This is a genomic window from Streptomyces sp. NPDC056296, assembly GCF_042268605.1.
In the GTDB taxonomy this organism is placed as follows: Bacteria; Actinomycetota; Actinomycetes; order Streptomycetales; family Streptomycetaceae; genus Streptomyces.
On sequence record NZ_JBHJRX010000001.1, the window covers coordinates 280,125 to 330,836 of the forward strand.

Genomic DNA, 50,712 nt, shown 5'->3' on the forward strand with positions numbered 1-50,712 from the left:
CTGGTCGACATGGTCAGCTCGCCGCTCGCCCGTGCCTCGGCGATCTCGGTGAGGGAGAAGTTCCCGGCGACCACGTAGAGCCCGATCACCGCGGCCAGCATGATCAGACCGCCGGCCAGGTTGTAGAGGAGGAACTTCACCGCCGCGTACGACCGCTGCGTCGCCGCCGTCTTCTCACCGTGCTCGTGGGCCCGGTCCCCGAAGCCGCCGATGAGGAAGTACATCGGGATCAGCATGGCTTCGAAGAAGATGTAGAAGAGGAAGACGTCGGTGGCCTCGAAGGAGATGATCACCATCGCCTCGACCAGCAGGATCAGAGCGAAGAAGCCCTGCGTCGGCCGCCACCTGGTGCTGCCGGTCTCCAGGGGGTCGGCGTCGTGCCAGCCCGCCAGGATGATGAACGGGATCAGCAGGGCGGTCAGCGCGATCAGCGCCACCGCGATGCCGTCCACGCCCAGCTCGTACCGGACGCCGAACTCCGCGATCCAGGAGTGGGACTCGGTGAGCTGGTAGCGGTCGCCGCCGGGGTCGAATCGGACCAGGACCGCGATCGCCAGGCCGAGCGTGGCCAGCGAGACCAGCAGCGCCAGCCACTTGGCCACGGTGCGTTTCGCGGCCGGCACGGCTGCCGTGGCGATCGCCCCGACGGCCGGCAGGACCGCCGTGACTGTCAGCAGGGGAAAGGACATCGGTATCAGACCGCCCTCATCAGCAGGGTCGCGGCGACGAGGACCGCCGCACCGCCGAACATCGAGACCGCGTAACTGCGCGCGAACCCGTTCTGCAGCTTGCGCATCCGCCCGGACAGGCCGCCGACCGAGGCCGCCGTGCCGTTGACGACCCCGTCGACCAGGGTGTGGTCGACGTAGACCAGGGAGCGCGTCAGGTGCTCCCCGCCGCGGACCAGGACGACGTGGTTGAAGTCGTCCTGGAGCAGGTCGCGCCGGGCGGCCCGGGTGAGCAGCGACCCGCGCGGGGCGACGGCCGGGACAGGACGGCGGCCGTACTGCGCCCAGGCGGCCGCCACGCCGATCACCATCACGGCGACCGTGGAGACCGTGACCGTCAGGGCGCTGATCGGCGCGTGCCCGTGGTCGTGCCCGGTGATGGGCTCCAGCCAGTGCACGAAGCGGTCACCGATGCTGAAGAACGCGCCGCCGAACACCGAGCCGACGGCCAGCACGATCATCGGGATCGTCATGGTCTTCGGCGACTCGTGCGGGTGCGGAGGTGTGTACTCGCCGCGCGTCTCGGCGGCGGGCTCCACGTCGGGCTTCGCGGGCGACGGCGTCGGGGCGTTCCGCCAGCGCTCCTCGCCGAAGAACGTCATCAGCATCACGCGCGTCATGTAGTACGCCGTGATGGCCGCGCCCAGCAGGGCCACGCCGCCGAGGATCCAGCCCTCGGTGCCGCCCTTGGCGAACGCCGACTCGATGATCTTGTCCTTGGAGAAGAAGCCGGACAGGCCCGGGAAGCCGATGATGGCGAGATAGCCGAGGCCGAAGGTGATGAACGTGACCGGCATGTACTTCCGCAGTCCGCCGTAGCGGCGCATGTCGACCTCGTCGTTCATGCCGTGCATGACCGAGCCGGCACCGAGGAACAGCCCGGCCTTGAAGAAGCCGTGCGTCACCAGGTGCATGATCGCGAAGACGTAGCCGATCGGGCCGAGGCCGGCCGCCAGCACCATGTAGCCGATCTGCGACATCGTCGAACCGGCCAGCGCCTTCTTGATGTCGTCCTTGGCGCAACCGACGATCGCACCGAACAGCAGCGTGACCGCGCCGACGATGGTGACCACCAGCTGCGCGTCGGGCGCGCCGTTGAAGATGACGCCGGAGCGGACGATCAGGTACACGCCCGCCGTCACCATGGTCGCGGCGTGGATGAGGGCGGAGACCGGAGTCGGACCCTCCATCGCGTCCCCGAGCCAGGACTGCAGCGGCACCTGGGCGGACTTGCCGCAGGCGGCGAGCAGTAGCATCAGGGCGATCACGGTGAGCTTGCCCTCGTCCGCCGAGCCCGCGAGTCCGGCCTCCCCGTGGCCGCCGAGCACCGGCCCGAAGGCGAAGGTGCCGAACCACAGGAACATCAGCATGATCGCGATGGACAGGCCCATGTCGCCGACGCGGTTGACCAGGAAGGCCTTCTTCGCGGCGGTGGCGGCGCTGGGCTTGTGCTGCCAGAAACCGATCAGCAGATAGGAGGCGAGACCGACGCCCTCCCAGCCGACGTACAGCAGCAGGTAGTTGTCGGCGAGGACCAGCAGCAGCATCGCCGCGAGGAACAGGTTCAGATAGCCGAAGAAACGGCGGCGGCGCTCGTCGTGCTCCATGTACGCGACCGAGTACAGGTGGATGAGCGAGCCGACGCCGGTGATCAGCAGAACGAACGTCATCGACAACTGGTCGAGCCGGAAGGCGACGTCGGCCTGGAAACCCTCCACCGGGATCCAGCTGAACAGGTGCTGCGTCAGGGTGCGGTCCTCCGCGCCCATGCCGAGCATGTCGGTGAAGAGGACGACACCGATCACGAAGGACGCGGCGGCGAGCAGCGTGCCGATCCAGTGACCGACCGCGTCCAGCCGGCGTCCGCCGCACAGCAGGACCGCCGCACCGAGCAAAGGCGCCGCCACCAGCAGCGCAATCAAATTCTCTGCGTTAGTCACGGTTCTAGCGACCCCTCACAGCTTCATCAGGCTGGCGTCGTCGACCGAGGCCGAGTGGCGGGAACGGAACAGGGACACGATGATCGCGAGCCCGACCACGACCTCCGCGGCGGCGACGACCATCGTGAAGAAGGCGATGATCTGGCCGTCGAGGTTGCCGTGCATCCGGGAGAAGGCGACGAACGCGAGGTTGCATGCGTTGAGCATCAGCTCGATGCACATGAAGACCACGATCGCGTTGCGCCTGATCAGCACGCCGGTGGCGCCGATCGTGAACAACAGGGCCGCGAGGTAGAGGTAGTTGACGGGGTTCACTTCGACGCCTCCTCGGACCGCTCGGAGTTGCCCGGTTCGACCGCCTTGCGTTCGAGGCGCTCCTCGGACCGCTGCTCCAGCGCCTTCAGGTCGCCCAGCGCCTCCATCGACACGTCGCGGATCTGGCCCCGCTCGCGCAGCGTCTTGCTGACGGTGAGTTCGGACGGGGTGCCGTCGGGCAGCAGGCCCGCGATGTCGACCGCGTTGTGCCGGGCGTACACGCCGGGCGCCGGGAGCGGCGGCAGCTGCTTGCCCTCGCGGACGCGCCGCTCGGCCAGTTCGCGCTGGGTCGCCGCCCGCTCGGTGCGCTCGCGGTGGGTGAGGACCATGGCGCCGACGGCGGCCGTGATGAGCAGGGCGCCGGTGATCTCGAAGGCGAAGACGTACTTGGTGAAGATGAGGGACGCGATGCCCTCCACGTTGCCGTTCGCGTTGGCCTGGGCCAGGCCGGTGAACTCCGTGACGGACGCGTTGCCGATGCCGGCGATCAGCAGGATGCCGAAGCCGAGCCCGGACAGCAGGGCCAGCCAGCGCTGCCCCTTGATGGTCTCCTTCAGGGAGTCCGCCGCGGTGACACCGACGAGCATCACCACGAAGAGGAACAGCATCATGATCGCGCCGGTGTAGACGATGATCTGCACCACGCCGAGGAAGTAGGCGCCGTTGGCGAGGTAGAACACCGCCAGGACGATCATGGTTCCGGCGAGGCAGAGCGCGCTGTGCACGGCCTTCTTCATGAAGACGGTGCACAGGGCGCCGATCACCGCGACCGTGCCGAGGATCCAGAACTGGACGGCCTCTCCGGTGGAGGTGCCGGCAGAGAGAGTCGCTGCGGCGGCGAGCTGCTCGGTCATCGGCGGATCACCTCCTCCGACGCGGGTTCGGTCCCGCCGAAGGTCGAGTCGCCCTCCTGGACGACCTCCCCCTCGGAGTGGGCGACCTGCTGGACCGTGCCGGGCGCCGCCTCGGTCACCAGGCCCCGGTAGTAGTCCTGCTCGTCCGTCCCCGGGTAGATGGCGTGGGGCGAGTCGACCATGCCCTCTTCCAGGCCGGCGAGCAGCTGCTCCTTGGTGAAGATGAGGTTGGCGCGGCTGGAGTCGGCCAGCTCGAACTCGTTGGTCATCGTCAGCGCGCGCGTGGGGCACGCCTCGATGCACAGGCCGCAGAAAATGCAGCGGGCGTAGTTGATCTGGTAGACGCGGCCGTACCGCTCGCCCGGCGAGTAGCGCTCCTCGTCGGTGTTGTCCGCGCCCTCCACGTAGATGGCGTCGGCGGGACACGCCCAGGCGCACAGCTCGCAGCCGACGCACTTCTCCAGGCCGTCCGGATGGCGGTTGAGCTGGTGCCGTCCGTGGAAGCGCGGAGCGGTGGTCTTTTGCTGCTCCGGATACTGCTCGGTCAGCCGCTTCTTGAACATGGCCTTGAAGGTCACGCCGAAGCCGGCCACGGGGTTCTGGAAACCGGGGTTGGTCTCCTTGGGTTCCTCAGCCATCGGACGCCTCCTTTCCATCCGTCGATCCGCCCAGAGATCCGTCACTCTGAGTATCGGGCCCACCACTGACAATCAGCTCCCGCTCCCGGCGCGGACGGCGTCGCGGCACCGGCGGCAACTCCTGTCCGGGCATCGGCGGTACGGGGAATCCGCCGGCCATCGGGTCGAAGCCGGCCGGCTCCTCGGCCGGAGCCTCGGCCTGCTTGCTCCTGTCGCGGTACATGTCCACGACGAAGGACAACAGCAGCAGGACCAGGACGCCGCCGCCGATGTAGAGAGCGATGTCGGCGAAGTCGTAGTTCTCGTTCCGCAGCGCCCGCACGGTCGCGACCAGCATCAGCCAGACCAGCGAGACCGGGATGAGGACCTTCCAGCCGAGCTTCATCAGCTGGTCGTAGCGGACCCGGGGGAGGGTGCCGCGCAGCCAGATGAAGAAGAACAGCAGCAGCTGGACCTTGACCACGAACCAGAGCAGTGGCCACCAGCCGTGGTTGGCGCCCTCCCAGAAGGTGCTGACCGGCCACGGGGCCCGCCAGCCGCCGAGGAACAGGGTGGTGGCGACCGCCGAGACCGTCACCATGTTCACGTACTCGGCGAGCATGAACATCGCGAACTTGATCGACGAGTACTCGGTGTTGAACCCGCCCACCAGGTCGCCCTCGGATTCGGGCATGTCGAAGGGGGCTCGGTTGGTCTCGCCGACCATGGTGACGATGTAGATGATGAAGGAGACCGGCAGCAGCACGATGTACCAGCGGTCGTTCTGCTGCTCGACGATCGCCGAGGTCGACATCGATCCCGAGTAGAGGAACACCGAGGCGAACGCGGCGCCCATCGCGATCTCGTAGGAGATCATCTGCGCGCAGGACCGCAGCCCGCCGAGCAGCGGATAGGTCGAGCCGGAGCTCCAGCCCGCCAGCACCATGCCGTAGATGCCGATGGAGGCGACCGCGAGGATGTACAGCAACGCGATCGGCAGGTCGGTGAGCTGCATGGTGGTGCGCTGACCGAAGATCGAGATCTCGTTGCCGGCGGGCCCGAAGGGGATCACCGCGATCGCCATGAAGGCCGGGATGGCCGCGACGATCGGTGCGAGGACGTACACCACCTTGTCGGCGCGCTTGACGATGACGTCTTCCTTGAGCATCAGCTTGATGCCGTCGGCGAGCGACTGGAGCATGCCCCAGGGGCCGTGCCGGTTGGGGCCGATGCGCAGCTGCATCCAGGCGACGACCTTACGCTCCCACACGATGGAGAACAGCACGGTCACCATCAGGAAGGCGAAGCAGAAGACCGCCTTGATGACGACCAGCCACCACGGGTCGGTGCCGAACATCGAAAGGTCTTCAGCGGCGAGGTACGGGCTCATGCCTCCACCTCCTTGGGGGCTGCGCCCGCGAGCGTCGCCGGACCGATGCGGACGAGGGTTCCGGGCAGCACCCCGGCGTCGGAGGCGACGCCGGCGCCGGCCGAGTTCAGCGGGAGCCAGACCACCCGGTCGGGCATCTCGGTGATCTGCAGCGGGAGTTCGACGGCCCCGGTGGGGCCGGTCACGGCCAGCAGATGGCCGTCCTTGACGCCCGCCTCGGCGGCCGTGGCGGCCGACACGCGCGCGCGTGCGGCATGCCGGGTGCCGGCGAGTGCCTCGTCGCCCTGCTGGAGGAGGCCCTGGTCGAGCAGCAGCCGGTGCCCGGCCAGTACGGCCTCTCCGGCGGCCGGCCGCGGCAGCGCGCTCGCGGTCCCCAGCGGTTCGCCGGCCCGCGGCCCGTCCCAGGCGCCGAGCCGGTCGATCTCCGCGCGCGTGGTGCGCAGATCCGGCAGGCCCAGATGTACGTCCATGGCGTCGGCCAGCATCTGGAGTACGCGGGCGTCGGCGGGCGCGACTCGGCGGGTCATCTGGTCGGGCTTGAGCGCGGCCTCGAAGAGGCGTGCCCTGCCCTCCCAGTTCAGGAAGGTCCCGGCCTTCTCGGCGACCGCGGCGACGGGCAGGACGACGTCGGCGAGTTCGGTGACCTCGCTGGGCCTCAGCTCCAGCGACACCACGAAGCCGGCCTCGGCGAGTGCCGCACGCGCGCGTGCCGGATCGGGCAGGTCGGCGACCTCGACGCCCGCCACCAGCAGCGCCTGGAGCTCGCCCCGGGCCGCGGCCTCGACGATCTCGCCGGTGTCGCGGCCGTAGCGGTGCGGAAGGTCGGACAGGCCCCAGACCGCGGCGACCTCCTCACGCGCGCGCGGGTCGGTCGCCGGACGCCCGCCCGGCAGCAGCGACGGCAGTGCACCCGCCTCGATCGCGCCGCGCTCCCCCGCCCGGCGCGGGATCCACACCAGCCGGGCGCCGGTCGCGGCGGCGGTCCGCAGGGCGGAGGTGAGGCCACCGGTCACGGACGCCAGGCGCTCGCCGACGACGATCACGGCGCCCTCGGCGCGCAGTGCCTCGGCGGCCTGGGCACCACCGGTCTCCAGGCCGACGCCGCTGGCGAGCGCGTCCAGCCACTCGGTCTCGGTGCCGGGAGCGGCGGGCAGCAGCGTGCCGCCGGCCTTCTCCAGACCCCGCGTGGCGTGCGTGGCCAGGGCGAAGACCTTCTGCCCGTGCCTGCGCCAGGCCTTGCGCAGCCGCAGGAAGACGCCGGGCGCCTCCTCCTCGGCCTCGAACCCGGCCAGCAGGACGGCGGGCGCCTTCTCCAGCGCGGTGTACGTGACCCCCGTACCGTCGAGATCCCGGCCGCGTCCGGCGATCCGGGCAGCCAGGAAGTCGGTCTCCTCGGTGCTGTGCACGCGCGCGCGGAAGTCGATGTCGTTGGTGTCCAGCGCCACGCGCGCGAACTTGCTGTACGCGTAGGCGTCCTCGACGGTGAGCCGGCCGCCGGTCAGGACACCGGTCCGGCCCTTCGAGGCGAGCAGTCCCTGCGCGGCGATCTGCAGGGCTTCCGGCCAGGAGGCCGGCTCCAGCTCGCCCTCGGCGTTGCGCACCAGGGGCGTCGTCAGCCGGTCCCGCTGCTGGGCGTACCGGAACGCGAAGCGCCCCTTGTCGCAGATCCACTCCTCGTTGACCTCGGGCTCGTCGGCCGCGAGCCGCCGCATGACCTTGCCGCGCCGGTGGTCGGTGCGGGTCGCGCAGCCGCCGGAGCAGTGCTCGCAGACGGACGGCGAGGAGATCAGGTCGAAGGGGCGGGAGCGGAACCGGTACGCCGCCGAGGTGAGCGCGCCGACCGGGCAGATCTGGATGGTGTTGCCGGAGAAGTACGACTCGAAGGGGTCGCCCTCGCCGGTACCGACCTGCTGGAGCGCGCCCCGTTCGATCAGCTCGATCATCGGGTCGCCCGCTACCTGGTTGGAGAACCGGGTGCACCGGGCGCACAGCACGCACCGCTCGCGGTCGAGCAGCACCTGCGTGGAGATCGGCACGGGCTTCTCGTAGGTCCGCTTCTTTCCCTCGAAGCGGGAGTCGGACTGGCCGTGCGACATGGCCTGGTTCTGCAGCGGGCACTCGCCGCCCTTGTCGCAGACCGGGCAGTCCAGCGGATGGTTGATGAGCAGCAGCTCCATCACACCGTGCTGGGCCTTCTCGGCGACGGGCGAGGTGAGGTGGGTCTTCACCACCATGCCGTCGGTGCAGGTGATGGTGCACGACGCCATGGGCTTGCGCTGGCCCTCGACCTCGACGATGCACTGGCGGCAGGCGCCGGCCGGGTCGAGGAGGGGGTGGTCGCAGAACCGGGGGATCTCGATGCCGAGCTGTTCGGCGGCCCGGATGACCAGGGTGCCCTTGGGCACGCTGATCTCGGCGCCGTCGATCGTCAGCGATACCAGGTCCTCCGGCGGGACCGCCGCCTCTCCCCCTCCCGAGGGAGCATTCGTGGTCACGGTCATGCGTTCACCTCCGTGCGGTCGGCCCAGGCCGTCGACTTGGCCGGGTCGAAGGGGCAGCCGCGGCCCGTGATGTGCTGCTCGTACTCCTCGCGGAAGTACTTGAGCGAGGAGAAGATCGGCGAGGCGGCACCGTCGCCGAGGGCACAGAAGGACTTGCCGTTGATGTTGTCGGCGATGTCGTTCAGCTTGTCGAGGTCGGACATCTGTCCCTTGCCGGCCTCGATGTCGCGCAGCAACTGGACGAGCCAGTACGTGCCTTCGCGGCACGGCGTGCACTTGCCGCAGGACTCGTGCGCGTAGAACTCGGTCCAGCGGGTGACGGCCCGCACGACGCAGGTCGTCTCGTCGAAGCACTGGAGTGCCTTCGTGCCGAGCATGGAACCCGCGGCGCCCACTCCTTCGTAGTCAAGAGGGACGTCGAGGTGCTCGTCGGTGAACATCGGCGTCGAGGAGCCGCCCGGTGTCCAGAACTTCAGCCGGTGACCGGGGCGCATGCCGCCGCTCATGTCGAGGAGCTGGCGCAGCGTGATGCCGAGCGGGGCCTCGTACTGGCCGGGGCCCGCGACGTGGCCGCTGAGCGAGTAGAGCGTGAAGCCCGGGGACTTCTCGCTGCCCATCGACCTGAACCAGTCCTTGCCCTTGTTCAGGATCGCGGGAACCGATGCGATCGACTCGACGTTATTCACCACAGTCGGGCAGGCATAGAGGCCTGCCACAGCAGGGAAGGGGGGACGGAGCCGCGGTTGACCCCGGCGGCCTTCGAGCGAGTCGAGCAGTGCGGTCTCCTCACCGCAGATGTACGCGCCCGCGCCCGCGTGCACGGTGAGTGTGAGGTCGAGTCCGCTGCCCAGGATGTTCTCGCCGAGGAAGCCGGCCGCGTAGGCCTCGCGCACGGCCTCGTGCAACCGCCGCAGCACTGGGACGACTTCACCACGCAGGTAGATGAAGGCATGCGAAGACCTGATGGCGTAACACGCGATGACGATGCCCTCGATGAGGCTGTGCGGGTTCGCGAAGAGGAGCGGGATGTCCTTGCAGGTCCCCGGCTCCGACTCGTCGGCGTTGACAACTAGATAGTGAGGCTTGCCATCCCCCTGGGGAATGAACTGCCACTTCATCCCCGTCGGGAACCCCGCGCCGCCGCGTCCACGCAGACCGGAGTCCTTGACGTACGCGATCAGGTCGTCCGGCGACATCGCCAGCGCCTTGCGGAGCCCCTCGTACCCCTCGTGCCTCCGGTAGACGTCCAGAGTCCAGGACTCGTCCTCGTCCCAGAAGGCCGACAGCACGGGTGCGAGCAGCTTCTCCGGGCTGGTGCCCTTGATCTCGGCTGCCACGGTCATCACTCCCCCTCCTCGGCGGTAGGCCCTGCCGAGTCAGCAGGGCGGGGCGAAGCCCCTCCATCACGGGTGGTGGTGGGCGACGGGTGGGACGGGTCGGAGGCCGATGTGTCCTGCGGCGCGTCGTGCGAGCTCAGGTGTTCCGTCGGAGACGGGTCGTGCACGGCCCGGTCCTGCGATGCGTCGTGCGGCCCGCCGTCCCGCGGGTGCACCACGCGCGCGGCGGACACCTCGCCCTTGGCCAGCTTCAGGCCGGCCAGGGAGGCGGGACCCGCGCTGCCGCCGGCCGCGACGGCGCCGTCCCGCTCGTCGGGGAAGCCCGCCAGGATCCGGGCGGTCTCCTTGAAGGTGCAGAGCGGCGCACCGCGCGTGGGCGTCACCGGCCGCCCCGCGCGCAGGTCGTCGACGAGGCGACGGGCGCTCGCGGGGGTCTGGTCGTCGAAGAACTCCCAGTTGACCATCACGACCGGTGCGAAGTCGCAGGCCGCGTTGCACTCGATGTGCTCCAGGGTGACCTTGCCGTCCTCGGTGGTCTCGCCGTTGCCGACGCCGAGGTGCTCCTGGAGGGACTCGAAGATCACGTCGCCGCCCATCACCGCGCACAGCGTGTTGGTGCAGACGCCGACCTGGTAGTCGCCGCTCGGCCTGCGCCGGTACATGGAGTAGAAGGTGGCGACCGCGGTGACCTCGGCCGTGGTGAGGTCCAGCATGTCCGCGCAGAACCGCATCCCGGTGCGCGTGACGTGCCCCTCCTGCGACTGCACGAGGTGCAGCAGCGGCAGGAGGGCGGACCGGGAGTCCGGGTAGCGGGCGATGACCTCGCGCGCGTCGGTCTCCAGCCGGGCCCGGACGTCGTCCGGGTAGGCGGGCGCGGGCAGTTCCGGCATGCCCAGGCTGACGCCCCGCTCCGAAGAAGAGGTGGTCACCGGTCGACGCCTCCCATCACGGGGTCGAGGGACGCCACGGCGACGATGACGTCGGCGACCTGGCCGCCCTCGCACATCGCCGCCATGGCCTGAAGGTTGGTGAAGGACGGGTCGCGGTAGTGGACCCGGAAGGGGCGGGTGCCGCCGTCGGAGACGACGTGCACGCCGAGCTCGCCCTTGGGTGATTCCACCGCCGCGTAGATCTGGCCCGGCGGCACACGGAATCCCTCGGTGACCAGCTTGAAGTGATGGATCAGGGCCTCCATGGAGGTGCCCATGATCTTCTTGATGTGGTCGAGGGAGTTGCCCAGTCCGTCCGGTCCCAGGGCGAGCTGGGCGGGCCAGGCGATCTTCTTGTCGCCGACCATGACCGGGCCGGGCTGGAGCCGGTCCAGGCACTGCTCGACGATCCGGAGCGACTGGCGCATCTCCTCCAGCCGGATCAGGAAGCGGCCGTAGGCGTCGCAGGTGTCGGCGGTCGGGACGTCGAAGTCGTACGTCTCGTAGCCGCAGTACGGCTGGGCCTTGCGCAGGTCGTGCGGCAGGCCGGTGGACCTGAGGACCGGGCCGGTGGCGCCGAGGGCCATGCAGCCGGCCAGGTCGAGGTAGCCGACGTCCTGCATGCGGGCCTTGAAGATGGGGTTCCCGGTGGCGAGCTTGTCGTACTCCGGGAGGTTCTTCTTCATCTTCTTCACGAACTCGCGGATGTGGTCCACCGCGCCGGGCGGCAGGTCCTGGGCGAGTCCGCCCGGGCGGATGAACGCGTGGTTCATGCGCAGCCCGGTGATCAGCTCGTAGATGTCGAGAACGAGTTCACGATCGCGGAAGCCGTAGATCATGATCGTGGTGGCGCCGAGTTCCATGCCGCCGGTGGCGATGCACACCAGGTGCGAGGAGAGCCGGTTCAGCTCCATCAGCAGGACCCGGATGATCGTGGCCCGGTCCGGGATCTCGTCCTCGATGCCGAGCAGCTTCTCGACGCCCAGGCAGTACGCCGTCTCGTTGAAGAACGACGTCAGGTAGTCCATGCGCGTCACGAAGGTGGTGCCCTGCGTCCAGGTCCGGTACTCGAGGTTCTTCTCGATGCCGGTGTGCAGGTAGCCGATGCCGCAGCGGGCCTCGGTGACGGTCTCGCCGTCGATCTCCAGGATCAGCCGGAGCACACCGTGCGTGGACGGGTGCTGCGGGCCCATGTTGACGACGATGCGCTCGTCGTCGGCGCGGGCCGCGGACTGGACGACCTCGTCCCAGTCGCCGCCGGTGACCGTGTAGACGGTGCCTTCGGTCGTCTCGCGCGCCGAAGCCGCGGACGTTGACTGTGTGCTGCTCACGAGTACGACCTCCGCTGGTCCGGAGCCGGGATCTGGGCGCCCTTGTATTCGACGGGGATGCCGCCGAGGGGGTAGTCCTTGCGCTGCGGGAAGCCCTGCCAGTCGTCCGGCATCATGATCCGCGTCAGGGCCGGGTGATCGTCGAAGACGATGCCGAAGAAGTCGTACGTCTCGCGCTCGTGCCAGTCGTTCGTCGGATAGACGGAGACCAGCGACGGGATGTGCGGGTCGCTGTCGGGCGCGCTGACTTCGAGGCGGATCATCCGGTTGTGGGTGATCGAGCGCAGGTGGTAGACGGCGTGCAGCTCGCGGCCCTTGTCGTGCGGGTAGTGGACGCCGCTGACGCCGGTGCAGAGCTCGAAGCGCAGGGCCGGGTCGTCGCGCATGGTGCGGGCGACGCGGACCAGGTGCTCGCGCTCGATGTGGAAGGTCAGCTCGTCGCGGTCGACGACCGTCTTCTCGATGGCGTTGTCGGGCAGGAGCCCCTGCTCGTCGAGCGCGCCCTCGAGTTCGTCGGCGACCTCGTCGAACCAACCGCCGTAGGGCCTGCTCGCCGGCCCGGGGAGTCGGACGGAGCGGACCAGACCGCCGTAGCCGGAGGTGTCGCCGCCGTTGTTGGCACCGAACATCCCGCGCTGGACGCGGATCTCCTCACCGCCCTGACCGCGCTGGCCGGGGAGGTTCTCCGCGGACAGGTCCTTCTCGGGGTTCACGCCGTTCGCGTCACCTGCCGTGTTGTTCGCGTCGCTCACCGCAGCAGCCCCTTCATCTCGATGGTGGGCAGGGCCTTGAGCGCCGCCTCCTCCGCTTCGCGGGCCGCTTCCTCGGCGTTGACCCCGAGCTTGGAGCTCTGGATCTTCTGGTGGAGCTTGAGGATGGCGTCCATCAGCATCTCGGGCCGCGGCGGGCAGCCGGGGAGGTAGATGTCGACCGGGACGATGTGGTCGACGCCCTGGACGATGGCGTAGTTGTTGAACATGCCGCCCGAGGAGGCGCAGACCCCCATGGAGATCACCCATTTCGGGTTCGGCATCTGGTCGTAGACCTGCCGCAGAACCGGCGCCATCTTCTGGCTGACCCGGCCCGCGACGATCATCAGGTCCGCCTGCCGCGGCGAACCGCGGAAGACCTCCATGCCGAAGCGCGCCAGATCGTAGCGGCCGGCGCCGGTGGTCATCATCTCGATGGCACAGCAGGCGAGGCCGAACGTGGCGGGGAAGACGGACGACTTGCGCACCCAGCCCGCGGCCTGCTCGACGGTGGTCAGCAGGAAGCCGCTCGGCAGTTTTTCTTCGAGTCCCATGTCAAAGGCCCCTCAGTCCCATTCCAGGCCGCCGCGCCGCCATACGTACGCGTACGCGACGAAGACGGTGAGCACGAAGAGCAGCATCTCCACGAGCCCGAAAATCCCCAGGGCGTCGAAGGTGACGGCCCAGGGGTAGAGGAAGACGATCTCGATATCGAAGATGATGAAGAGCATCGCCGTCAGGTAGTACTTGATGGGGAAGCGCCCGCCGCCGGCCGGCGTGGGGGTCGGCTCGATTCCGCACTCGTAGGCCTCGAGCTTCGCCCGGTTGTACCGCTTCGGACCGATCAGCGTGGCCATGACCACGGAGAAGATCGCAAAGCCTGCCCCGAGGGCTCCCAGTACGAGGATGGGCGCATACGCGTTCACCGCTCCTCGCTCCTCTCAGTCGGCACTGACTGCTGGCGGTTGCACTGGCACTGCACTGGCACTGCACTGGACTCACAGCCGCCCCAACAGCCCCACGAACCCCGCCCGTCCTGAACGAAGATCGCGAACATGTGAAGCAGGTCACAAGCCCAACTGCCTCGCATCCTATGCCTGCCACTCTGTGATCTGCGACACGGGGTATTGCACAAGCTTTGTGATCTCCACCACCTGACGAACGATCATGAAGTCGGATGAGCGGTGATCTTCACACAAGAAGCGTTCAGGTGATCACCAGAGGTGACATTTTCGCTCGTCGCCGCTGGCCAGAGGGTGCGAGCAGCGGGCGTCTCAATATCAAGATGCTTCTCGTGCATGCAAATTGGTGCTGGACGCGAACGCTTGATAGAGGACGCGTTCACACATCAGAGGGAGGGGCGGGGTGCGATGTGGACACGTGCACGCGTTCACGAGCGCCGCGGGACCGGTCGCGCGCCACGGACGCGGTCGACGGGGCAACCGTTCCGTGACCTGCGCCACATTCATGAGAGACGTCTGAGAACCGGGCTTGGCCAACTGTCCCAACAAGTGGTAAGCGCGGGGCAATTCGGGCGTAACGATCAAAGAGCGTGATCACAGGCCGGTTACGAGCCGCCCGCAATGTCCGTTAGGGCGTCAATAAGGAGCGACACGCCCGGGATTCGAGGCTCGATTGAACAACTGTGGCGCAGCCCACGTTTCTTGAAGGTATGGAGGAGCTCCTGATACCGGTTGTCCCTATGTCCCACACCGCTCACATACGCAGCCACCGGAAACCCCGCCGCAGCGCGTCGACCATCGCGATGCGGGCCGGAGTTGCCGGTGGCGTCCTCAGCACCCTGGCAGTGGCCGGGGCGTCGGGTTCGGCCATCGCGGCCGAACCGGTGACGCAGACCCTGGAACTGCCCACCCTGACGGCCGACCTGGCCGCTCAGGTCGCCCAGTCCGCGGACGTCACGCAGCAGGCGGCCGCGAGCTACGAGCTGCAGGCCGAGCGTGACGCCGCCGCCACGAAGGCCGCCAAGGAAGCCAAGGCCGACCTCGCCGAGGCCAAGAAGAAGGCCGCGGAGGAGAAGAAGAAGGCTGAGGAGGCCGAGCGCAAGGCGGCCGCCGAGCGCGCCTCGCGCAGCGCCGAGCGCGCCACCCTGAGCGCCACGGCGGACACCGGGTCCTCCGACAGCTCGGGCAGCAGCGCCGGCAGCAACACGTCCACGTCCACGTCCACGGCCACCGGTTCGGCCGCCGCGGTCGTCTCCTTCGTGCAGTCCCAGGTCGGCGACGCCTACGTCTCCGGCGGCACCGGCCCCAACTCCTGGGACTGCTCCGGCCTGGTGCAGGCCGCCTTCAAGTCGGTCGGCGTCGACCTGCCGCGCGTCTCCCAGTCCCAGTCGACCGCAGGCACCCAGGTCGGCCTGGACAACCTCCAGCCGGGCGACATCCTGTACTGGGGCGGTGCGGGCAGCGCGTACCACGTAGGCGTCTACGTCGGCGACGGCATGTTCGTCGGCGCGCAGAACTCGTCAACCGGCGTCATCAAGGCGTCGCTGTCGTACGACCCGCCGAGCGGCGCGGTGCGCGTGCTGTAGTCCACGCACGCACACACCCGCACCACGCGGACACCCCCGCACCACGCGGACACCCCCGCACCACGCGGACACCCCCGCACTACGCGGACACATCCGCACGAAGGGCCGCAGCCACTCAGGGCAGCGGCCCTTCGGCCTCTCCTGGCATGCTCGGCGCGGGCCGGTTTCCCACCGGCCCGTCCACGAGCCGAAGGAGAGAACGTCATGCCGAGTGTGTTCGTACAGGGCCGGCCCAGCACCGCCTCCTACCCGCCGTTCGCGCCCGAGGCCCGGCGCGGGTCGGTACGGCGGGTCACCGAGGTCGGCGAAGAGGTGCTGCACAAGCCGTGCCGGGACGTCACCGAGTTCGGGCCGGACCTCGCCGCGCTCATCGACGACATGTTCCGCACGATGTACGTGGCCGAGGGAGCCGGGCCGGCGGCGAATCAGGTGGGCGTGGCGCTGCGCCTGTTCGTCTACGACTGCCTGGACGACGACGGTGTCCGACATGTCCAACACGTCGTCAATCCGGTGCTGGAGTCCCTCGAACCGTCCGCCAGGCGGCTGCTCGACGAGGGCGAGGGGTGCCTGTCCGTGCCGGGCGCCGTCGTGGCCCTACCGCGGCCCGACCGGGCCGTCGTGCGGGGCCTCGACAGGGACGGCGAGCCGCTTCTCGTCGAGGGCACCGGCTACTTCGCGCGCTGTCTCGCCCACGAGACCGACCACGTGAACGGGCACGTCTACCTGGACCGGCTCTCCGCCCGTGAACGGAAGGCGGCGCTGCGGCAGTCGGCGGACCGGCGCGAGGAGATCTTCGCGCGCCGGACCGCCAACGCCGCGGCTCTCGACTGATCGGGCCGAGCACGCCAAGCACGCCAAGCACTCCGAGCACTCCGAGCACGCCGAGCTGGCCGAGCTGGCCGAGCTGGCCGGGCAGCCCGGTCAGGCCTTCGGCGCGACCTTGCTCAGTCCGTTGATGATGCGGTCCATCGCGTCGCCGCCCGTCGGGTCCGTCAGGTTGGCGAGCATCTTGAGGGTGAACTTCATCAGGATGGGATGGGTGAGGCCGCGCTGGGTCGCGATCTGCATGACCTTCGGGTTGCCGATGAGCTTCACGAAGGCGCGGCCCAGCGTGTAGTAGCCGCCGTAGGTGTCCTTCAGGACGCGCGGGTAGCGCTGGAGGGCGATCTCGCGCTGGGACGGCGTGGCCCGCGCGTGTGCCTGGACGATGACGTCGGCGGCGATCTGGCCGGACTCCATGGCGTAGGCGATGCCCTCGCCGTTGAAGGGGTTCACCAGGCCGCCGGCGTCACCGACCAGCAGCAGGCCCTTGGTGTAGTGGGGCTGGCGGTTGAAGGCCATGGGCAGGGCGGCGCCGCGGATGGGGCCGGTCATGTTGTCCGGGGTGTAGCCCCAGTCCTCCGGCATGGAGGCGCACCAGGCCTTCAGGATCTCGCGCCAGTCGATCTCCTTGAAGGAGTTGGAGGTGTTCAGCACGCCCAGGCCGACGTTGGAGGTGCCGTCGCCCATGCCGAAGATCCAGCCGTAGCCCGGCAGGAGCCGGTCCTGGGCCCCGCGGCGGTCCCACAGCTCCAGCCAGGACTCCAGGTAGTCGTCGTCGTGGCGGGGCGAGGTGAAGTACGTACGGACGGCGACGCCCATCGGGCGGTCCTCGCGGCGGTGCAGGCCCATCGCCAGGGACAGCCGCGTGGAGTTGCCGTCGGCGGCCACGACCAGCGGGGCGTGGAAGGTGACCTCGCGCTTGTCCTCCCCCAGCTTGGCGTGCACTCCCGTGATGCGGCCGGTGCGGTCGTCCACGATCGGGGCGCCGACGTTGCAGCGCTCGTACAGGCGCGCGCCGGCCTTCTGGGCCTGCCGGGCGAGCTGGTCGTCGAAGTCGTCGCGCTTGCGGACGAGTCCGTAGTCCGGGAAGGAGGCCAGATCCGGCCAGTCCAGCTGGAGGCGGGAGCCGCCGCCGATGATGCGCAGGCCCTTGTTGCGCAGCCAGCCGGCCTCCTCGGAGATGTCGATGCCCATGGCGACGAGCTGCTTGACCGCGCGAGGGGTCAGGCCGTCACCGCAGACCTTCTCCCGGGGAAACGCGGTCTTCTCCAGCAGGAGGACGTCGAGCCCGGCCTTGGCCAGGTGGTACGCGGTCGTGGAGCCGGCTGGCCCCGCGCCCACGACGATCACATCGGCGGTGTTGTCGGAGAGGGGCTCGGTCACGGCGGGATCTCCCCAGAGTTCGAAAATCTGCGTGCCGACGGGCACTGGACATGGGCAGTCTATTCAGCGTCACCGATCACCCGGCTGAAGGGCTGCCCAGTGAACCGAGCTCTCCCCGTTGTACGGTTGCGCGTCCCCACCGACGAGGACGCCGTCGCCTGGCACCGGATCTTCGACGACCCGGACGTCATGGAGTTCCACGGCGGGAGGTCCGCGGAGCTGTCCGTCTACGAGGAACTCACCGCCCGCCAGCGTCGGCACGACGCCGAGCACGGCTTCTGCCTGTGGACCATGGTGGACGAGGACGGCCGGGTCATCGGCTTCACCGGCGCCCAGCCGTGGCCGCAGGACTGGGGCCCCAAGGGCGACATCGAGATCGGCTGGCGCCTCGGGCGGGCGCACTGGGGCAAGGGGTACGTCACGGCTGCGGCCCGGCAGACCCTGGAGCGGGTGCGGGCGGCCGGTGTGGCGGAGGTGGTCGCGATGGTCAACGCCCGCAACGCCCGGTCCATCGCGGTCACGGAGCGGCTGGGCATGCGGCTCGACGAGGTCTTCACGACCCCGGTCTCACGGCAGCAGGGGCACTGCTACCGGCTCCCCCTGCAGGATGCATGACAGACAGTAACATGACAGGCAGTAACCAAGTGTCACAGTAAGCCACTTGGCGCTTCCCGGCGGTGCCCCGCGGAGTTACTCTGCCGGGTACCGCTGGGGGGTGACGTCCGTGCGCCTGGTACCCGAGAAATCCGACGTACGTGTACCGCGCCTGGTCGGCCTGATGGCCGTGGACGCTCGGGAGGCGGCCGGGGCGCAGGGCTTGTCCCTGCACGCGCCGGACCGGCCGGACCTCCACCTCACCGTCGTCGACTACGTCGTACGCCAGTATCCGCGGCCCGGCGCGCAGGTGCCGCGGGAGTCGATGGTGTACGTGTGGTTCGACTTCGGGGAGGGCGAGGGCGGCGGGGGCATCCGGGAGCCGCGTGTGCCGGGTCCGCCCCGGGGCGGGCTCCGGCGGGAGCTGGCCGAGCCGGGCGAGCCCGGCGAGGGCGGGCCGCCCCACTGCGCGATCCTCAGCTCTCCCTGAGTCCCCTCAGCTCTCCCTGAGTCCCCTCAGCTCTGCTTGCTCTGCTTGAACCCCCGGTGCAGCGCCACCACGCCGCCCGTCAGGTTCCGGTACGCCACCCTGGACCAGCCGGCCTTGCCCAGCCGCTCCGCGAGCGCCGGCTGGTCGGGCCAGGCGCGGATGGACTCGGCGAGGTAGACGTACGCGTCGGGGTTGGACGACACCGCGCGGGCCACCGGCGGCAGGGCGCGCATCAGGTACTCGGTGTAGACGGTCCGGAAGGGCGTCCAGGTCGGGTGCGAGAACTCGCAGATGACGACCCGGCCGCCGGGCCGCGTCACCCGGTACATCTCGCGCAGTGCCGCGTCGGTGTCCTGCACGTTGCGCAGTCCGAAGGAGATGGTGACCGCGTCGAAGACGTCGTCCTTGAACGGCAGCCGCATCCCGTCGCCGGCGGTGAACGGCAGCCACGGGTGCCGCCCCTTGCCGACCTGGAGCATGCCGAGGGAGAAGTCGCAGGGGACGACGTAGGCGCCGGTGCGGGCGAAGGGCAGGGAGGAGGTCGCGGTGCCGGCCGCGAGGTCGAGGATCTTCTGCGCGGGACGGGCGTCGACGGCTCTGGCGACCTCCTTGCGCCACGCCCGGTCCTGGCCGAGGGAGAGCACGGCGTTCGTCAGGTCGTACCGTTCCGCGACGTGGTCGAACATCGAGGCGACTTCGTGCGGCTGCTTGTTCAGGGAAGCGCGGGTCACGGGCCCATTGTTGCAGCACGGGCGCACGGCAGCGGGCGCGGCCTCTTCCGCGCGGCGACGTCCTCCACCCATCCGAACAGCAGCACGAACGCCGCGACCAGGGCCCAGCCCACCCCAGCAGGAACCACTGGCTGTCCAGCGGCAGGTACGCCTCGAAGGCGGACACCTCCCAGAACCGGTCGTTCAGCGGAACGGCGGCCGGCAGCCGGGACGAGCGCGAGGCCCATCCGGCACAGGTGGGCAGGACGTTCCGGGCCGCGTTGTGGTCGGCGTTGCCCGACCAGCCGCAGTCCGGGTTCTCGCACACGAACACGGCCTGGGACTCCCGGCTGCCGGGCGTGGTGAAGCCGCACGCCGAGCAGCGTCGGGAGGTGTCGGCGGCAGGAACCTCGGTGCGCCGAGGACGCGTCGGCCAGCGACGCGCTCACCACGTGCAGCGGCGTGGAGCAGGAGGACGGGGCGTTCGGCGCGGCGTTCGGCGCGTAGGCCCGTCGGGCGAGCCCCGTGGGACCGCGCGCTCAGCGCCCCCGGTACACCAGACGGCCGCCCACGACGGTGGCCACGCACGTGGACGCGCCGTCCCGCACGAGCGCGGCCCGGTCGGGTACGTCGAACACCGCGAACCGGGCGGGCTTCCCGGCGGCGAGCGCGGGAAGCAGCACCAGCGGGACCGGCGAGAAGGACGCGGGCCCGGGCAGGGTGGCCGGACGCGCCGCCACGGCGAGCCCCGCTCCGCGCACCGCGTCCAGGGCCGCTCGGCCTCGCAGCTCCCCGGCGAGGGCGACCGTTCCGTGCGCCAGCATGCGTTGTACTCCTCGGCGCGCGCTGGCGCCCCGCGCGGACGCGTGCGCACCGAGGAGGGCGAGCGCGCGCTCACCGAAGATCGGCTCGGTGCCCAGCCGGTCCGCCTCGCGCGGGTCGGGGTGGTAGGCCTGCTCCAGCAGTTCCGGGCCGTACGGGTTGAGCAGTCCGGGCGTCAGGATGCCGGGCCACCGGCGCACCCGCGCCCGCGGGTGGTCGGCGGCCAGTGCCTCGTACGGGCCGACGGCGGCGAGACGCGCGCCGTCGACCACGACGGCCGTCCCGGGCGAGGCTTCGCAGGTGTGGATCGTCAACACGGAAGCGACAGCCCTCAGTTGGAGGCGAGCAGCTTCAGTTCCGGATGGGCCGTGCCGCCCTCGATGGCCGTGGACGAGATGTGGGACACGACGCGCTCGTCGACGGGGTCGTTCGCCGGGTCGTCGTGCACGACGAGGTGCTCGTACGTCGTGGCACGCTGCGCCGGGACGCGTCCCGCCTTGCGGATCAGGTCGATGATCTCCAGCCGGTTGGACCGGTGCTTGGCGCCGGCCGACGACACGACGTTCTCCTCCAGCATGATCGAGCCGAGGTCGTCCGCGCCGTAGTGCAGGGAGAGCTGGCCGACCTCCTTGCCCGTCGTGAGCCAGGAGCCCTGGATGTGGGCGACGTTGTCCATGAACAGCCGGGCGATGGCGATCATCCGCAGGTACTCGAAGAGCGTGGCCTGCGTGCGGCCCTTCAGGTGGTTGTTCTCGGGCTGGTAGGTGTACGGGATGAAGGCGCGGAAGCCGCCGGTGCGGTCCTGCACGTCCCGGATCATGCGCAGGTGCTCGATGCGCTCGGCGTTGGTCTCGCCGGTGCCCATGAGCATGGTGGAGGTCGACTCGACACCCAGCCGGTGCGCGATCTCCATGATCTCCAGCCAGCGCTCGCCGGACTCCTTCAGCGGCGCGATCGCCTTGCGCGGACGCTCCGGGAGCAGTTCGGCGCCGGCACCGGCGAAGGAGTCGAGCCCGGCGGTGTGGATGCGCTGGATCGCCTCCTCGACCGACACCTTCGAGATCCGCGCCATGTGCTCGACCTCGCTCGCCCCCAGGCTGTGGATGACGAGCTCGGGGAACTCCTTCTTGATGGCGGCGAAGTGCTTCTCGTAGTACTCGACGCCGTAGTCCGGGTGGTGGCCGCCCTGGAACATGATCTGCGTGCCGCCCAGCTCGACGGTCTCCGCGCAGCGGCGCAGGATGTCGTCGAGGTCGCGGGACCAGCCCTTCTTCGTGTCCTTGGGGGCCGCGTAGAAGGCGCAGAACTTGCACGCCGTGACGCACACGTTCGTGTAGTTGATGTTGCGCTCGATGATGTACGTCGCGATGTGCTCGGTACCGGCGTACCTGCGCCTGCGTACGGCGTCGGCGGCGGCGCCCAGCGCGTGCAGCGGGGCGTCGCGGTAGAGGACGAGCGCCTCCTCGGGGGTGATCCGCCCACCGGCGGCGGCGCGGTCGAGGATGGGCTGAAGGTCGGCCTTCTCGGTCACCGGCGTCCCTTTCGCAGAGTTCGTAAGGGTTGTGGACGGACCAGACCAGCGTACGCCAGCCCTCTCGGCCGGTGATCCGCAGGCATCCGCAGGCGTTCTCAGGCCGCGTAGGCGCCCGCGAGGACGCCGAGGAAGGCGCCCGCGATCAGGAACGGCCCGAACGGGATGGCCGTCTTGCGCCCGGCCCGCCGGGCGACGACGAGGGCGCCGCCGTAGAGCGCGCCGAGCAGGAACCCGGCGAACGTGCCGAGCATCACCGTCGGCCAGCCGTACCAGCCGAGGACCGCACCGGCCGTGAGGGCCAGCTTCACGTCGCCGAAGCCCATGCCGGACGGGTTGATGAGGAACAGCACGAAGTAGCCGGCGCCGAGGGCGAGGGCGCCCAGCAGGGCGGTGGTCCACTCCCCGGCGTGCTCGGGCACGAGGGCGGTGAGGCCGAGGAGGACGAGCGCGGTGCCGGCGAGGGGCAGGGTGAGGGGGTCGGGCAGCCGCCGTACCCGGAGGTCGACGACCGCGAGGAGCACGCCGGCCGGGGCGAGCAGCAGCCAGACCGCCAACTCGGGGCGGGTCCCGGTGGCGGCGGCGAGGGCGGCGCAGACGAGGGCGGTGACGGTGGCGGGCACGGCGATGCGAGGGCCGTAGAAGGCGTCCCCGGCCGCACACTGCCCGCACCGCGCCCGTCCGAGCCAGCCCCGGACGGGATGCGCGCCGCCCGGACACCGCTCGCGCCACGCCTCCCCCGAGGGGGCGGAGAACCGGTAGACGGCGCGGGGCAGCAGCGCGCCCGTCGCCGCGCCCCAGAGCGCGGCGACCAGGATGATCAGGACGACCAGGAGATCGATGTTCATCCGGCGGCGGCGCTCATCCGGCGGCGGCGACGCCGTCGCGCCAGGTCGGCAGCAGCTCGTCGAGCAGTGCCTCGGTGCGCGGCGGCAGTCCGCGCGCACCGCTGCGGCCGATGAGGTCGGCAGCGAGCGTGCGGAGCCGTCCGGTGTCCTCGGTGGCGTGCGTGGCGCGCAGCAGTTCGTGCCACAGGCGCTCGTCGGCGGGGGCGGTGCGCAGCGCCGCGTTCAGCGCCTCGATGGCCTTCTCCGCGCGGTTCCTCTCCAGGTGGAACTCGGAGAGCGCCAGTCCGGTGTCCGCGACGAGCAGCGGGAGCTGGGCGTCGATGATCTCGTGGGTGAGCCAGCGGTAGCGGCCCTCGGGCCGGTCGGCGAGCAGCGGCCCCCGCACCAGCACCAGCGCGTCGGTGAGCAGCCGTCCGCGCACCTGGCGGCTGTCGACGCCCCGGCCCTGCGTGGCCTCGTAGTAGAGGGAGCGCAGCACGTCGAGGTCGGAGACGACGGACTTGGCGAGGGTGAGTCGTCCGGTGGCGTCGGTGCCGAGCCTCGGCGTGCCGTCGGGGTCGGTGCCCAGCCAGACCCGCAGCCGCTCCAGCAGCGCGTCGCGCACGTCCTCCGTCACGCCGCGAGGCCACAGCGCCGAGGCCAGCACGCGCGGATGGACGCCCTCGCGGTGCAGCAGGAGCAGCGCGAGCGCCTCGTGGAGCTGGGCACTGCGGTCGCCGTCGGGCGCGTCCAGGCCGATGATCTCGTACGACCCGACGAGGCGGGCGTAGACCGCGGGCCGCCCCTGCTCGCTGATGTCGACGAGGAACGGCGGGGTGTTGGCCGGTCCGCCGGGTCCGCGTCCCGGGTCGGCGTCGCTGAACAGCTCGACGACGGCCCGCTGCTGCGCGGCCGGCAGCAACTGGGCCTCCAGCTCCAGCCCGAGCAGCGGCGCGAGCAGTCGGCCCTCGCCGGTGATCTCCATCTCCCAGGCGGCGCCGGGCAGCTCGGTGCCCTCGGTGCCGACGAGGTAGCCGATGCCGAGGCGACTGGCGTCGGCCGCGAGTTCCGCGAGCCGCAGGGCGTCCTCGTCGGACGGCTGGGCGGCGAGCAGGACGAGGTGCGGCGCCCAACGCGTGTGCTGGGCGGGCCCGGTACGGCCGGTGAGGACGGAGTCGTGACCGGCGGCACCCAGCGCGCCGCGCCGCTGCCGGGTCTCGGCGGACATGGTCTCGAAGAGGTCCTCGAACCCGTCGAGGTGGCGGATGCGGTTGGGCGCGAGGGGCGTGAGGTCGTCGCCGAACCCGACGAGTGTGATGGTCATACGGTCCGACCAGCCGTTGGTGGCCAGTTCGGCGGCGACCGACGCGAACACGGCGGCCCGGTCGGCCTCCGTACCGCTGAGCGAGACGAGGCCGGGCACGGCCTCCAGGTTGAGCAGCAGCCGGGAGTCGTCCATGGTGCCGAGGCTGACGAGACCCGGGTACGGCGCGGCCGTGTCGGCGTCCTCGTACCCCTCGGCGTCGGCGCGGGCCAGCATCCAGAAGGTCTGGTCCTGCCCGAGCTGCCAGGGCGTCGGCGGCTTGCCCGCGGGCTGGGCGAGCTGCAGATGCAGGTCGCCGTTGCTGCTCATCCACGCCGCGTACACGACGGGCAACGGCCGCGACTCGGCGGCGAGGGCGGCGGCCAGCCCGCGCAGCGACCGGTCCAGCAGGCGTACGCCCTCGGGGTCGGCGCCGACGAGCAGCGCGTCCTGCGCGTCCTGGGCGTCGCCGGTCGGCGTGGGCGGCTCCATGCCGCGCCGTCCGCCGACGTTGCCGAGCGCCGACTGCCACAGCGCCTGCCGGCGCCGGCGGCCGAGGGCGCCGAGGAGCCCGGCGGCGAGGAGAGGCGCGGCGAGGAGGGCCTCGGGCAGCCCGAAGGAGTGCCCGGCCTCCGCGGGGGTGGCGGCGTGCTCCTGGCCGGTGCTGGGGGCGGGGGCCGGGTTCGCGGGCGTCACGGGGGCGGGCGCGGGCACGGGCCGCTGCTCGGGCAGCGAGACCTGGGCGTCACCGCCACCCTGGGCACCGCCTCCGGAGCCGGCGCCGGCTCCGCCGCTCCCCTGTGCCTGGTCGCCGGTCTGCGCGTAGTCGCTGATTTGCTGCTGCACCTGCTCGGAGACGTTCGGCGCCTCGTCGGGCAACTCGACGAGCTCGCCGCCGCGGGCGTCGCCGGGCATCTCCATGATCCACCCGGGCCGGATGAGGGACGCCTCGGAGAGCTTGGACCCGTCCGGCTGCACGCGGTCCTTGTTGAGCTCGAAGATCTCCTTGTACCGGCGTCCGTCACCGAGGTGCCGGTCGGCGATCTCCCAGAGGGAGTCGTGGTGGCGTCCCTCGGGCGGCTGGATCCGGTAGTACTTCGTGTCGCCGTGCGCGGCGGAGCCGCTGTCGGCGCGGGCCGCGGCCTGCCCGGCCTGCTCGGCGAGGGCATTCGCCGTACTGGCGGCCTGCTCCTGCTGCTGGGCGAAGAGTCCCGGCGTCTGCTGGGCGGCGGCGACGGACGGCTTCTGGTTCCCCTCCATGCTCTGCCCGAGCTGCGACAGCCCCGGCGTGAGGCTCGCCGCGGTGGCACCGACGAGCAGCAGGGCGGCGACGAGCTGCCGGGCGAGCAGCTGACTGGGCCCGGACCCCGGCACCCGCCCCGGCACCCCGACGCCGGACAGCGCGGCCTTGACCTCGACGAGCACGCAGGCGGTGAACTGCGCCCACGCGAACCAGACGACGACGGTCAGGATGCTCAGGAAGGTCTGCACGGTGATCTCACGCTGCAGCCAGTCGAGGCCGGGCGCCCCGTTGGGCAACGGCCACCCTGCGGTCATGGCCAGCGCGAGGGGGACCCCGACGACCAGCACGAGCAGCACCACGAAGGCGAGGAACGCCTTGACGAAGTCCCCGAACGACCGCCGCCGCACCCGCACCGGTTGGGGCGTCCGGTTCCTCGGAGCCGGCGAACTTCCCGTCGAGCCCGTCGAGCTTGACGAGCTGGTGGTGCGGCGTCGAGGCATGGCGGGTTTCCCGGGTCGTGTGTCGTGTGTGGGTGTATGTGGACGTATGTGGAGGGCGGCTGGAGCGTCCGGTATGAGGGGTGTGCTGAGCCTACAGAGATCTTATGGACTCACACCGACACCGTCGAAGGCCCACCACGAGCCCCGACCGCAACACCGGTCCCCTTTACGCCCTTTGCCCCATGACGTCGACCACACGCCGGTCACCCCTTCACGTCCCCCACACAATCCCCAGAAACCGCCCAGGGCCCCTGCACCTCGCCCTGATAGCTTCGTTCCCTGTTGCACACGCCGTACCCCGGGGGGAACCAACCGTGGCCCGCAGCGCCCTCACGATCACCGCCGCCACCTTCACCGCGACAGCGGCCCTGCTGCTGACCGCCTGCGGCGGGGGCGGCGACGACTCGGCGCCGGACGACATCAAGGGGGCGGAGACGGGGGCGGGCAGTCCTTCGGCGTCCGCGTCGGCGCCGTCCGACCAGCCCGACCAGCCCGACCTGAGCCTGCCGACAGATCTGAAAGTCGACTTCGACGTCTCTGAGCCGTCCGAAGAGCGTCACACGGCGGCCCTCGGCAACGCGCAGAACTACATCCTGGCCCTGAATCACGGCATCACCGCCCAGGATCCGGAGGACCCGGCTTACCAGTTCTACGCACTCGGCAATGCCGCGAAGTACGCCAAGAAGCAGATCCAGGCCTGGGTGGACGACGAATGGACGGCCACCGGGACGGACAGCTACTACAAGGCCCGGACCGATGACGTCAGCGACTCCGGTGGCGTACTCGTCACGATGTGCCGGGACCAGAGCAAGTTCTTCGGCAAGAACGTCAAGACCAACAAGGTCAAGTACACCGAGGGCAGTCTCAACGACTACCAGGAGTTCCGACTCCTGATGAAGCCTCCGCAGGGGGCTCAGAAGATCTGGAAGGTCCTGCAGATCGAGGTGCAGGGACGCGTGAAGGATTGCCGGCGATGACCTCCAGGCCCTCTGCTCTGCGCTGGGCTGCCGCACTGACCGTCGCTGCCGTCCTGTGGCCCACGGGCACTGCGCACGCAGCGGGCCCCGAGGACAACACCACGGTGCCACCGGCCGACCAGCCCAGTGGCGACACCACCGGCGACGGAACGCTCTCGGCTTCGGTCTCCCACATCAAGGTCACGTATGTGAGCGGTGGTGACGGCGGCGGCAAGAAGGGCAACCTCGGTACGGTCGACCCCGACTGGAAGCCTCCGGCCTGTTGGTACGAGCCCATTTTCACGCCCGCGCAGCTCGAGAAGTTCGTGGAAACGGACAGTGGCGGTGACGTGGGCATCCACGAGTCCTGGTGGGGCAAGGAGCTGTGGACCGACCACTATCGGGACGGAAAACCGGCGGACAACTTCGACCTGGACTCGCCCACCAACAGCTCCGCCGAGGGCTACAAGGACTACAACCTCGGTAAGGACGGTTACTTTTGGCGCGGGGTCGCTCCCGACGACTCGGACCCGGATTCCTGGGACTGTGGCCGCATCATGTTCTGGGTCGATGCGGGCGAGGTACCGGACGATCCGAACAGCCCCACTCCTCAAACGCTCGCCGAGTACGCCTACGACAAGATCAAGGTCCCCGAGACCGAGGTCGAGCTGAAGCCCCAGGCCAAATCCACCGTCAACCTCCCCACCTGGGTCTGGCTGGACAAGGGCACCTTCAAGGAGGTCAAGGTCCGCGCCGAACTGCCCAACACGGGCCTGTGGGCGGAGACGACCGCGAAGCCCGTCGCCCTCCACCTGGAGCCCGGCACGGACGACGCGGAGACCTTCCCCGCCTCCGGCGACTGCGAGATCAACGCCGACGGCTCCATCGGCACGCCGTACACGAAGGGCAAGGCCGACGAGACCCCGCCCTGCGGCATCCGCTACCTCCGCGCGTCGAACGGGGAGCCGTACCCGCTGAAGGCGTCGGTCACCTGGGAGATCTCCTGGGAGGGCAACGGCGGAGCCGCGGGCGACCTGCCGGACGGCACCTTCGAGACGACGCAGGACATGGAAGTCCAGGAGATCCAGTCCATCAACCGCTGAACAGGTCCTCGGCCCGGTCCACCGTCATCGCCCGCCGAGCCCAGACGATCTCTCGTGGCATCAGTCCTGCCCCTCCGTGAACAGATCCTCCGCACGCATGACGTAGATAGCCCGCCGGGACCACATCTTGAGCTGCTTCAGATCGGAGCAGGAAAGCACCCGCTCCCGGACTGCATCGGACACCGGAATGTTTCGCCACTCCAAAATCTCCAGCGTGGTCTCGGAACGGTCCTCGGCCCGTCCTTCCTCACGACCCTCCTCGCGGCCTTCCTCACGGACCTTCTCGGCCACCGAGCTGTTGAAGAAGTAGCGGACCTCCGACATCAGTTCCCTCCAGATCTCCTTGGCCTGGGAATCACCCAGACACGATTCGATGAGCTGCCCGAACACCGCCGCACTCTCGGCGTCGACAGTCCGCAGAGCGAAAGCCAACGGCTCCAGTATGGCGGCGGCCTCGGCGCCCCGCCCATGCGTCATGGCCGACAGGACGGCAAGCGGGACGTCCCTCTCGGCCTCCCACTCATTCGCGATCACCGGCACGTTGTCCGGGCCGATCACCAGCGGCCGCACCGTCATCGAGTGCCAGCCGGGCAGGCCCCGCCGAATGGGCTGCGCGGCCCACCGCGCCGTCGCGCTGTTCTGCGTGATCACTACGAGCACCGGCTCCCAGCCGTACTTCGCGTACAAGTACGAGAGGTAGTACGGCCAGCTACCGCGATTGCCCTCGTCCCGCTTCCCCTGCGCCTCGATGACGAGGAGGTACGTGCCTTCGTCCGTGTCCACCCGCATCAGCGTGTCCACAAGCCGTTCGACGGGCTCGATCTCGGTGACATCGGTGTTCAGGACCGCGAAGTCACGCGGTTCCGGGAACGGAACACGCAGCACGCTCTGAAACGCCCGCGTGAGCAGCGCCGGGTCCTTCTGAAAAACCCAGTGCAGCGCCTCGTGCGAAGAGCTGACCATCAGCCCTCCTTCCTGTACGACGCGATCAACGCGCTACGCCGCGACAAGGTCACACCACACGTACTTGCCCCGGTTCCCGCCCCTGGCCAGCGGCTGCCATCCCCACACGTCCGCGCACGCCCGCACGAGCGCGAGCCCCCGCCCCTCCTCCGCATCGACGAGCGCCTCCGCCCGCCCCGGCGGCTCGGGAGGCTCCGGGTCGGCGTCCCACGCCCCGATCCGCAGCACGCCGGCCGCCCACCGCACCCGGAGCGCGGCGGGGCCCTTGGTGTGCCGTACGGCATTGGAGACCAACTCCGTCGCGAGCAGCTCGGCGGTGTCCACCAGGCGGATGAGGCCGTGCATGGTGAGGATCAGCCGGAGGGTGCGGCGGCAGACGGTGACGGCGCGCAGGTCGTTCGGGATGTAGAGGGTGTACTCCCAGGGGGCGGCCGGGTCGGTAGGCGGAATTTCGAGCATGGCTGAACTCCGTTCGAAGAAAGGGACGGTGACCGGTGCCATCGCCGCGCCGTCAGAGCATGACGAAGCGGTGCACTTCCGGCGCCACGTGATGCCGCACAGTGCGCGTCGCATCACTGAAGGTATTTCCTAGTTTTAGGAAACTGCAAGCGGCTGCCGTATTCTGACGCTCGAACGAGGTACTTGAGCCGAGTAGTTGAAACCAGGAGGCGTCGGTTGCCGCCGAAGAGGCATCTCACGGCCCGCAGGGTGCGGTTGGGCGCTGAGCTGCGCAAACTGCGCGAGGCGATGGGCATGAAGTCCAAGGAAGCCGCTGAACTGCTGGGAGCCGACTCGGTCCAGATGAGCCAGATCGAGTCCGGGGTCGCGGGTGTGAGCGCCCAACGGGTACGTCGCCTGGCCGCTCACTATGCCTGCACGGACGAAGGACTGATCGAGGCCCTCATGGTCATGGCGACCGACCGCACCCGTGGATGGTGGGAGGAGTACCGAGGCGTGCTGCCTCCGGTGTTCTCGGACACCGCCGAAGTCGAACACCATGCGACGGCTCTGCGCGAGATCGTGATCACGCACGTTCCTGGCCTGCTTCAGACCGCCGACTACGCCCGCGCGGTGTACACCTACATGATGCCGGGGCTGCCCGGAAGCGAACTGATCCCACGGGTGGAGCACCGGATGCGCCGACGCTCGGTGATTGAGGGTGACAACCCGACGCCGTACGAGACGATCATCCACGAGTTCGCCCTACGCGTCCGAGTGGCCGACCGTCAGGTGGCTCAGGCACAGCTCCGCCAGGTCTTGGAACGGATCGAAGCGGGTCACGCCACCGTACGCGTCATCCCCACCGCCCAGGACGGCTTCGCCGGTGCCGACGCCTCGATGATGCACGCCTGTGGGCCCGTGGCCCAGTTGGACACCGTGCTCCGGGACTTCCCCACCGGGACAGCCTTCATCGACGCAGAGCCTCAGCTGAAGCAGCTTCGAACACTGTTCCGTATGGTGGAGAAGGCGTCGCTGACCCCTGCGGCGTCACGAGACTTCATCCACCGCTTGGCGAAGGAACTTTGAGGCGCGTCATGACCGAGACCGTGAATTGGCGGAAGTCCTCGTACTCCGGTGGTGGCGACGGCAACACCTGCGTGGAGGTCGCGCCCTTGCGAACCCGCGTCGCGATACGCGACTCGAAGGACCCGTCCCTGGGCATGGTGACCGTCCCGGTCGGATCCTTCACCGCCCTGGTCCAGAGCCTCAAGACGACGAGCGCAAGCTGACAGGCATCGCCGAAGGACGCGCACGACTCCGGCATCCCAGAAGAGAGGAACTCCCGAGCCATGGCCAAGAGCGACCTCGCACTGCCGTTGACCGAGCTGGAGGACTACGGGCGTCGGCTGCGGTCGCTCAAGACGCGGCTGAACCACACCAAGAAGCTCTTCGAGTCGTACAAGGACGACATCGGCGACGGCAGCGTCAACGACGCTCTCGACGACTTCGAGTCCAACTGGGAGGACGGCCGCGAGGACATCACCCAGCAGCTCGACGCGCTCGGCGACATGTCGGACGCCGTCGTCCGCGAGTTCAAGAAGCTCGACGACGAACTCACCAAGCAGGTCAACGAGGCCGTGAAGACGGAGGACAAGCGGGGCGGGAAGGGCGGCGGTGGCGGCAAGTGAGGCCGCAGTGGGCACGTAGACCGGCATGTTGGATCCCGGCATGTTGGATGCCGGCATGTCGAATCCCGACAGACCGGCACTCGTGGGTGGCGGGTCGCTCTACACGGGCCATGCGTGAATCCGGCAGGAAGATCCCTAGTCACCAGCGGATCTCCGTCGGCCGGACCTGAACCGCCGCTCGGTGGGCCTCAGCGGTTCACCGACTGGATCTCCTGCACCGTCACGTCCTGCGTCGCGCCGAACGTGCCCTCCGGGAGGTCGCCGCCCTCGCCCGTGGTGCTGGTCCACGAGATCTTCCAGGTGACGGTCGCCTGCAACGGGTACGAGCCGTCGGAGCCGGAGGCGCGGAGGTAGGTGACGCCGCAGGGCGGGGTGTCGTTCGCCTTGCCCTTCGCGTACGGCTCACCGATGCTGCCGTCGGCGTTGATCTCGCAGTCGCCGGACGCGGGGTACGTCCGGGCGTCGCTCGTGCCCGGGTCGATGTGCAGGGAGACGGGTTCGGCGGTGGTGGTCGCGGAAAGGCCGGTGCCGGGGAGGCTGGCGGTGACCGAGATCTTCTTGAACTTGGCCTTGTCCAGCCAGATCCAGGTGGGGAGGTTCACCTTCGTGGCCTCGGCCGGCTTCATCTCGATCTCGGTGCCGGGGACCGGGAGTTCGTCGTAGGCGTATTCGGCGAGGATCTGGGGAGTGAGGGCGAGAGGCTCATCGGGGACATCGCCCTCGTCCACCCAGAACGGCTGCTCATTGCACGAGTTGGCCTCGGGATCGTCCTTGCGGTTGGGGTTCTTCACCGCCGCCCAGAACATTCCCTCGCCCTCTTTGTCGAGGTTGTAGTTCTCGTACGGGTCGCCATCCTTGTAGTACGCGTCCAGCGAGTCACCCACGAAATCCCCTACGCCGCCCAGGAACGGCACACCGTCGATGCTTCGCCACAGCTTTACGGTCTTCTCGATCTCCTTGGGCGAGAAGGCAGGCTCGTACCAGCAGGCCGGTGGCGTCCAGTTGCTGTTCTCCGGCGTGAGGGTTCCCGTGCCGGTCGGCTCCGAACTGCCGTTCACACTGGTCGTGACCTTGGTCTCCGCCCTGATGACACCGTCCTGGGCGGAACCGCTCCCGCTGCCCTCCGTCCCGCCGCCACCGTCGCGGCCGCCGCCGGCGAGCGCCACGGACGGTACCGCTGTCACGGCGAGGGCCAGGGCGGGGACGAGGAGCCTGCGAGTGGAGGTCGTAGGACGCATCACATGCACCTCTTCGCCGCCTCGGTCGACGACACGCTCGTGGTCTGCCACACGCCTTCGGAGTTCTTCTTCAGCCGGGTGTTGTAGAAGACGTAGTCACTGGGCGACGCCTTGACCGACCGGTCCACCTTGCCGGTCGCGCGGTCCTTCGGGTAGGTGCCGGTCGCGTCCATGCAGTAGGTGACCGACGCCGATCCGTCCTTCGCCAACGTGACCTCACGGTCGTAGTAGCGGGTCTTGCCCGTGAAGCTTCGACCGTTGTCGTAGAAGGACTTCACGTAGGTGACGGCCGACATGAGGGCGTCGTCCTTCGAGTAGAACTCCAGCGCCGGGTGCTCCTCCGCGTCCACGACGATCGCCTCGTCGATCGAGTTGACGCGCCTCTCGTTGTCGGCCAGTACGGCGTCCTTCTTCGCGTCGCCGGTCGAGCCGTCCTCGAAGACGTTCTCGATGTCCTTCGGAAGCTTGATCTCCGGCCTCTCGACGCTGTCCTCGCTCGCGGACGCAGACGGCGACGCGGACGCCGAAGCCCCCGTGTCCGCTCCCGCGATCTTGTCCTTGGCCGAGTCCTCGGTCTCGGAGCCGCCGCAGCCGGACAGCAGCAGCGCCACCGCTGTCGTCAGGGTGGCCGCGGCTGCCGTCGTACGTGTGCGCATGGAAGTCGTACCTCCGTTGTGGGGGGATCGGGAACGGCGAGAGGCCGGGTGGCGTCGGGTCAGCCCACCTCGTTCTCCGCCACCGCCTGACCGTGGACGACCACGTCGCCGCCGTAGAACATCCCCGTGAAGACCGGGGAGTAGGTGAGCCGGACCTCGACCTGCACCTGCTCGACGTCGGCCGTCACGCAGTGCGTCGCGGCGATGTCCGGGCCGGTCATGTCCATCTCCGCGGCGAAGGCCTTGACCCTCGCGTCGCAGTTCTCGTAGTTGATGGGCGCGGGGCCGCCCACGTCGTCGTAGAGGGCCTCGCGGTCGATGTCCTGGGCGGCGTAGCGGGCAGCCTGTTCGGCGATGTCCGCGGCGCGTTCGCGCTTGGAGATGGACATGCCGCCGTCGATGACGAAGGCGGAGAGGGCGAGGAAGACCAGGGCGAAGACGATGACCGCGCCGGCGCCCGAGCCGCGGTCGTCCAGCCGGGCGCGCCGGTCCGCGAGCCACTCGCGTGCGTCCGCGAGCCACTCGTGTGCGCCCACGAGCCACTCGCCTGCGAGGGATCTCACGCCGTCCTCCGGTACGGGTCCAGCGGGGAGCTGAAGCTCGCCGTGAGGGTGGTGGGGATGTCGAGGCCGATCGTCGCCAGGCCGCGTACCTCGCAGCTGACCTCGACCGTGAAGAGCGTGTCCGGTTCGAAGCCCGCGCTCTTCTGGACGACCGAGACCGGACCGGAGCAGACGTCCGCGAGGTTGGCCTCGGCCGCCTTCCTCGCCTCCGCGATCGCCGTGCCGTGGTCCTTCTGGATCGAGCCCGCGCGGGCCGCGTCCCGGGCCGCGCCGTCGAGGGCTCCGCGGCCGTCGACCAACTGGCCGAAGGCCACCAGGACCAGGATGAAGAGGATCATCACCGGGGCGAGGATCACCACCTCGATGGTGGACAGGCCCCGGTCGCCGGCCCCGGGCTGTCGCATGCGGGAAGTGATGCGGGAGACGTCCATCTAGTTCTCCCCCTCCTGCACGAACCGCTCCACCGGCCCCACCGACTGCGCGTGCACCGTCAGATCGAGCCCCGGGAACACCGTCGGGATGCGGGCCGTGATCTCCACGCCGACCGTGTCCTGCTCCGGCTGGAGCATGGTCACGTCCGGCGACACCACGAGCTGTGGGCCGAGCTGGCGGATGTAGCTGTCCACCACGTCCCGCGCCTCGCCCCGCCACGCGCCGGGCTGGTCGTGCGCCGTCGCGCGGGCCTTTCTCGCGCCCGCCTGGGCGGCGGCCTGGGCGACGTGGTCCGCGAAGAAGTACAACCCGAACTGCACCGTCGCGAAGATCATGAAGAACAGGATCGGCGTGAGGAACACGAACTCGATCGCGGTCATGCCGGAATCGCCGCGGGTGGCCGCCGCTTCACGCGCGGCCTCCACCCTGCGGCGCACCCGTCTGAGCACGTTTACCGGCATCCCCGTGTACCCCGTACGTCCGAGTTCGAGTTCGAGTCCGGTCAGCAGGTGCCGCTCGCGTCGGCGCCCTCGATGCACTCGCCGACCTTGGTGGCGCCCTTGTCCAGCGCCTGGCTGATGATGGCGGCCACCACGCCGACGATCGCGACGACGACCGCCGAGATGATGACCCACTCGACCGCGGACGCGCCGCGGTCCAGCTCGCCGGAGCGGGCGCGCTCGACGCGGCCCTGCAGGAAGGTGACCAGGAAGTCCACGGCCGGGATGCCGGTGCGGAAGTTCCGTCCGTTCATGGTGAGTTGTCCTCTCGTGTCAGTCATGGGAGCGAAGCGGCTCGGAGCTGCTGAAGCGAACCTGGGAAAGCTGCGTCGGAAGCTGCGTCACACCTGAAACACTCGCATCGCCGCCGGATAGATCAGGAACACCAGGAACCCGGCGCACAGCAGGAGCTGGGCCACGAGCATCGACTGGGACTTCTCGCCCGCGCTGCCCTCGATCTCGGCGAGTTCGCGGTGCCGCATGGTCTCGGCGCGGGAGGCGAGGGACTCGCGGACCTTGGCTCCGTCGTCCGCCACCAGGGCGAGCGAGGCGGAGAGGTCCTTGAGCTCCTCCACGCCGAGGTCCTCGCCGAGCTGGCCGAGTGCCTGCCACTGGCTGATGCCCGTGATGCGCGCGTCGGCCAGGGCGTTGCGGATGCGGTGGGTCGCCCAGCCGTCCGACACCTCCGCCGCCGCCATCAGGGCCTCGGGCAGGCCGCGTCCGCCGGCCAGGCTCATGGACACCAGGTCCAGGTACGCGCCGATCACGCGCCGCAGGTCACGGCGTTTGTCGGCCGCGTCCCGGCGTACCTCCAGGTCGGGGAGGAAGAAGAAGAGCGCCGCGCAGAGCAGGGCCAGCCAGACCGGGATGATCGGGCTGTCGCCGAAGCCCAGCTGCCAGACGATCGCGAACAGGAGCGGGCCGAAGAACAGTCCGCCGACGGCCAGCAGCGCCTTCGTCGCCAGGAACTTCTCCCAGCTGCGGTCCAGCACCGCCAGGTCCGCGCGCAGCGATCGCAGCTCCCAGCCCTGCTGCATGTACAACTCGGCGACGCGTGCGCCGACCTGGGCGCGCAGCGAGCCGAGGCGGCTGGTGTCCTTCGCCACGCGGGCCGACTCGTACGCCGTTCCACGCGCCCGCATCGCGTCGATCCGCGCGACCTGCTGGATGGAGCTGCGTCTGCTCGGCATCAGGGCGCGGACCAGGGCGTAGATGCCCAGGCCGATGACGGCGCCGACCAGGACCGGCATTGTCAGGTTCATCGTCGTACCCCCTCGTCCCCAGACGCCTGCGACGGCTGTGACGGTTGCGGCAGCCGCTGCACGGGCTGGCCCGGCTGACCCGGCTGGCCCGACTGACCCGGTGTGCGGGGGCGCACGAACTGGACGTCGGAGCCGTCGCGGACCAGGAAGCGGTCGGGCGTCTCGATGGTCGACAGCTTGCGCATCCACCAGAAGCCCAGCGCGAACAGACCGCACACGCAGGCCAGTACGAGCTGACCGACGGGCGAGCCGTACGGCTCGACGAAGTCCCGGTTGAAGATGGACAGGCCGAGGACGAAGAGAACCGACACCGCCACGACGATCTGGACGGAGCGGCGGGTCGAGGCGCGCTGCGCCATCACGCGATGGCGCATGTCGACCTCCTCGCGCGCCGACTTGGCGAGCGCGCCGAGGACCTGGCGCAGACCCGGGCCGCGCAGCCGCGCGTTGAGGATGAGCGCCGCGACGATGATGTCGGCGGACGCGTCGTCGATCTCGTCGGCGAGGTGCTGGAGCGCGTCGGGCAGCGGCGTGCGGGAGCGCAGCCGGTCGACCAGGGCGTCCAGGTGCGGGCGCAGGACCGGGGCGGCGGCGCGTGCCGAGGCCGGGATGGCCTGCTCCAGGCCGACCGCGCCCGCGATGGTGTCGCGCAGCGACTCCGTCCAGGAGGCGAGGGCCTCCACCCGCTTCATGGCGGCGCGTTCTTCGGCGGCGCCGCCGAAGAGGCGGTCCCAGAAGAAGACGAGGATGCCGGCCGCGATGCCCAGCACCGCCCAGCGGGTGAGGAGCAGGACGACGAGGCCGACGATGGCGGCCAGGGAGCCGCGCCGGCCCGCCCAGCGGATCAGCTCGTTCGCGCGCTCGCTGGCCTGGCGCTTCTCGTGCTCGGGCTTGGCGGGCAGTCCGCGTACGGCGACCAGGAGGAGGGCGAGTCCGCCACCGGCGGCGACGCCGCAGCCGAGCGCGTACAGGACCGTGGTGGAGAACAGGCCGCCCATGGATCCGAGGGAGTCCAGTGCCGCGAGCGTCGTACCTGAGGTGGTCGTGGGGGTCGTGGGTGTCGTCATGTCCGTCTCACCCCCACGTTCCGTTGGGCCGGTAGCCGTAGGCGATGAGTTCCTCCAGGCAGGCTATGGGGGCGTGCGGTACGACCCGGCCGTCGGGCGTTTCGGCGAAGACCTCGCTGGACAGCACGCGCCCGTCGACGCCGTTCACCTCGCGGACCGAGGTGACCACGCGCTGGAGGCGCCCGCCGCTCTGGAAGTTGTTGCGCCGTTGGACGAAGACGACGAAGTTGACGGCGCCGGCGACGAGCATCTGGCTGGCCTCGATGGGCAACCGCTCCGTGGCCTGGAGGGCGTACGTCGAGATGCGGTTGAAGACCTCGTGCGAGCTGTTGGCGTGGATCGTGGACAGTGAACCGTCGTTGCCCTGCGACATCGCGTTCAGCATGGTCACGATCTCGTCGCCGAGCACCTCACCGACGATGACGCGGGAGGGGTTCATACGGAGGGAGCGGCGGACGAGTTCCGCCATGCTGATCGTGCCCTGGCCCTCGGAGTTGGGCAGCCGTTCCTCGAAGGCGACGACGTTGGGGTGCAGGTCGGGGAAGGTGTCGAGGCCGAGCTCCAGCGCCCGTTCCACCGTGATCAGCCGCTCGTGCGGCGGGATCTCGTTGGCGAGGGCGCGCAGCAGCGTCGTCTTGCCGGCGTTCGTGGCGCCCGCGATCATGATGTTCTTGCGGGCGCGGACCGCGCAGGCCAGGAAATGGCCGAGCTCGGGGGCGAGGGTGCCGTTGCCGACCAGGTCGGAGATGAAGACCTTGCCGAGGCGGGAGCGGCGGATGGAGAGCGCGGGGCGCCGGGCGACGTCCATGACCGCCGACAGACGGGAACCGTCCGGCAGCCTGAGGTCCAGCTGCGGGTTGGCGGAGTCGAAGGGGCGGGACGACAGACCCGAGTAGGCGCCGAGGATCTGGATCAGCTCGATGAGCTCCTCGTCGGTCTCGGCGACCGGTTCGCCGCGTTCCTCGCGCCCGTCGGAGTAGCCGACGAAGACGTGGTCGCAGCCGTTGATGTCGATGTTCTCGACCTCGGGGTCGTCGAGGAGCGGCTGGAGCCGCCCGACGCCGAACAGCGCGGCGTGCACGGCGGCGGCGTACTGCTCCTCCGTCTCCGCGTCCAGCGGCGTGCGCCCGGCGTTGATCTCGGCGCGGGCGTACTCCTCCAGGATCTGCGCGATGACGGCGCGCGCGTACTGCCGTTCGTCCTCGGTGGACATCGGCGTGACGCCGCTGACCTGGTCCTGGCGGCGCTGCTCGGAGATACGGTCGCCGGCGTCCTGCCGGAACCGCTTGACCAACGAGTGGTCGACAGCGGTCATCGGCCGGCCCCCGCGTGGCCGGTCATGTCGGCGCCGGCGGGTCCGGTGGGCATGGACCAGGCGGCGCCGAACTGCTGGTACAGGTCCGAGGTGACCTTGCGGGCCGAGCGGATGAGCAGCGACTTCTCCAGCCGCCCGCGCTTGCGCCCGGCCAGCTGGTCGGCGCCGGCCGGATCGTCGGCGATGGTGCCGACCACGCGGGCGCCGGTCTGGGCGTGCACGAGCATGTCGTTGACCTGGCCGGAGAGCCTGGCGGCGTTGTTCGTGTCGGCGACGAGCACGACGCCGATCATCGGCATGCCGAGGCTCGCGGCACCGCGTGGGCCGCCGTGCAGCTTGGTCGAGAGGGCGGCGGCGCGGTCGCGGACGCGGGCGATGGCCTCCGGCTCGGTACGGGAGATGAGGAGCACGAGCGCGGCGTGCGGGAACAGTTCCGTGGCCGGGGTGTCCCCGCTGATGCGGCCGCAGTCGGCGATGACGTCGGCGGGCGCGTTCGGGGAGTCGGCGAGCGAGGCGAAGGCCCGGCCGAGGGTGGGCCACAGGCCCGCGAGACCGGCGGCCTGCTCGGAGATGCCGAGGCCGACGAGGACTTCGAGGCCGCCGCTGAGCGGCTGTACGTGGTCCCAGAGCTGGTCGGGCACGAGGCCGCGCCGCGCGGTGGCGGCGATCGACAGCATGCCGGTGTTGGGGTTGAGCGGACCGCCGTGCGCGGCGGCGGAGCGGTACACCAGATCGCCGCCCGCCGGGTCGGTCTCGGCGAGCAGGACGCGGCGCGGCCAGACCGCCGCGAGGGCGACGGCCGCGGTGGTGACGCCGGGGGAACCCTTGTCGGCGGCGAGGGCGATGAGGGCCATGGCTGCGGGGGTCGCCTTCTACTTGCCGGGGACGCGCACGAGAGCCACCTCGCCGGCGGAGGCCGCCGAGGTGAGAGCCGCCGCGTCAGCCTCGTCGACGAGGAGGGTGACGGAGAGGCTGCCCGTGTTCACGGTGGCGTCGCCGTCCCTTTTGACGTTGTGCACCTGGGTGTTGGCGATGAGGGAGTCGCCGGAAGAGGACGAGGAGGAGTCCTTGTCGGACGAGTTTCCGGCGGAGCCGGAGCCGACCCGGTAGGCGGCGACGGCGTCACCGTTCTTGATGTCGTCGTAGTACTGGCCCTCCTTGAGGGCCAGCCCGACGTACGCCTTGCCCTGCTCCATGCCCGCCTTGCCGCCGAACATCTGCCCCACGACCACCGTGCCGGGGTAGAGAGTGGACTTGGCCTGGAGCTTCGTGAGGGACTGCCACTGCGACCACGGCACGAAGTCGGCGCCGGAGTCGTCGCTCACCATGACGGGCTTGATCTTGTCCTTGGTGATCGCGGAACCCGCCGGGACCTGATCGGTCAGCTGAATGACCTCCACCCGGTCCCCGACCCGCAGCACCAGCATCGTCGCGCCCAGCGCGCCCAGCAGGATCAGCAGCACCGCCAGCGCGGCCAGCGCCGGTTTGCGCTCGCGAGGAGGGCTGGGAAGCCGGTCACCGACCGACGGCTGAGCCGGAGCCGCGGAACGTCCCGCGCCCGCCCCCGTACGCTCCTGGATCTTCACGCAACCGCTCCCCGTACACCCAAGAAATTGTCTGCCACGTAATTGCCCTTGAGCTCGTATTGCTCAAGTGCGCAGAATCCTCTGCAAATTCGGACACTCCACCCGTGCCCGCCCGACCGGTGGCGTCCAGGGACATCCCCTGACGCACCCGCCCGACCTGGGCGAATAACCAGCAGTGAGGCGAGTGTCAAGCCATCGCACCGTATCAGCCGCACATAAGCCCCTCAAGGCGTGCCCACCCCCTGGCCCCCCACCCCGCCCACCGTTACTCATCTGCAACTCGTCGTCCCCGCAGCCCCCTTGAGGAACGCCCCAGAGCCACCCGGTCCAACTGTGCGCGTGCGAATCCGATCGCGCTACGACCGAACACCGTGCGCGTGCTGTTCGTCACGGTGCGGCCATGATGCCTGCACGATTCACTCACGAAGGCGCGGACGGCCCGTGCCATGATCTTCGCTCGGATCAGTGAACGGGGCGGCTCCGGCTCCTCTCCGTGAGGCCGCGGCAACGCAGGCAGCCGGAGCCAAGGCGCCCGACTCTTCCCCCTCTCTCCCCCCACGTACAAGGAGCCCTCATGAAACGCGCCGCCCCGGCCACCCTCGCCGCCCTGTCCGTCCTCTCCCTCGCAGCGCTCACCGCTTGCGGCGGGGACTCCGGCTCGGACGCGGACTCGGCGGAGAAGCCGGCGGCGACCGCCGCGGAGAAGCAGGAGAAGCAGGAGACGCAGGAAGAACGGCTGAAGCGGCTCGCGATCACCAAGGCGGACGTCTCCGGCATGAACGTGTCCGACGCGGACGTGGCGAGTTCCGACAACAGCGAGTACGCCTTCGCCAAGTCCCCGCAGGAGGTGACGGTCGAGAAGCCCGTCTGCGCCCCACTCGCCTACGCCATGAACCAGCTCCCCCTCGGCGAGCCGCAGGCCGACCTCACGCGCTCCCTCAGTTCCGACATCAACGAGCCCTTCACGTACGTGATGCTCATGGCGTACGAGTCCGGCAAGGCCGAGGCCGCCCTGGCCGGCCTCTCCAAGGCCGTGGACGCCTGCGCCGGCGGCTTCACTGCCAAGGCCAACGGCAACACGAGCGCGTACGACTCCGTGACCGCCGAGCAGCCCGTGGCGGCGGCCGGTGACGAGTCGATCGCCTTCCGGTCGACGCTGACCTTCCGGGGCGCCGACCACACCGTGCACACCCAGGCCGTGCGCAGCGGTGACGTCGTCGCCGTGTACTTCTCCGTCGACGGCCTCGCCATCGCCAACGCGAGGCCGAGCGACGCGAAGCTGTCAGCGATGGTCGTGAAGGCGCAGAACGGCAAGCTCGGCTGAAGAAGGGCAGTTTCGCAGCAGCGAATCCCTCAGTAGAGTGCCGCGGGCGAGAAATCCACGACCGGGGGCGGGGGACACGGGGAAGTGCGAGCGGTGACCACACTCATGACGGATGAACGGCCGCAGGCCGACCGCACCGGAGCCGGCGTGATCCGCCTCCTCCTCACCCTCTGCGGCCTCACCGCCCTGCTCCTCACCTCCGCGACCCTGGTGGCCGCCCCTGCCCGCGCCGCCGACAAGCCCGCGGCGAGCCCGCCGTCCACCCAGGCCGCCCACCTGGCCGACCGCCTCCGCGAGAACCCGGTCCACGTCACCGACCAGCTCCCCCGCGAGATCCCGCGCTCCATGGCGCCCGACTTCGCCCGGATCGCCGAGCGCACCGGCGTACCGACGTACGTGCTTGTCCTGCCGGGCCAGAGCGCTTCCGACGACGACCTGCTGAGCGCGGTGCACGACCGGCTCGGGCGCGACGGGCTCTACGTGCTCCTCGACGAATCGGGCGTGACGGAGGCGGCGGCCTACGGCGTAAGCGCCCCCGCAGAGGCCGCCCGGACGACCGCCGCCTTCGAGCTGCCCTACGACGCGGGACCGCTGCGCAGCTTCGAACGCTTCGTGGACGTCGTCGCGCAGGGCCCGGAGAAGGCCGAGGCGCGGGCGGACGCGGCCCACGAGCAGTTCCGGGACGGCTACGAGCCCGAGGAAATGTACATCGGCCCGTCCGACCGCAAGAACCAGTCCTTCGTCACGGGCATCGCGCTGACCGCCGTACCGCTGACGATCCTGCTGCTGGCGCCGTGCGTACGGCGGGCGCGGCGCCGTTTCCCGCGGGCCAAGCCGCCCCGCCCCGCCGCGACCCGCCCGAAGTGGCGGCGCCTGCTCACCCCGAGCCTCGCCCTCGCCGCCGCGGCCGCGATCGCCCTCACCGCTCCGCTCGTCTTCGACGAGACGAGGCGAAGTGCCGCGCCGCTGCCCAGCGCCGCCGACATGACGGCACGTGTCGAGCGGGTCGCGGCCGGCCTGGCCCGCGACCCGGTGTACGTCGACCCGGAGAGCCCGCAGGTCCTGGACGCCGCCCAGCTCTCCCGGCTGCACGACCGCATCGAGCGGTTCGGGCGTTCGGAGGGCGGCGGCCCGGTGTACGTCACCCTCGTGCCGCACCTGTCCGAGGACGAGTCCGCCGGTGCCGAGGAGCTGTTCGCGGCCGCGGTGCGGGCAGAACTCGGCAAGGCTGACGGAGTCGGCGAAGCAGACGGCGTGTACGTCGTCGCCGACCCGCTGACCGGTTACATCGACGTCTTCAACCACGGCCTTCGCCTGGAGAGTTACCGCCTCCTCTTCGACCTCCCCGAGTCCATCGCCTACGGCGACGACCGGTCGAACGAGGCCGACGACCACCTCCTGGGCGAGCGCCTCGACGCGCTGATGACGTACCTCGACAAGTCACCGCGCACCGAGGAGCCGACCACCTCCGGCGATCCCATGCGCGTCCCGAGCCCCAAGGCGGAGAACAGCCTCCCACCGCTCTTCGCCACCGACTTCGGGCCCGGCCTGTTCGTCGGCGTCGTGGCGGCGCTGCTGCTGCTCGGCCTGGTGGCGGGCGTCCTGGGAATCGTCGGCGCGGTGCTGCGCCGACGCAGGCCGGCCCCGCTGCCGACGGAGGCGTTGCCCCTGACGGCACCGCGCGAGCCGACGGAGGCGTACCTGCGCCGTCAGGCTCGTACGGAACTCACGGCGGCGGCACAGGCCGTAGCAGAGGCCGACCTCGGGAACGAGACGGTCGCCCTCGCCTGGGAACGTTTCGACGCCGCCATGTTTCTCGTCGACGGCGACATCGACAGCATGCGCTCATCGGGCGCACCGGGTACCGACCCGGCGTCCCTCCTGGCCGTCATCGTCCTCGCCCGCGCGGCCCGCAACGCCCTCGACGGCGACACCAACAACCGCTGCTGCGGCGTCAACCCGCTCCACGGCCCCTCGGCCGGCCGCCGCCACGTCCGCGTCTCCGCGCAGGGCAACCGCCGGCGCATGCTGTCGCTCTGCCCCCTCTGCCTGGACTCGGCCGTCGCCGCACCGCGCGAACTACGCGAGCGAGTGCTGACGCTGCCGGGCCCGGCAGGCACCCGGGTGCCGTACGACGAGCCGGAGGGCAGCCTGCTGTCGGCGCTCGGCGACGGCATCTCCCGGCTGGCGGACCGGGCGAGGGAGTCGACGGATGTCCACTGAGAAGGGGACGTGCGCCTGAGACCCGACAGTCCCGCTCCGGCGATCACGACGAACAGCAGAAGCTCGACCCCGTCCCGCGCCCGATACGGAGCATCGCGCGCCTTCACCCGCGTCGCCCAACTCCCAGCCGGCCCTCGTCGTACTCCCGGTCCCACTTGCTCTGACGCACTCCGCCCCAGGTGCCCATCACGACGGCCGCCCCGAAGAGCGTCGCGAGGAACCCTCCGTACGAGCCGCTGTCCCTGTCCTCGGTCGGACTGGCGAGGCCTTCGGGGTCGTAGCGCACGCGCAGCTTGTCGCCCTTCGACACCCAGTCTTCGCAGCCGTCGCCCTCCGAGAGCGAGGGGGATATCGTCCGCCCGTCGACCGAGCGCAGGTCGCAGTGGTTGGTTCCGCTGTCGTCCATGCGTACGACCACTGCGTCGGTCCACTCACCCCGGTCCGCCAGAGCGACCTGACCACCGGCTTCGGTGCCGAAGAATCCCATGGCCATCCCGGCCATCAGGGGCACGGTGAGCTGCCATGCGAGCTTCCTCTTCTTGCGCGGCACCCGTCGCAACACGAGCAACGGGACCAGCAGCGAGGCCAGCGGAAGCACCAGGACGGCGAGCAGGAGTCCAACGCCCCGCAGCACAGACGGAAGCGGCACCACGGGCCCCAGCCAGGAGAGCCCCAGCGAACCGCCGGCGCATACCAGGCTGAACAGCAGCCACCGCACCCAATCGGCCCGCCACCACGCGCCCGTACCGCCACCCCGCTCCGGCCGAACAGCGGCCCCCGTCCCGGATATGTCGTCTGCCACGCGCCCACCCTAGCGAGCACGGCGCAGCCGCGAACGCCCGCGAGATCCGCGCCCGGCAGCCCTATGCCCCTATGCCTCAGAGTCGTCGTCCGCCACCTGGCCGGCTTCCGGCGGGTACGCGACGAAGGTGCCCTTGGCGGGGAGGGTGACGACGAGGCCGCGTTCACGGAGTTCACGCGTAGCGCGCCGGGCGGTCAGATGCGCGACCCCGTACTCGGCGGCCAGATCACGCTCCCCCGGCAAACGAGCGCCAGGCCGAAGCTCACCCTTGGAGATCTGCTCGGCAATGTGATCAGCCATCTGCATGTACACGTAGGCGATCTTGGTGGGGTCAATCGGCGACTGCCCTGGGTCTGGCGTCATATCGAACAACGTACGACAGCACCCAGCTGCACGTCTGGCTGGAGTGCGGTTAACCGCTATACACCACGTCATTGCACCCTGTAGCGTGCCAATTACAAACAGACCCCGGCGACGGATGAAGGCCGTCCCGGGGCATGGCCGACGCTGCAAAGGAGCGCCAACATGCTGGACCTTACCGCCCGCCTCCTCGCCTGGATGCTGAGCGTCTGCACGCCCAGCCGCCCCCGGGGCCGTCACCGCCTCGGCACCGAGCCGCCCCTGCGTTTCATCCCGGCGCCCCCGCCCCGCTTCACCGAGATCCTCGACGGCAACGCGTCCCGCCTCGTACGCCCCTACGTCCTGGACCCCGCCGAACGCCGCCACCAACGCGAACGCCGCCGCGCCGCACACCTGGCCACCCTCGGCTTCGACGTCGGCCCGAAGCACATCCACGGCGTACGGATCCCGGCGGCGACCCGATGACCCGGCCTCCCCTGCGGATGTGCGCCCGCTGCCGGCGCACCACCGACGAACCGGTCCTGGTCCACGAGGTCCACGCGGCCACGGGCCCCGGCTTCAACGTCTACGCGTGCCCTGAGTGCGCCGAGCACTACCCGCCCATGACCGACGTGCTGGAACTACTGGACTCCGCCACCCGCCGCCGCAACCGAACCGGCGGACCACCCACCGAACCGATCCCCTGCTCGCCGACGAACCCGCCGTGCGCGTGCCCGAGGTGCACAGCACGGCTGTAGAGAAGGCCCCCAACGGCCCCGGACGCAGCGCTCCCCAGCGCGTCCGGGGCCGCTTCCAGCCCATGGCCCGCTGGGACACGATCGGGACACAGCGCATCGCGGAAATGACAGCAAACGCCCGATATGCCCATGCTGTTGGCACAGTTCGCTCTGGCGAAACCAGCAACCCCACCGCTAGCGTCTGTGCTCTTGACTAAACCTTTGTCTCACGGGGAGTCCACTGTGAAGCGCCGCTCTTTGCCCGTTGCTGCCGCGCTCGCCGCGACAGCGGCACTACTGCTGACGGCCTGCGGCAGTTCGGATGACAGCTCGAAGGCCAACGACGAGATCGCCGGGGCCGACACCGGCAGCGAACAAGAGTCGGCTACGTCGGCCGCGCGCCCCAGCGACACGGCTCAGCACCCGAAGGTGACATTGCCGAAGGACGTCACGAACGTCTTCGAAGGCTGGAAGACCGGAGACGCCACGAAGGACGCGGTCCTGGCCGACACATCGCGCCGCGTCGATGCGCTGGCCTACGCCATCACCCAGGCGGAGCCGGACGAGCCCGCGCTCGGCTTCTACTACAAGGGGGACGCCCTGCTGGGCGCCGCTGACTGGGTCCAGGAGTTCGTCAAAGCCAAGAAGTCGATGACGGGTGAAACCCGCTACTTCAAGCCGACCGTCGACGTGTACGCCGACGGCAAGGCGACGCTGACGTACTGCTCCTTCGAAGGCAAGGCGTTCGTCAAGGACCGGAAGACCGGTGAGGCGGAGAAGACCCCGGTCACCGATGACTCTTACCTCCTCTACTCCACTCGCATGGAGAAGAACGAGAAGGGCGTGTGGCAGACCGCCGTGCTGAACTCCGAGAGGGGCAACGAGCAGTGCACTCCGTAATGCCCACTCGCCGATGGCTTGCCGCTTCCGGTGGGGCACTCGCCTGTATCACCATGCTCGCCTCGCCCGCGTACGCCGACGTGAATCTCGGCAACGGGAACGAAGGAGCGCAGGTGGAGCAGGGAGGGTCGAACAGCGGAAAGACGCTCGAGTCCCGGATCTCGTTCAGTGGATCTGTCAACGGCAGCACCGGTGGCGACTCGGGAAGCCTCGCACCCGTCGGGGATTGGACTCCGCCAGCCTGTTGGTACGAGCCGAGATCGGCCGGTGAGTTCGCCAAGTACATCGAGAACATGTACGAAACCACCGTCAATACACCTGGCCAGCACGGCTACGCCAAGACCAGTGTCGGCAAGACCCGGGACAAGTACAAGGACGGGGAGTACGAAAACTACAACCTCGACAAGAAGGACGAGGGCAACTGGTGGGTCGCTGTCCGGGACGAGGACCGCTGGATGGAGCCGGAGGCCCAGGTTTGTGACGAGGAGCCCTTCTGGGTAGAGAACGGGGCCGCTCCACCGGTTGAGAACGCGGTCACTCCAGAGGTGCTTGCTGAGCTCGCCTACAACCGCATCCAGCTGCCGACCACCGAGGTGACACTGGCTCCCGCCGGTACCACCAAGGTCAATCTTCCGACCTGGGCATGGCTGGATAAGGCGAAGTTCGAGAAGGTGTCGGTCACGGCGTCACTCGATGCCGGCGCGGTGAACATCCAGGCCACCACCACCGCGACTCCCGTGTCGCTGACGCTGAAACCGGGCACCGACGACGCCGAAACTCACCCCGCGTCCGGCGAATGCACGCTCAGCGGCGACGGATCGATCGGTGAGCCGTACGCAAAGGGCAAGGCGGACGAGACGCCGCCGTGCGGCATCACATACCTCCGCTCCTCCGGCGACGGAACCTTCGACCTCCAGGCCACTATCACCTGGGACATCGCCTGGACGGGCACCGGCGGCGCGGGCGGTGACCTGCCCGACGGAACCTTCGGAAACACACAGGCCGTCACCGTCCAGGAGATCCAGTCCGTCAACCGTTGAAAAGGAGCCACGGCAGCCGTTGGCGCCCATGCCGGCAGGAGTCTTCCGTGATCTCTTTCAAGACCGAGGCCGATCCGACCATCTGGTTTCCCCTCCCCCTCCACTGGCCGGAGCAGGACCAGGAGAAAGCGCTCAAGTGGTCCGTCATGTGTGCGGAGATCGTTCACCAGCGGCAAAAGTCCTGGTGGCGGCGCCCCAAGCGGCTGACTGTCGCTGACCGCTTCCTGCAACTGACCGAGGCCCATTCTCACCCGAGCATCCCGGCGCATCAGGCCTTCCTGGATTCCGGTGACGCCCGGATGATTCCTCAGCCAACCTGCGCCGTCTCTGACCGCGAAGGGCAGGGTTCAGACCCGAACCCTGCCGGCTGTGCAAGGGCATCTACGAGCGACGCCCGCAGACGGTACGCGGTCAGCCTTGCCCCAAGGCCCGCCTCCGGAACGTCGCCGTATCGATCTCAATACGCTCCCCGGTGACCAGCGTGAAGCTGACTGGCTGCCCGTACGGAATTTCGGCAGTCCGCCCATACCCCGAACCGTACGGCTCCGACATCACGGTGACCATCGCCTTGAACGGATCGGCCACGGGGTAGAAGTCGATCCCGAAGCGACCGTACTTCTGGACGTTCCGGACGTAGTCCTTCTCGTCCTCGGGCTCGGACGAGCCCTCGACCACGGCCAGGACGTCAAGGCAGGAGTAGCTGTTCTTCCGACGCTCGGCACCGACGTCGACGATCGTCAGATCCGGCGCGGCGTCATTCTCTCCGGGGAAGGTGATGAGTACATCGCCGAAGACGCGCTCTCGCGCAATACCGGAGGCTTTGACCGCATCCCTGACGTCGGAAACGATCCAGTCCCGCTCAGGGGTCCGCGGCGTCATGACCACACTGCCGTCGAACACCTCGACCGTGTAGCCCTCGGGGACGCCACCCCGCTCGATCAGTTCGCTCATCACGGACACGGCAGCCCACCTCCGGGTTCACTCGCCGTCGAGTGCCTTCTGTTCCGGCAGCGGGTCGGCCACAAACGTCCCCTTGCCATGCACCGTGACGATCAATCTCCGCTCACGGAGGACTTGGGCGCCGCGCCGCACCGTGAGATACGCAACCCCATACTCAGCCGCAAGGTCACGTTCGGCGGGCAGCCGGGCACCTGGAGGCAACTCGCCCGCGGCGATGCGCGCAGCGATGTGGTCGGCGAGGGCGACATAAACCAGCTGCGGCCCCTGCGGGTCAAAGTCCGGAACTTTGTTCTTATCGCTCATGCAGCAACGTTAAGCATGCTTGACCTGCGGAGACCATCGATGAGCTATACATAGCTATTCTGCGCTTGTACGGTCGAAGACGTAAGAGACCCCGGCGGCGGGTGGTGTCCGCCCCGGGGCATGGCCGACGCTGCAAAGGAGCGCCAACATGCTGGACCTTACCGTCCACGCCCTCGCCTGGATGCTGAGCATCTGCGCACCAAACCCTCGGGGCCGCCACCGCCTGACGGAGGAGCCGAACTTGCGGTACATCCCCGTACCACCGCCCCGATTCACGGAGGCCCTCGACGGCAACGCCTGCCGTCTCGTACGCCCCTACGTCCTGACACCGGCCGAGCGCCGACAGCCGGCCACCTACGGCATCGGGCTCGGCGTCACCGTGGGCCAGAAGTACATCCACAACACCCACGACGCGTGCGTACCGGCGGCCACCCGATGACCCGCCCCGCCCGGCGCATGTGCGCCCGCTGCCAGCACACCACGGACAAACCGGTCCTGGTCCACGAAGTCCACGCCGCCACAGGCCCGGGCTTCAACGTCTACGCATGCCCGGAGTGCGCCCCGCTCTACCCGCCGATGACAGACCCGCTCGACCTCCTGGACGCCGCCGCCCGCCGACGTTCCCGTCTGACGATCCGCGTCTGCGACATCGACACGGACGGGGCCGCGACCAAGTCCGGCCCCACGGCCGAAGTTCACGCAGGCGACCCCGCCGAACCGATCCCCTGTTCATCGGCATACCCACCGTGCGCGTGCGCAAGGTGCCAACGGACCCCATAGCGAGCAGAGCACCCACAGGATCTGCCGCGGCTCCAGACGAAGCACGTCACTGCGTCCGGAGCCGCGCCCCGTCTGGGCACAATCAAGACACAGTGCAACACCATATCGACCCCAGACACCCGAAATGCCCTGCTTCCCGGGATAGTTCGCTCTGGCGAAACCAGCAACCTCATCGATACCGTCTGTGCTCTTGACTGAACCTTTGTCTCACGGGGAGTCCACTGTGAAGCGCCGCTCTTTGCCCGTCACTGCCGCACTGGCCACCGCTGCAGCCCTGCTGCTGACGGCCTGCGGGAGCGGTGACGAGAAGCCCAGCGACAACGACAAGATCGCCGGGGCCGACCAGGGCACAGGGGCGCCGTCGAAGTCACCGGAGCCATCAGGAGCGCCGGCCGAGTCCAAGCCGGACGGGGTGGATGTGTCGCTTCCCAAGGACATGAACCTCGTCTTCGACTGGGAAAAGCCGGAGGACGAGAACGAGGCGGCCGCGATGGAGGACGCAGCGAACTACACTCGCGCCATCTACCGAGGGATCGACAAGCGTACGACCAAGGATGCTTCATTGGCCGCCTACGCCACCGGTGATGGGCTCACGTACGCGCGGACACAGATCAACGCCAGACTCGATGGCGACTGGACGGCAACCGGAACTCGGCGCCACTACCAGGCAACCACCCGTTCCGCCCCCACTGGCACGTCTGTGGAGGTCGCCTTCTGTGTGGACTCGAGCAAGTTCTACTCCAAAGAGGTCAAGAGCGGGAAGGTGCTGAAGGGCACGCCCAGCATCACGGACTTCGACCACTTCAAGATCATCATGGTCAAGTACCCAACGAGTGACAGCCTGTGGCAGGCGTCCGAGGTGTACGTCGAGGGGAAGGCGGCGAAGTGCCAGTGACCAGGCCACGGCGTACAGCCTTCAGTACCAGCGCCGCTGCCCTGATGTTGGCTTTGGGTATCGCCTTCGCGGACCCTGTCTACGCGGGAGAGCAGCCGAGTAACACCGAAGGCGCCAACACAGAGCAAACCGGCGGCGGCGACGAGACCGGCATCTACGCCGCCGCACAGATCCAGTACTCCGGATCTGTCGCCGACGACGGCGGCACGGGAAACGTGACGTCCGCCGACGTCAACTGGGACCCGCCCCCCTGTTGGTACGCCCCCTACCTCGGTGCCAAGGACTTCAAGAGGAAAATGTCCGCGGACCTGGAGGAGGCCGCGAGTGGCCCCGGCATGACCGGTCACGCAGGATCGGCGATCGGCCAGACGAAGGCCCACTACGAAGACGAATTTAGCTGGGAGGACAACCCCGGCTACAAGGACTACAACGTCGCCAAGGACGGCGAGGGCATGTTCTGGGCCGGCGTCGAGAACCCCAACGAGCCCGATGCCCTCAAGCGCAACTCCTGCACCGAACTTCCCTTCTGGGTCGACAACGGCGAACCCCCACCGCCACGGTACGAGCAGGCCATCACTCCGGAAATACTCGCCGCCCTCGCCTACCAGCACATGCAACTCCCCGACACGAAAGTCACCCTCGCCCCCGCCGAGGCCACGAAGGTGAACCTGCCGACCTGGGCCTGGCTCGACAAGGCCGACTTCCATGAAGTCCAGGCAACGGCTGTCGTTGATGTCCCCGGTTTCGCCATCCAGGCCACGACGACCGCCAAGCCGGTGTCCCTGAAACTGGAGCCCGGCACGCCCGACGCCGAGACCTACCCCGCCTCCAGCGAATGCGCCATCAACGCCGACGGTTCGATCGGCGAGCCCTACGCCAAGGGCAAGGCCGATCAGACTCCGCCCTGCGGCATCAAGTACCTCCGCTCGTCCGGAGACGGCACGTTCGACCTCCAGGCCACCATCACCTGGGAGATCGCTTGGACCGGTACCGGCGGCGCGGGCGGCGACCTGCCCGACGGCACCTTCGAGAATGCGCAGACAGTCACGGTGCAAGAAATCCAGGCCATCAACCGCTGATCTAGATGTACTGCCCAGGGACGTTGGTCAACCTGGTGACGGGTGGTTTGCCGCCGGTTGCGGTGTGGGGGCGGTGGTGATTGTAGTGATGGAGCC

Annotated in this window: 54 protein-coding genes and 2 pseudogenes (1 of these 56 cut by a window edge); 18 read left to right on the forward strand and 38 right to left on the reverse strand. The window is 69.4% G+C overall.

The window, feature by feature from the left end:
• The 13 genes in view from ACFCZF_RS01365 to ACFCZF_RS01425 are tightly spaced (at most 15 nt apart) and all read right to left on the reverse strand, a layout consistent with a single transcriptional unit that may run on beyond the window.
• Window positions 1-689, reverse strand: the 5' portion of a protein-coding gene (locus tag ACFCZF_RS01365) for an NADH-quinone oxidoreductase subunit M (protein ID WP_375912668.1). It extends 883 nt beyond the left edge of the window; only the first 689 of its 1,572 coding nucleotides appear in the window; its start codon is at window positions 687-689; its stop codon lies beyond the left edge, outside the window.
• Between the two features lie 5 nt (window positions 690-694).
• Window positions 695-2,668, reverse strand: a complete 1,974-nt coding sequence (nuoL, locus tag ACFCZF_RS01370) for an NADH-quinone oxidoreductase subunit L (protein ID WP_376669889.1) — start codon at window positions 2,666-2,668, stop codon at window positions 695-697.
• A 15-nt stretch (window positions 2,669-2,683) separates the two neighbouring features.
• Window positions 2,684-2,983 carry an NADH-quinone oxidoreductase subunit NuoK gene (gene nuoK / locus ACFCZF_RS01375; RefSeq protein ID WP_003974374.1) on the reverse strand — a complete coding sequence of 100 codons (300 nt, stop codon included), beginning with the start codon at window positions 2,981-2,983 and terminating at the stop codon, window positions 2,684-2,686.
• Window positions 2,980-3,837, reverse strand: a complete 858-nt coding sequence (locus ACFCZF_RS01380; RefSeq protein WP_376669890.1) for an NADH-quinone oxidoreductase subunit J — start codon at window positions 3,835-3,837, stop codon at window positions 2,980-2,982. The genes nuoK and ACFCZF_RS01380 overlap by 4 nt, the downstream gene beginning before the upstream one ends.
• Window positions 3,834-4,475 carry an NADH-quinone oxidoreductase subunit NuoI gene (gene nuoI / locus ACFCZF_RS01385; protein WP_376669891.1) on the reverse strand — a complete coding sequence of 214 codons (642 nt, stop codon included), beginning with the start codon at window positions 4,473-4,475 and terminating at the stop codon, window positions 3,834-3,836. The genes ACFCZF_RS01380 and nuoI overlap by 4 nt, the downstream gene beginning before the upstream one ends.
• Complete coding sequence (gene nuoH / locus ACFCZF_RS01390; RefSeq protein ID WP_376669892.1) at window positions 4,468-5,844, reverse strand: NADH-quinone oxidoreductase subunit NuoH; 1,377 nt, start codon at window positions 5,842-5,844, stop codon at window positions 4,468-4,470. The genes nuoI and nuoH overlap by 8 nt, the downstream gene beginning before the upstream one ends.
• Window positions 5,841-8,345 (reverse strand): NADH-quinone oxidoreductase subunit G, encoded by a 2,505-nt coding sequence (locus ACFCZF_RS01395; protein ID WP_376669893.1) that lies wholly within the window; start codon window positions 8,343-8,345, stop codon window positions 5,841-5,843. The genes nuoH and ACFCZF_RS01395 overlap by 4 nt, the downstream gene beginning before the upstream one ends.
• Complete coding sequence (gene nuoF / locus ACFCZF_RS01400; RefSeq protein WP_375912685.1) at window positions 8,342-9,691, reverse strand: NADH-quinone oxidoreductase subunit NuoF; 1,350 nt, start codon at window positions 9,689-9,691, stop codon at window positions 8,342-8,344. The genes ACFCZF_RS01395 and nuoF overlap by 4 nt, the downstream gene beginning before the upstream one ends.
• Window positions 9,688-10,611 (reverse strand): NADH-quinone oxidoreductase subunit NuoE, encoded by a 924-nt coding sequence (gene nuoE / locus ACFCZF_RS01405; RefSeq protein WP_376669894.1) that lies wholly within the window; start codon window positions 10,609-10,611, stop codon window positions 9,688-9,690. Before nuoE ends, nuoF begins: the two co-directional genes overlap by 4 nt.
• Window positions 10,608-11,942, reverse strand: a complete 1,335-nt coding sequence (locus tag ACFCZF_RS01410; RefSeq protein WP_375912691.1) for an NADH-quinone oxidoreductase subunit D — start codon at window positions 11,940-11,942, stop codon at window positions 10,608-10,610. Before ACFCZF_RS01410 ends, nuoE begins: the two co-directional genes overlap by 4 nt.
• Window positions 11,939-12,694, reverse strand: a complete 756-nt coding sequence (locus tag ACFCZF_RS01415) for an NADH-quinone oxidoreductase subunit C (protein WP_376669895.1) — start codon at window positions 12,692-12,694, stop codon at window positions 11,939-11,941. The genes ACFCZF_RS01410 and ACFCZF_RS01415 overlap by 4 nt, the downstream gene beginning before the upstream one ends.
• Window positions 12,691-13,245 carry an NADH-quinone oxidoreductase subunit B family protein gene (locus tag ACFCZF_RS01420; protein ID WP_018528252.1) on the reverse strand — a complete coding sequence of 185 codons (555 nt, stop codon included), beginning with the start codon at window positions 13,243-13,245 and terminating at the stop codon, window positions 12,691-12,693. Before ACFCZF_RS01420 ends, ACFCZF_RS01415 begins: the two co-directional genes overlap by 4 nt.
• Window positions 13,246-13,257: 12 nt before the next feature.
• Complete coding sequence (locus ACFCZF_RS01425) at window positions 13,258-13,617, reverse strand: NADH-quinone oxidoreductase subunit A (protein ID WP_003974383.1); 360 nt, start codon at window positions 13,615-13,617, stop codon at window positions 13,258-13,260.
• Window positions 13,618-14,393: 776 nt separating this feature from the next.
• Between ACFCZF_RS01425 and ACFCZF_RS01430 the strand changes: the two genes are divergently transcribed.
• Entirely contained in the window at window positions 14,394-15,239 is an 846-nt protein-coding gene (locus tag ACFCZF_RS01430) for a C40 family peptidase (protein ID WP_376669896.1), read from the forward strand.
• A gap of 204 nt (window positions 15,240-15,443) precedes the next feature.
• The gene (gene def, locus ACFCZF_RS01435; protein ID WP_376669897.1) at window positions 15,444-16,070 is read left to right on the forward strand and encodes a peptide deformylase; all 627 of its coding nucleotides are present in this window, start codon (window positions 15,444-15,446) and stop codon (window positions 16,068-16,070) included.
• Between the two features lie 90 nt (window positions 16,071-16,160).
• Here def and ACFCZF_RS01440 read toward each other — a convergent pair whose 3' ends face one another.
• On the reverse strand, window positions 16,161-17,444 hold the full coding sequence (locus ACFCZF_RS01440) for a geranylgeranyl reductase family protein (protein WP_375912706.1): 1,284 nt from the start codon (window positions 17,442-17,444) through the stop codon (window positions 16,161-16,163).
• 99 nt (window positions 17,445-17,543) lie between these two features.
• Here ACFCZF_RS01440 and ACFCZF_RS01445 point away from each other — a divergent pair, with 99 nt between their 5' ends.
• Both ACFCZF_RS01445 and ACFCZF_RS01450 read left to right on the forward strand, forming a co-directional pair.
• Entirely contained in the window at window positions 17,544-18,059 is a 516-nt protein-coding gene (locus tag ACFCZF_RS01445) for a GNAT family N-acetyltransferase (RefSeq protein WP_376669898.1), read from the forward strand.
• 109 nt (window positions 18,060-18,168) lie between these two features.
• Window positions 18,169-18,528 carry a PASTA domain-containing protein gene (locus tag ACFCZF_RS01450; RefSeq protein ID WP_376669899.1) on the forward strand — a complete coding sequence of 120 codons (360 nt, stop codon included), beginning with the start codon at window positions 18,169-18,171 and terminating at the stop codon, window positions 18,526-18,528.
• 26 nt (window positions 18,529-18,554) lie between these two features.
• On the opposite strand, the gene ACFCZF_RS01455 is transcribed toward ACFCZF_RS01450, so the two are convergent.
• The 7 genes and pseudogenes from ACFCZF_RS01455 to ACFCZF_RS01485 all read right to left on the reverse strand — a co-directional run bounded on the left by ACFCZF_RS01455 (window position 18,555) and on the right by ACFCZF_RS01485 (window position 25,464).
• Entirely contained in the window at window positions 18,555-19,259 is a 705-nt protein-coding gene (locus ACFCZF_RS01455) for a demethylmenaquinone methyltransferase (protein WP_376669900.1), read from the reverse strand.
• A pseudogene (locus tag ACFCZF_RS01460) lies at window positions 19,256-19,464 on the reverse strand (acyltransferase); the annotation flags it as partial. The pseudogene ACFCZF_RS01460 and the gene ACFCZF_RS01455, both read right to left, overlap by 4 nt.
• A pseudogene (locus ACFCZF_RS01465) lies at window positions 19,439-19,650 on the reverse strand (zinc ribbon domain-containing protein); the annotation flags it as partial. The pseudogenes ACFCZF_RS01465 and ACFCZF_RS01460, both read right to left, overlap by 26 nt.
• Window positions 19,651-19,777: 127 nt before the next feature.
• Window positions 19,778-20,377: a hypothetical protein gene (locus ACFCZF_RS01470; RefSeq protein ID WP_376669901.1), complete on the reverse strand. Its 600-nt coding sequence runs from the start codon at window positions 20,375-20,377 to the stop codon at window positions 19,778-19,780.
• A gap of 14 nt (window positions 20,378-20,391) precedes the next feature.
• Window positions 20,392-21,591, reverse strand: coding sequence for a cyclic dehypoxanthinyl futalosine synthase (mqnC, locus tag ACFCZF_RS01475; RefSeq protein WP_376669902.1), 1,200 nt, complete (start codon window positions 21,589-21,591; stop codon window positions 20,392-20,394).
• A 98-nt stretch (window positions 21,592-21,689) separates the two neighbouring features.
• Entirely contained in the window at window positions 21,690-22,439 is a 750-nt protein-coding gene (locus ACFCZF_RS01480; RefSeq protein ID WP_376669903.1) for a prepilin peptidase, read from the reverse strand.
• Window positions 22,440-22,452: 13 nt separating this feature from the next.
• Complete coding sequence (locus ACFCZF_RS01485) at window positions 22,453-25,464, reverse strand: BTAD domain-containing putative transcriptional regulator (RefSeq protein WP_376669904.1); 3,012 nt, start codon at window positions 25,462-25,464, stop codon at window positions 22,453-22,455.
• Between the two features lie 314 nt (window positions 25,465-25,778).
• Here ACFCZF_RS01485 and ACFCZF_RS01490 point away from each other — a divergent pair, with 314 nt between their 5' ends.
• Window positions 25,779-26,441, forward strand: coding sequence for a hypothetical protein (locus ACFCZF_RS01490; protein WP_376669905.1), 663 nt, complete (start codon window positions 25,779-25,781; stop codon window positions 26,439-26,441).
• Entirely contained in the window at window positions 26,438-27,523 is a 1,086-nt protein-coding gene (locus tag ACFCZF_RS01495; protein ID WP_376669906.1) for a hypothetical protein, read from the forward strand. Before ACFCZF_RS01490 ends, ACFCZF_RS01495 begins: the two co-directional genes overlap by 4 nt.
• Before the next feature lie 60 nt (window positions 27,524-27,583).
• Here the strand turns inward: ACFCZF_RS01495 and ACFCZF_RS01500 are convergent, their stop codons facing one another.
• Window positions 27,584-28,486 carry a hypothetical protein gene (locus tag ACFCZF_RS01500; RefSeq protein WP_376669907.1) on the reverse strand — a complete coding sequence of 301 codons (903 nt, stop codon included), beginning with the start codon at window positions 28,484-28,486 and terminating at the stop codon, window positions 27,584-27,586.
• A 33-nt stretch (window positions 28,487-28,519) separates the two neighbouring features.
• On the reverse strand, window positions 28,520-28,945 hold the full coding sequence (locus ACFCZF_RS01505; protein WP_376669908.1) for an ATP-binding protein: 426 nt from the start codon (window positions 28,943-28,945) through the stop codon (window positions 28,520-28,522).
• Between the two features lie 216 nt (window positions 28,946-29,161).
• On the opposite strand from ACFCZF_RS01505, the gene ACFCZF_RS01510 reads away from it, so the two are divergent.
• From ACFCZF_RS01510 to ACFCZF_RS01520, 3 genes are read left to right on the forward strand one after another with little or no spacing between them, the layout of a single operon-like run.
• On the forward strand, window positions 29,162-30,013 hold the full coding sequence (locus ACFCZF_RS01510) for a helix-turn-helix domain-containing protein (protein WP_376669909.1): 852 nt from the start codon (window positions 29,162-29,164) through the stop codon (window positions 30,011-30,013).
• An 8-nt stretch (window positions 30,014-30,021) separates the two neighbouring features.
• Complete coding sequence (locus ACFCZF_RS01515; protein ID WP_376669910.1) at window positions 30,022-30,216, forward strand: DUF397 domain-containing protein; 195 nt, start codon at window positions 30,022-30,024, stop codon at window positions 30,214-30,216.
• A 60-nt stretch (window positions 30,217-30,276) separates the two neighbouring features.
• Window positions 30,277-30,615 (forward strand): hypothetical protein, encoded by a 339-nt coding sequence (locus ACFCZF_RS01520; RefSeq protein ID WP_376669911.1) that lies wholly within the window; start codon window positions 30,277-30,279, stop codon window positions 30,613-30,615.
• A 188-nt stretch (window positions 30,616-30,803) separates the two neighbouring features.
• On the opposite strand, the gene ACFCZF_RS01525 is transcribed toward ACFCZF_RS01520, so the two are convergent.
• The 11 genes from ACFCZF_RS01525 to ACFCZF_RS01575 all read right to left on the reverse strand — a co-directional run bounded on the left by ACFCZF_RS01525 (window position 30,804) and on the right by ACFCZF_RS01575 (window position 39,234).
• Window positions 30,804-31,853 carry a hypothetical protein gene (locus ACFCZF_RS01525; protein ID WP_376669912.1) on the reverse strand — a complete coding sequence of 350 codons (1,050 nt, stop codon included), beginning with the start codon at window positions 31,851-31,853 and terminating at the stop codon, window positions 30,804-30,806.
• The gene (locus tag ACFCZF_RS01530) at window positions 31,853-32,509 is read right to left on the reverse strand and encodes a hypothetical protein (protein ID WP_376669913.1); all 657 of its coding nucleotides are present in this window, start codon (window positions 32,507-32,509) and stop codon (window positions 31,853-31,855) included. Before ACFCZF_RS01530 ends, ACFCZF_RS01525 begins: the two co-directional genes overlap by 1 nt.
• Before the next feature lie 59 nt (window positions 32,510-32,568).
• A complete protein-coding gene (locus ACFCZF_RS01535) occupies window positions 32,569-33,072 on the reverse strand; it encodes a TadE/TadG family type IV pilus assembly protein (protein ID WP_376669914.1) in 504 nt (167 codons plus the stop codon).
• Window positions 33,069-33,503: a TadE/TadG family type IV pilus assembly protein gene (locus ACFCZF_RS01540; protein WP_376669915.1), complete on the reverse strand. Its 435-nt coding sequence runs from the start codon at window positions 33,501-33,503 to the stop codon at window positions 33,069-33,071. The genes ACFCZF_RS01535 and ACFCZF_RS01540 overlap by 4 nt, the downstream gene beginning before the upstream one ends.
• The gene (locus ACFCZF_RS01545) at window positions 33,504-33,965 is read right to left on the reverse strand and encodes a TadE family protein (RefSeq protein WP_376669942.1); all 462 of its coding nucleotides are present in this window, start codon (window positions 33,963-33,965) and stop codon (window positions 33,504-33,506) included. It abuts the gene before it with no gap.
• Window positions 33,966-34,006: 41 nt separating this feature from the next.
• Window positions 34,007-34,258 carry a hypothetical protein gene (locus ACFCZF_RS01550; RefSeq protein WP_007443864.1) on the reverse strand — a complete coding sequence of 84 codons (252 nt, stop codon included), beginning with the start codon at window positions 34,256-34,258 and terminating at the stop codon, window positions 34,007-34,009.
• 87 nt (window positions 34,259-34,345) lie between these two features.
• Entirely contained in the window at window positions 34,346-35,266 is a 921-nt protein-coding gene (locus tag ACFCZF_RS01555; RefSeq protein WP_376669916.1) for a type II secretion system F family protein, read from the reverse strand.
• Entirely contained in the window at window positions 35,263-36,264 is a 1,002-nt protein-coding gene (locus tag ACFCZF_RS01560) for a type II secretion system F family protein (RefSeq protein WP_375912784.1), read from the reverse strand. The genes ACFCZF_RS01555 and ACFCZF_RS01560 overlap by 4 nt, the downstream gene beginning before the upstream one ends.
• Before the next feature lie 76 nt (window positions 36,265-36,340).
• Window positions 36,341-37,648, reverse strand: coding sequence for a CpaF family protein (locus tag ACFCZF_RS01565; protein WP_375912764.1), 1,308 nt, complete (start codon window positions 37,646-37,648; stop codon window positions 36,341-36,343).
• The gene (locus tag ACFCZF_RS01570) at window positions 37,645-38,502 is read right to left on the reverse strand and encodes a hypothetical protein (RefSeq protein WP_376669917.1); all 858 of its coding nucleotides are present in this window, start codon (window positions 38,500-38,502) and stop codon (window positions 37,645-37,647) included. The genes ACFCZF_RS01565 and ACFCZF_RS01570 overlap by 4 nt, the downstream gene beginning before the upstream one ends.
• A gap of 18 nt (window positions 38,503-38,520) precedes the next feature.
• Window positions 38,521-39,234, reverse strand: coding sequence for a hypothetical protein (locus tag ACFCZF_RS01575; protein WP_376669918.1), 714 nt, complete (start codon window positions 39,232-39,234; stop codon window positions 38,521-38,523).
• 574 nt (window positions 39,235-39,808) lie between these two features.
• On the opposite strand from ACFCZF_RS01575, the gene ACFCZF_RS01580 reads away from it, so the two are divergent.
• Both ACFCZF_RS01580 and ACFCZF_RS01585 read left to right on the forward strand, forming a co-directional pair.
• Entirely contained in the window at window positions 39,809-40,558 is a 750-nt protein-coding gene (locus ACFCZF_RS01580) for a hypothetical protein (RefSeq protein ID WP_376669919.1), read from the forward strand.
• Window positions 40,559-40,663: 105 nt separating this feature from the next.
• Window positions 40,664-42,781 carry a hypothetical protein gene (locus tag ACFCZF_RS01585; RefSeq protein WP_376669920.1) on the forward strand — a complete coding sequence of 706 codons (2,118 nt, stop codon included), beginning with the start codon at window positions 40,664-40,666 and terminating at the stop codon, window positions 42,779-42,781.
• A gap of 103 nt (window positions 42,782-42,884) precedes the next feature.
• On the opposite strand, the gene ACFCZF_RS01590 is transcribed toward ACFCZF_RS01585, so the two are convergent.
• Entirely contained in the window at window positions 42,885-43,583 is a 699-nt protein-coding gene (locus ACFCZF_RS01590; RefSeq protein ID WP_376669921.1) for a hypothetical protein, read from the reverse strand.
• A gap of 69 nt (window positions 43,584-43,652) precedes the next feature.
• On the reverse strand, window positions 43,653-43,946 hold the full coding sequence (locus tag ACFCZF_RS01595; protein ID WP_376669922.1) for a winged helix-turn-helix domain-containing protein: 294 nt from the start codon (window positions 43,944-43,946) through the stop codon (window positions 43,653-43,655).
• A 162-nt stretch (window positions 43,947-44,108) separates the two neighbouring features.
• Here ACFCZF_RS01595 and ACFCZF_RS01600 point away from each other — a divergent pair, with 162 nt between their 5' ends.
• The 4 genes from ACFCZF_RS01600 to ACFCZF_RS01615 all read left to right on the forward strand — a co-directional run bounded on the left by ACFCZF_RS01600 (window position 44,109) and on the right by ACFCZF_RS01615 (window position 46,599).
• The gene (locus tag ACFCZF_RS01600) at window positions 44,109-44,408 is read left to right on the forward strand and encodes a hypothetical protein (protein ID WP_376669923.1); all 300 of its coding nucleotides are present in this window, start codon (window positions 44,109-44,111) and stop codon (window positions 44,406-44,408) included.
• Window positions 44,405-44,680: a hypothetical protein gene (locus tag ACFCZF_RS01605; RefSeq protein WP_376669924.1), complete on the forward strand. Its 276-nt coding sequence runs from the start codon at window positions 44,405-44,407 to the stop codon at window positions 44,678-44,680. The genes ACFCZF_RS01600 and ACFCZF_RS01605 overlap by 4 nt, the downstream gene beginning before the upstream one ends.
• Before the next feature lie 222 nt (window positions 44,681-44,902).
• The gene (locus tag ACFCZF_RS01610; RefSeq protein ID WP_376669925.1) at window positions 44,903-45,559 is read left to right on the forward strand and encodes a hypothetical protein; all 657 of its coding nucleotides are present in this window, start codon (window positions 44,903-44,905) and stop codon (window positions 45,557-45,559) included.
• 53 nt (window positions 45,560-45,612) lie between these two features.
• The gene (locus tag ACFCZF_RS01615; RefSeq protein ID WP_376669926.1) at window positions 45,613-46,599 is read left to right on the forward strand and encodes a hypothetical protein; all 987 of its coding nucleotides are present in this window, start codon (window positions 45,613-45,615) and stop codon (window positions 46,597-46,599) included.
• A 411-nt stretch (window positions 46,600-47,010) separates the two neighbouring features.
• Here the strand turns inward: ACFCZF_RS01615 and ACFCZF_RS01620 are convergent, their stop codons facing one another.
• Both ACFCZF_RS01620 and ACFCZF_RS01625 read right to left on the reverse strand, forming a co-directional pair.
• A complete protein-coding gene (locus ACFCZF_RS01620) occupies window positions 47,011-47,550 on the reverse strand; it encodes a Uma2 family endonuclease (RefSeq protein WP_376669927.1) in 540 nt (179 codons plus the stop codon).
• Window positions 47,551-47,577: 27 nt separating this feature from the next.
• Window positions 47,578-47,862, reverse strand: a complete 285-nt coding sequence (locus ACFCZF_RS01625) for a GntR family transcriptional regulator (RefSeq protein WP_376669928.1) — start codon at window positions 47,860-47,862, stop codon at window positions 47,578-47,580.
• A 148-nt stretch (window positions 47,863-48,010) separates the two neighbouring features.
• Here ACFCZF_RS01625 and ACFCZF_RS01630 point away from each other — a divergent pair, with 148 nt between their 5' ends.
• The 3 genes from ACFCZF_RS01630 to ACFCZF_RS01640 all read left to right on the forward strand — a co-directional run bounded on the left by ACFCZF_RS01630 (window position 48,011) and on the right by ACFCZF_RS01640 (window position 50,616).
• The gene (locus ACFCZF_RS01630) at window positions 48,011-48,301 is read left to right on the forward strand and encodes a hypothetical protein (protein WP_376669929.1); all 291 of its coding nucleotides are present in this window, start codon (window positions 48,011-48,013) and stop codon (window positions 48,299-48,301) included.
• Between the two features lie 564 nt (window positions 48,302-48,865).
• Entirely contained in the window at window positions 48,866-49,537 is a 672-nt protein-coding gene (locus ACFCZF_RS01635) for a hypothetical protein (RefSeq protein WP_376669930.1), read from the forward strand.
• A 44-nt stretch (window positions 49,538-49,581) separates the two neighbouring features.
• Window positions 49,582-50,616, forward strand: a complete 1,035-nt coding sequence (locus tag ACFCZF_RS01640; RefSeq protein ID WP_376669931.1) for a hypothetical protein — start codon at window positions 49,582-49,584, stop codon at window positions 50,614-50,616.
• The last annotated feature ends 96 nt before the right edge of the window (window positions 50,617-50,712 follow it).

What these genes read in the sequence shown, in the direction of transcription:
- ACFCZF_RS01380 (WP_376669890.1), bottom strand. Translation starts at nt 3,837, where the DNA reads ATGACCGAGCAGCTCGCCGCCGCAGCGACTCTCTCTGCCGGCACCTCC.
- nuoI (WP_376669891.1), bottom strand. Translation starts at nt 4,475, where the DNA reads ATGGCTGAGGAACCCAAGGAGACCAACCCCGGTTTCCAGAACCCCGTG.
- nuoH (WP_376669892.1), bottom strand. Translation starts at nt 5,844, where the DNA reads ATGAGCCCGTACCTCGCCGCTGAAGACCTTTCGATGTTCGGCACCGAC.
- ACFCZF_RS01395 (WP_376669893.1), bottom strand. Translation starts at nt 8,345, where the DNA reads ATGACCGTGACCACGAATGCTCCCTCGGGAGGGGGAGAGGCGGCGGTC.
- ACFCZF_RS01420 (WP_018528252.1), bottom strand. Translation starts at nt 13,245, where the DNA reads ATGGGACTCGAAGAAAAACTGCCGAGCGGCTTCCTGCTGACCACCGTC.
- ACFCZF_RS01430 (WP_376669896.1), top strand. Translation starts at nt 14,394, where the DNA reads ATGTCCCACACCGCTCACATACGCAGCCACCGGAAACCCCGCCGCAGC.
- def (WP_376669897.1), top strand. Translation starts at nt 15,444, where the DNA reads ATGCCGAGTGTGTTCGTACAGGGCCGGCCCAGCACCGCCTCCTACCCG.
- ACFCZF_RS01480 (WP_376669903.1), bottom strand. Translation starts at nt 22,439, where the DNA reads ATGAACATCGATCTCCTGGTCGTCCTGATCATCCTGGTCGCCGCGCTC.
- ACFCZF_RS01485 (WP_376669904.1), bottom strand. Translation starts at nt 25,464, where the DNA reads ATGCCTCGACGCCGCACCACCAGCTCGTCAAGCTCGACGGGCTCGACG.
- ACFCZF_RS01495 (WP_376669906.1), top strand. Translation starts at nt 26,438, where the DNA reads ATGACCTCCAGGCCCTCTGCTCTGCGCTGGGCTGCCGCACTGACCGTC.
- ACFCZF_RS01500 (WP_376669907.1), bottom strand. Translation starts at nt 28,486, where the DNA reads ATGGTCAGCTCTTCGCACGAGGCGCTGCACTGGGTTTTTCAGAAGGAC.
- ACFCZF_RS01505 (WP_376669908.1), bottom strand. Translation starts at nt 28,945, where the DNA reads ATGCTCGAAATTCCGCCTACCGACCCGGCCGCCCCCTGGGAGTACACC.
- ACFCZF_RS01515 (WP_376669910.1), top strand. Translation starts at nt 30,022, where the DNA reads ATGACCGAGACCGTGAATTGGCGGAAGTCCTCGTACTCCGGTGGTGGC.
- ACFCZF_RS01520 (WP_376669911.1), top strand. Translation starts at nt 30,277, where the DNA reads ATGGCCAAGAGCGACCTCGCACTGCCGTTGACCGAGCTGGAGGACTAC.
- ACFCZF_RS01525 (WP_376669912.1), bottom strand. Translation starts at nt 31,853, where the DNA reads ATGCGTCCTACGACCTCCACTCGCAGGCTCCTCGTCCCCGCCCTGGCC.
- ACFCZF_RS01530 (WP_376669913.1), bottom strand. Translation starts at nt 32,509, where the DNA reads ATGCGCACACGTACGACGGCAGCCGCGGCCACCCTGACGACAGCGGTG.
- ACFCZF_RS01540 (WP_376669915.1), bottom strand. Translation starts at nt 33,503, where the DNA reads ATGGACGTCTCCCGCATCACTTCCCGCATGCGACAGCCCGGGGCCGGC.
- ACFCZF_RS01545 (WP_376669942.1), bottom strand. Translation starts at nt 33,965, where the DNA reads ATGCCGGTAAACGTGCTCAGACGGGTGCGCCGCAGGGTGGAGGCCGCG.
- ACFCZF_RS01550 (WP_007443864.1), bottom strand. Translation starts at nt 34,258, where the DNA reads ATGAACGGACGGAACTTCCGCACCGGCATCCCGGCCGTGGACTTCCTG.
- ACFCZF_RS01555 (WP_376669916.1), bottom strand. Translation starts at nt 35,266, where the DNA reads ATGAACCTGACAATGCCGGTCCTGGTCGGCGCCGTCATCGGCCTGGGC.
- ACFCZF_RS01560 (WP_375912784.1), bottom strand. Translation starts at nt 36,264, where the DNA reads ATGGGCGGCCTGTTCTCCACCACGGTCCTGTACGCGCTCGGCTGCGGC.
- ACFCZF_RS01565 (WP_375912764.1), bottom strand. Translation starts at nt 37,648, where the DNA reads ATGACCGCTGTCGACCACTCGTTGGTCAAGCGGTTCCGGCAGGACGCC.
- ACFCZF_RS01570 (WP_376669917.1), bottom strand. Translation starts at nt 38,502, where the DNA reads ATGGCCCTCATCGCCCTCGCCGCCGACAAGGGTTCCCCCGGCGTCACC.
- ACFCZF_RS01580 (WP_376669919.1), top strand. Translation starts at nt 39,809, where the DNA reads ATGAAACGCGCCGCCCCGGCCACCCTCGCCGCCCTGTCCGTCCTCTCC.
- ACFCZF_RS01585 (WP_376669920.1), top strand. Translation starts at nt 40,664, where the DNA reads ATGACGGATGAACGGCCGCAGGCCGACCGCACCGGAGCCGGCGTGATC.
- ACFCZF_RS01595 (WP_376669922.1), bottom strand. Translation starts at nt 43,946, where the DNA reads ATGACGCCAGACCCAGGGCAGTCGCCGATTGACCCCACCAAGATCGCC.
- ACFCZF_RS01600 (WP_376669923.1), top strand. Translation starts at nt 44,109, where the DNA reads ATGCTGGACCTTACCGCCCGCCTCCTCGCCTGGATGCTGAGCGTCTGC.
- ACFCZF_RS01605 (WP_376669924.1), top strand. Translation starts at nt 44,405, where the DNA reads ATGACCCGGCCTCCCCTGCGGATGTGCGCCCGCTGCCGGCGCACCACC.
- ACFCZF_RS01615 (WP_376669926.1), top strand. Translation starts at nt 45,613, where the DNA reads ATGCTCGCCTCGCCCGCGTACGCCGACGTGAATCTCGGCAACGGGAAC.
- ACFCZF_RS01620 (WP_376669927.1), bottom strand. Translation starts at nt 47,550, where the DNA reads ATGAGCGAACTGATCGAGCGGGGTGGCGTCCCCGAGGGCTACACGGTC.
- ACFCZF_RS01625 (WP_376669928.1), bottom strand. Translation starts at nt 47,862, where the DNA reads ATGAGCGATAAGAACAAAGTTCCGGACTTTGACCCGCAGGGGCCGCAG.
- ACFCZF_RS01630 (WP_376669929.1), top strand. Translation starts at nt 48,011, where the DNA reads ATGCTGGACCTTACCGTCCACGCCCTCGCCTGGATGCTGAGCATCTGC.
- ACFCZF_RS01640 (WP_376669931.1), top strand. Translation starts at nt 49,582, where the DNA reads ATGTTGGCTTTGGGTATCGCCTTCGCGGACCCTGTCTACGCGGGAGAG.